The organism is Arthrobacter sp. NPDC093128 (assembly GCF_040683875.1).
GTDB lineage: Bacteria > Actinomycetota > Actinomycetes > Actinomycetales > Micrococcaceae > Arthrobacter.
This window is the reverse complement of sequence record NZ_JBFBEY010000014.1, coordinates 1-55962: the sequence shown is the minus strand read 5'-3', so window position 1 is coordinate 55962 and position 55962 is coordinate 1. Positions and strand designations below refer to the sequence as shown.

The 55962-nt window shown below is 65.9% G+C and carries 52 protein-coding genes and 1 pseudogene (1 of these 53 only partly in view); 26 read left to right on the top strand and 27 right to left on the bottom strand.

Translation table 11 applies throughout. From position 1 onward, the window contains the following. Nucleotides 1-660, top strand: the 3' portion of a protein-coding gene (locus tag AB0N24_RS17080) for an FUSC family protein (RefSeq protein ID WP_364126698.1). 462 nt of this gene lie to the left of the window's left edge; 660 of the gene's 1122 nt are visible here — the last part of the coding sequence; its start codon lies beyond the left edge, outside the window; it ends in the stop codon at nucleotides 658-660. A 115-nt stretch (nucleotides 661-775) separates the two neighbouring features. On the opposite strand, the gene AB0N24_RS17075 is transcribed toward AB0N24_RS17080, so the two are convergent. The 3 genes from AB0N24_RS17075 to AB0N24_RS17065 are packed head-to-tail and all read right to left on the bottom strand — an operon-like array spanning nucleotide 776 to nucleotide 4405. After that, nucleotides 776-1687 carry a MaoC/PaaZ C-terminal domain-containing protein gene (locus AB0N24_RS17075; RefSeq protein WP_364126695.1) on the bottom strand — a complete coding sequence of 304 codons (912 nt, stop codon included), beginning with the start codon at nucleotides 1685-1687 and terminating at the stop codon, nucleotides 776-778. Next, nucleotides 1684-3024 carry a 3-oxoacyl-ACP reductase gene (locus AB0N24_RS17070; RefSeq protein WP_364126693.1) on the bottom strand — a complete coding sequence of 447 codons (1341 nt, stop codon included), beginning with the start codon at nucleotides 3022-3024 and terminating at the stop codon, nucleotides 1684-1686. The genes AB0N24_RS17075 and AB0N24_RS17070 overlap by 4 nt, the downstream gene beginning before the upstream one ends. A 10-nt stretch (nucleotides 3025-3034) precedes the next feature. Continuing rightward, on the bottom strand, nucleotides 3035-4405 hold the full coding sequence (locus AB0N24_RS17065) for an acetyl-CoA C-acetyltransferase (RefSeq protein WP_364126690.1): 1371 nt from the start codon (nucleotides 4403-4405) through the stop codon (nucleotides 3035-3037). Here AB0N24_RS17065 and AB0N24_RS17060 point away from each other — a divergent pair, their 5' ends adjacent. Together AB0N24_RS17060 and AB0N24_RS17055 are read left to right on the top strand one after the other, a co-directional pair. Next, nucleotides 4406-5200, top strand: coding sequence for a TetR/AcrR family transcriptional regulator (locus tag AB0N24_RS17060; RefSeq protein ID WP_364126687.1), 795 nt, complete (start codon nucleotides 4406-4408; stop codon nucleotides 5198-5200). Between the two features lie 30 nt (nucleotides 5201-5230). Next, nucleotides 5231-7345: an acyl-CoA dehydrogenase gene (locus AB0N24_RS17055; RefSeq protein ID WP_364126685.1), complete on the top strand. Its 2115-nt coding sequence runs from the start codon at nucleotides 5231-5233 to the stop codon at nucleotides 7343-7345. Nucleotides 7346-7476: 131 nt separating this feature from the next. On the opposite strand, the gene glgA is transcribed toward AB0N24_RS17055, so the two are convergent. Next, nucleotides 7477-8673 (bottom strand): glycogen synthase, encoded by a 1197-nt coding sequence (glgA, locus tag AB0N24_RS17050; RefSeq protein WP_364126683.1) that lies wholly within the window; start codon nucleotides 8671-8673, stop codon nucleotides 7477-7479. A gap of 102 nt (nucleotides 8674-8775) precedes the next feature. Here glgA and glgC point away from each other — a divergent pair, with 102 nt between their 5' ends. The 3 genes from glgC (at nucleotide 8776) to AB0N24_RS17035 (ending at nucleotide 12258) form a co-directional block, all read left to right on the top strand. Beyond that, on the top strand, nucleotides 8776-10197 hold the full coding sequence (glgC, locus tag AB0N24_RS17045) for a glucose-1-phosphate adenylyltransferase (RefSeq protein WP_364126680.1): 1422 nt from the start codon (nucleotides 8776-8778) through the stop codon (nucleotides 10195-10197). 46 nt (nucleotides 10198-10243) lie between these two features. Next, nucleotides 10244-11695, top strand: coding sequence for an SDR family NAD(P)-dependent oxidoreductase (locus AB0N24_RS17040; protein WP_364126677.1), 1452 nt, complete (start codon nucleotides 10244-10246; stop codon nucleotides 11693-11695). A gap of 101 nt (nucleotides 11696-11796) precedes the next feature. After that, complete coding sequence (locus tag AB0N24_RS17035) at nucleotides 11797-12258, top strand: pyridoxamine 5'-phosphate oxidase family protein (RefSeq protein ID WP_364126675.1); 462 nt, start codon at nucleotides 11797-11799, stop codon at nucleotides 12256-12258. Between the two features lie 48 nt (nucleotides 12259-12306). On the opposite strand, the gene AB0N24_RS17030 is transcribed toward AB0N24_RS17035, so the two are convergent. Then, nucleotides 12307-12750: a universal stress protein gene (locus tag AB0N24_RS17030; RefSeq protein WP_364126672.1), complete on the bottom strand. Its 444-nt coding sequence runs from the start codon at nucleotides 12748-12750 to the stop codon at nucleotides 12307-12309. A gap of 271 nt (nucleotides 12751-13021) precedes the next feature. Between AB0N24_RS17030 and AB0N24_RS17025 the strand changes: the two genes are divergently transcribed. Further along, nucleotides 13022-13786, top strand: a complete 765-nt coding sequence (locus tag AB0N24_RS17025; protein WP_364126670.1) for a response regulator transcription factor — start codon at nucleotides 13022-13024, stop codon at nucleotides 13784-13786. On the opposite strand, the gene AB0N24_RS17020 is transcribed toward AB0N24_RS17025, so the two are convergent. Beyond that, on the bottom strand, nucleotides 13783-15483 hold the full coding sequence (locus AB0N24_RS17020; protein WP_364126937.1) for a GAF domain-containing sensor histidine kinase: 1701 nt from the start codon (nucleotides 15481-15483) through the stop codon (nucleotides 13783-13785). The two genes, AB0N24_RS17025 and AB0N24_RS17020, sit on opposite strands and share 4 nt — an antisense overlap. A gap of 155 nt (nucleotides 15484-15638) precedes the next feature. Between AB0N24_RS17020 and AB0N24_RS17015 the strand changes: the two genes are divergently transcribed. Next, on the top strand, nucleotides 15639-16124 hold the full coding sequence (locus tag AB0N24_RS17015; protein WP_364126667.1) for a pyridoxamine 5'-phosphate oxidase family protein: 486 nt from the start codon (nucleotides 15639-15641) through the stop codon (nucleotides 16122-16124). A 9-nt stretch (nucleotides 16125-16133) separates the two neighbouring features. On the opposite strand, the gene AB0N24_RS17010 is transcribed toward AB0N24_RS17015, so the two are convergent. The 3 genes from AB0N24_RS17010 to AB0N24_RS17000 all read right to left on the bottom strand — a co-directional run bounded on the left by AB0N24_RS17010 (nucleotide 16134) and on the right by AB0N24_RS17000 (nucleotide 19546). Next, nucleotides 16134-16985 (bottom strand): transglutaminase family protein, encoded by an 852-nt coding sequence (locus AB0N24_RS17010; RefSeq protein ID WP_364126664.1) that lies wholly within the window; start codon nucleotides 16983-16985, stop codon nucleotides 16134-16136. Next, on the bottom strand, nucleotides 16982-17908 hold the full coding sequence (locus AB0N24_RS17005) for an alpha-E domain-containing protein (RefSeq protein WP_104174221.1): 927 nt from the start codon (nucleotides 17906-17908) through the stop codon (nucleotides 16982-16984). The genes AB0N24_RS17010 and AB0N24_RS17005 overlap by 4 nt, the downstream gene beginning before the upstream one ends. Before the next feature lie 81 nt (nucleotides 17909-17989). Next, on the bottom strand, nucleotides 17990-19546 hold the full coding sequence (locus AB0N24_RS17000) for a circularly permuted type 2 ATP-grasp protein (protein WP_364126934.1): 1557 nt from the start codon (nucleotides 19544-19546) through the stop codon (nucleotides 17990-17992). Between the two features lie 120 nt (nucleotides 19547-19666). Here AB0N24_RS17000 and AB0N24_RS16995 point away from each other — a divergent pair, with 120 nt between their 5' ends. Beyond that, nucleotides 19667-20803, top strand: a complete 1137-nt coding sequence (locus AB0N24_RS16995) for a putative sulfate exporter family transporter (protein ID WP_364126932.1) — start codon at nucleotides 19667-19669, stop codon at nucleotides 20801-20803. A 72-nt stretch (nucleotides 20804-20875) separates the two neighbouring features. Beyond that, nucleotides 20876-23497, top strand: a complete 2622-nt coding sequence (gene pepN / locus AB0N24_RS16990) for an aminopeptidase N (protein WP_364126661.1) — start codon at nucleotides 20876-20878, stop codon at nucleotides 23495-23497. A 14-nt stretch (nucleotides 23498-23511) separates the two neighbouring features. Here the strand turns inward: pepN and AB0N24_RS16985 are convergent, their stop codons facing one another. From AB0N24_RS16985 to AB0N24_RS16965, 5 genes are all read right to left on the bottom strand, one after another. After that, the gene (locus AB0N24_RS16985; protein WP_364126658.1) at nucleotides 23512-24621 is read right to left on the bottom strand and encodes a biotin/lipoate A/B protein ligase family protein; all 1110 of its coding nucleotides are present in this window, start codon (nucleotides 24619-24621) and stop codon (nucleotides 23512-23514) included. An 81-nt stretch (nucleotides 24622-24702) separates the two neighbouring features. Beyond that, the gene (locus tag AB0N24_RS16980; protein WP_309970849.1) at nucleotides 24703-24960 is read right to left on the bottom strand and encodes a type B 50S ribosomal protein L31; all 258 of its coding nucleotides are present in this window, start codon (nucleotides 24958-24960) and stop codon (nucleotides 24703-24705) included. Nucleotides 24961-25152: 192 nt separating this feature from the next. Next, nucleotides 25153-25962: an RNA methyltransferase gene (locus tag AB0N24_RS16975; RefSeq protein WP_364126654.1), complete on the bottom strand. Its 810-nt coding sequence runs from the start codon at nucleotides 25960-25962 to the stop codon at nucleotides 25153-25155. A 33-nt stretch (nucleotides 25963-25995) separates the two neighbouring features. Beyond that, nucleotides 25996-26781 carry a sulfite exporter TauE/SafE family protein gene (locus AB0N24_RS16970; protein WP_364126651.1) on the bottom strand — a complete coding sequence of 262 codons (786 nt, stop codon included), beginning with the start codon at nucleotides 26779-26781 and terminating at the stop codon, nucleotides 25996-25998. Between the two features lie 18 nt (nucleotides 26782-26799). Next, nucleotides 26800-27585, bottom strand: a complete 786-nt coding sequence (locus AB0N24_RS16965; RefSeq protein ID WP_214955784.1) for an ABC transporter ATP-binding protein — start codon at nucleotides 27583-27585, stop codon at nucleotides 26800-26802. Between the two features lie 122 nt (nucleotides 27586-27707). On the opposite strand from AB0N24_RS16965, the gene serB reads away from it, so the two are divergent. Beyond that, nucleotides 27708-28601 carry a phosphoserine phosphatase SerB gene (gene serB, locus AB0N24_RS16960; RefSeq protein WP_364126648.1) on the top strand — a complete coding sequence of 298 codons (894 nt, stop codon included), beginning with the start codon at nucleotides 27708-27710 and terminating at the stop codon, nucleotides 28599-28601. Nucleotides 28602-28698: 97 nt separating this feature from the next. Here the strand turns inward: serB and AB0N24_RS16955 are convergent, their stop codons facing one another. Next, on the bottom strand, nucleotides 28699-29460 hold the full coding sequence (locus tag AB0N24_RS16955; RefSeq protein ID WP_364126646.1) for an SDR family oxidoreductase: 762 nt from the start codon (nucleotides 29458-29460) through the stop codon (nucleotides 28699-28701). A 240-nt stretch (nucleotides 29461-29700) separates the two neighbouring features. Here AB0N24_RS16955 and AB0N24_RS16950 point away from each other — a divergent pair, with 240 nt between their 5' ends. Beyond that, nucleotides 29701-30078, top strand: coding sequence for a DUF5655 domain-containing protein (locus AB0N24_RS16950; protein WP_364126643.1), 378 nt, complete (start codon nucleotides 29701-29703; stop codon nucleotides 30076-30078). A 63-nt stretch (nucleotides 30079-30141) separates the two neighbouring features. On the opposite strand, the gene AB0N24_RS16945 is transcribed toward AB0N24_RS16950, so the two are convergent. Both AB0N24_RS16945 and AB0N24_RS16940 read right to left on the bottom strand, forming a co-directional pair. Beyond that, complete coding sequence (locus tag AB0N24_RS16945; RefSeq protein ID WP_364126640.1) at nucleotides 30142-30558, bottom strand: Hsp20/alpha crystallin family protein; 417 nt, start codon at nucleotides 30556-30558, stop codon at nucleotides 30142-30144. Between the two features lie 155 nt (nucleotides 30559-30713). After that, nucleotides 30714-31439, bottom strand: a complete 726-nt coding sequence (locus AB0N24_RS16940) for a beta-ketoacyl-ACP reductase (protein WP_364126637.1) — start codon at nucleotides 31437-31439, stop codon at nucleotides 30714-30716. A 170-nt stretch (nucleotides 31440-31609) separates the two neighbouring features. On the opposite strand from AB0N24_RS16940, the gene AB0N24_RS16935 reads away from it, so the two are divergent. From AB0N24_RS16935 to AB0N24_RS16925, 3 genes are read left to right on the top strand one after another with little or no spacing between them, the layout of a single operon-like run. Next, the gene (locus AB0N24_RS16935; protein WP_364126929.1) at nucleotides 31610-32011 is read left to right on the top strand and encodes a DUF3099 domain-containing protein; all 402 of its coding nucleotides are present in this window, start codon (nucleotides 31610-31612) and stop codon (nucleotides 32009-32011) included. Continuing rightward, nucleotides 32008-32268, top strand: a complete 261-nt coding sequence (locus AB0N24_RS16930; RefSeq protein ID WP_364126634.1) for a hypothetical protein — start codon at nucleotides 32008-32010, stop codon at nucleotides 32266-32268. The genes AB0N24_RS16935 and AB0N24_RS16930 overlap by 4 nt, the downstream gene beginning before the upstream one ends. Next, a complete protein-coding gene (locus tag AB0N24_RS16925) occupies nucleotides 32269-33135 on the top strand; it encodes an SURF1 family protein (protein ID WP_364126631.1) in 867 nt (288 codons plus the stop codon). A gap of 117 nt (nucleotides 33136-33252) precedes the next feature. Here AB0N24_RS16925 and AB0N24_RS16920 read toward each other — a convergent pair whose 3' ends face one another. Then, on the bottom strand, nucleotides 33253-34851 hold the full coding sequence (locus AB0N24_RS16920) for an ABC-F family ATP-binding cassette domain-containing protein (protein ID WP_104174208.1): 1599 nt from the start codon (nucleotides 34849-34851) through the stop codon (nucleotides 33253-33255). A 318-nt stretch (nucleotides 34852-35169) separates the two neighbouring features. On the opposite strand from AB0N24_RS16920, the gene AB0N24_RS16915 reads away from it, so the two are divergent. Genes AB0N24_RS16915 through AB0N24_RS16905 form a run of 3 tightly spaced genes read left to right on the top strand, consistent with a single transcriptional unit; the run spans nucleotide 35170 to nucleotide 37245 of the window. After that, nucleotides 35170-35844, top strand: a complete 675-nt coding sequence (locus AB0N24_RS16915) for a biotin transporter BioY (protein ID WP_364126628.1) — start codon at nucleotides 35170-35172, stop codon at nucleotides 35842-35844. Between the two features lies 1 nt (nucleotide 35845). Continuing rightward, the gene (locus tag AB0N24_RS16910; RefSeq protein ID WP_364126625.1) at nucleotides 35846-36598 is read left to right on the top strand and encodes an ABC transporter ATP-binding protein; all 753 of its coding nucleotides are present in this window, start codon (nucleotides 35846-35848) and stop codon (nucleotides 36596-36598) included. After that, nucleotides 36595-37245, top strand: a complete 651-nt coding sequence (locus tag AB0N24_RS16905; RefSeq protein ID WP_364126622.1) for an energy-coupling factor transporter transmembrane protein EcfT — start codon at nucleotides 36595-36597, stop codon at nucleotides 37243-37245. The genes AB0N24_RS16910 and AB0N24_RS16905 overlap by 4 nt, the downstream gene beginning before the upstream one ends. Here the strand turns inward: AB0N24_RS16905 and AB0N24_RS16900 are convergent. Beyond that, nucleotides 37242-38468, bottom strand: a complete 1227-nt coding sequence (locus tag AB0N24_RS16900) for a thiolase family protein (RefSeq protein WP_364126926.1) — start codon at nucleotides 38466-38468, stop codon at nucleotides 37242-37244. The genes AB0N24_RS16905 and AB0N24_RS16900 overlap by 4 nt on opposite strands. Before the next feature lie 55 nt (nucleotides 38469-38523). After that, nucleotides 38524-39963, bottom strand: coding sequence for an AMP-binding protein (locus AB0N24_RS16895; RefSeq protein WP_364126619.1), 1440 nt, complete (start codon nucleotides 39961-39963; stop codon nucleotides 38524-38526). A gap of 61 nt (nucleotides 39964-40024) precedes the next feature. Between AB0N24_RS16895 and AB0N24_RS16890 the strand changes: the two genes are divergently transcribed. Next, nucleotides 40025-40906 carry a neutral zinc metallopeptidase gene (locus AB0N24_RS16890; RefSeq protein ID WP_364126616.1) on the top strand — a complete coding sequence of 294 codons (882 nt, stop codon included), beginning with the start codon at nucleotides 40025-40027 and terminating at the stop codon, nucleotides 40904-40906. A 140-nt stretch (nucleotides 40907-41046) separates the two neighbouring features. Here AB0N24_RS16890 and AB0N24_RS16885 read toward each other — a convergent pair whose 3' ends face one another. From AB0N24_RS16885 to AB0N24_RS16860, 6 genes are all read right to left on the bottom strand, one after another. Then, nucleotides 41047-41379, bottom strand: coding sequence for a metal-sulfur cluster assembly factor (locus AB0N24_RS16885; protein WP_011691953.1), 333 nt, complete (start codon nucleotides 41377-41379; stop codon nucleotides 41047-41049). 13 nt (nucleotides 41380-41392) lie between these two features. Further along, a complete protein-coding gene (gene sufC, locus AB0N24_RS16880) occupies nucleotides 41393-42190 on the bottom strand; it encodes a Fe-S cluster assembly ATPase SufC (protein WP_104174202.1) in 798 nt (265 codons plus the stop codon). Between the two features lie 96 nt (nucleotides 42191-42286). Beyond that, a complete protein-coding gene (locus AB0N24_RS16875; protein WP_364126612.1) occupies nucleotides 42287-42646 on the bottom strand; it encodes a non-heme iron oxygenase ferredoxin subunit in 360 nt (119 codons plus the stop codon). A 33-nt stretch (nucleotides 42647-42679) separates the two neighbouring features. Continuing rightward, nucleotides 42680-43966, bottom strand: a complete 1287-nt coding sequence (gene sufD / locus AB0N24_RS16870) for a Fe-S cluster assembly protein SufD (protein ID WP_364126609.1) — start codon at nucleotides 43964-43966, stop codon at nucleotides 42680-42682. Continuing rightward, nucleotides 43966-45429, bottom strand: coding sequence for a Fe-S cluster assembly protein SufB (sufB, locus tag AB0N24_RS16865; protein WP_214955805.1), 1464 nt, complete (start codon nucleotides 45427-45429; stop codon nucleotides 43966-43968). Before sufB ends, sufD begins: the two co-directional genes overlap by 1 nt. After that, entirely contained in the window at nucleotides 45429-46274 is an 846-nt protein-coding gene (locus AB0N24_RS16860; protein WP_364126606.1) for a helix-turn-helix domain-containing protein, read from the bottom strand. Before AB0N24_RS16860 ends, sufB begins: the two co-directional genes overlap by 1 nt. Before the next feature lie 114 nt (nucleotides 46275-46388). Between AB0N24_RS16860 and AB0N24_RS16855 the strand changes: the two genes are divergently transcribed. Genes AB0N24_RS16855 through AB0N24_RS16845 form a run of 3 tightly spaced genes read left to right on the top strand, consistent with a single transcriptional unit; the run spans nucleotide 46389 to nucleotide 49064 of the window. Beyond that, nucleotides 46389-47357 carry an ABC transporter ATP-binding protein gene (locus tag AB0N24_RS16855; RefSeq protein ID WP_364126603.1) on the top strand — a complete coding sequence of 323 codons (969 nt, stop codon included), beginning with the start codon at nucleotides 46389-46391 and terminating at the stop codon, nucleotides 47355-47357. After that, the gene (locus AB0N24_RS16850; protein ID WP_364126601.1) at nucleotides 47354-48112 is read left to right on the top strand and encodes an ABC transporter permease; all 759 of its coding nucleotides are present in this window, start codon (nucleotides 47354-47356) and stop codon (nucleotides 48110-48112) included. The genes AB0N24_RS16855 and AB0N24_RS16850 overlap by 4 nt, the downstream gene beginning before the upstream one ends. A 7-nt stretch (nucleotides 48113-48119) precedes the next feature. Further along, nucleotides 48120-49064 (top strand): COX15/CtaA family protein, encoded by a 945-nt coding sequence (locus AB0N24_RS16845; protein WP_364126598.1) that lies wholly within the window; start codon nucleotides 48120-48122, stop codon nucleotides 49062-49064. Nucleotides 49065-49366: 302 nt separating this feature from the next. Here AB0N24_RS16845 and AB0N24_RS16840 read toward each other — a convergent pair whose 3' ends face one another. Further along, nucleotides 49367-50326: a heme o synthase gene (locus AB0N24_RS16840; protein ID WP_364126596.1), complete on the bottom strand. Its 960-nt coding sequence runs from the start codon at nucleotides 50324-50326 to the stop codon at nucleotides 49367-49369. A 437-nt stretch (nucleotides 50327-50763) separates the two neighbouring features. On the opposite strand from AB0N24_RS16840, the gene tkt reads away from it, so the two are divergent. From tkt to AB0N24_RS16820, 4 genes and pseudogenes are all read left to right on the top strand, one after another. Then, nucleotides 50764-52881 (top strand): transketolase, encoded by a 2118-nt coding sequence (tkt, locus tag AB0N24_RS16835; RefSeq protein WP_364126924.1) that lies wholly within the window; start codon nucleotides 50764-50766, stop codon nucleotides 52879-52881. A gap of 24 nt (nucleotides 52882-52905) precedes the next feature. Further along, nucleotides 52906-54021, top strand: a complete 1116-nt coding sequence (gene tal, locus AB0N24_RS16830; protein ID WP_364126593.1) for a transaldolase — start codon at nucleotides 52906-52908, stop codon at nucleotides 54019-54021. A gap of 6 nt (nucleotides 54022-54027) precedes the next feature. Continuing rightward, nucleotides 54028-55665, top strand: coding sequence for a glucose-6-phosphate isomerase (locus AB0N24_RS16825; RefSeq protein ID WP_364126590.1), 1638 nt, complete (start codon nucleotides 54028-54030; stop codon nucleotides 55663-55665). 15 nt (nucleotides 55666-55680) lie between these two features. Continuing rightward, nucleotides 55681-55962 (top strand): annotated as a pseudogene (locus tag AB0N24_RS16820) (glucose-6-phosphate dehydrogenase); the annotation flags it as partial.

Below are 55962 nucleotides of genomic sequence, written 5' to 3'. Positions count from 1 at the left end.
TCCTTCGGCTACCTCCTGCAGATGGGTGTGGGGGTGATGGTGGGCATCGCCGTCAACTTGCTGGTCTTTCCCCCGCTCCACTTCAAAGCTGCAGCGCTCAGCCTCGCCGAACTCCGGTGGGCGCTCGCCAAGCAGCTCTCGGACATGGGCGCAGCACTGCGGGAAACATGGCCGCCCGAACATGAGGACTGGGCGGTGCGTTCGGAGGATCTGGCGAAGTCGGCCAGTGCGGTACGGGCGGCCGTCCAGAAGGCTGATGCCAGCAGGCAGGCCAATCCCCGCCGCCGTCTCCACGACCACGACCTGGAACAGGACTACAAAGACCTTCGCGGCCTGGAGAGCGTGACCTTCCACATCCAGGACATGACTGAAGTCCTGTCGGACGTCATTTGGGACAAGGACGTCCCCTTCGTGATCCCCCTGCCCTACAGCGAGCCCCTTGCTGATGCGCTGGACGCGGTCAGTGAGGTGATGAGGTCCATGGAGGACGAAAGCCCCGACAAACAAAACGAGCTGATTGCCGCGGCCAATGCGGCCGTGGACGCCCTGGCCGGGCGGATGGCCTCCGATGACGTCAACCCGCAGGCCCCGAGCGCAGCCGAATCCATCGTCCTGAACCTTCACCGCATTCTCCGTGCGGTCACGGCCGGGCAGTCCTGAACCGCGTCGGGAGAGACCTTCAGGATTAGCCACCGCGTCAATTACGACGCCGGAGGTCACCATACGAGGTGACCACCGGCGTCGTGATTTTCGGCGCTGTTGCGGGACCGTGGCGCTACAGCGCCGCCACGGAACCGCTGAAGTGCCGCCGGCCTGACCTCGGATTCCACGCAACGTACTCGGAGTGCTGCCAGGCGCCGGCCGGAGCATGAACCGAACTGATGTCCAATGCCACGCGGGCCGGCAGGAACACCGGCGCTTCGAAGGCAACATCCCAGCGGAAGGAATCCCCCTTCACGGCGCCGACATCGGCGAGTGCCCGCGAGGCCAGATACATGCCATGCGCGATGGAGCGCCGCATGCCCAGGGCCTTGGCCGAGAGCACACTCAGGTGGATGGGGTTGAAGTCGCCGGACACCGCAGCATAAGCCCTGCCGGTGTCGACGCCCAGCTGCCAGAGTGCCGTCGGGTCAGGCGCCGCGAACATTGTGGACGTGGCGGGTACCGAGGGCTTGTCGATCCCGGGAAGGAAGACGCCTTTTGCCAGGTAGGTGGAGGTTCCCTTCCAGCGGACCTGGGCTTCCCCCGTGCGGCGGACCTCCGCGACGATGTCCACCTGAGTGCCGGCACGGTGCCCGCGCAGGTTCTCGGCCCAGGATGTGATGTCCAATGCCTCAGTGAACAGGACCGGTTCGTGTTGCTCCACGTTGTTGTTGAGGTGCACCATTCCCAGCAACGGCAGCGGGAAATCGTCACGGTTCATCACGCTCATCGACACGGGGAACGTGAGGGCATGAATGAATCCGGCCGGCAGGACGTCGCTTGCGGTCTCGCCCACAAGGTGCTGGTAGGCGGTGAGGTTACCCACTTGCGCTTTGACGCCCCTGACCTCATGCCCGCAAGGGGGCAGTGCGGTCCCCGCATCGGTACCAAGGATGCGGCGCCTTGCCGCAGTGGCGGCCGCATTGACGTACAGCTTGGACAGGGACGGCATGTCCCCGAGGATTACGGGCTGGGCACCGGTCATGCGCCCACCATGTTCTGTCCGCATACCCGCAGCACCTCGCCTGTGATGCCGCCGGCGGCGTCGCTGGCCAGGAACGCAATGGCCTCGGCGACGTCACCGGGCTGCCCGCCCTGCTGCAGGGAGTTGAGGCGCCGTGCTATTTCACGCGTCGCAAACGGAATCCGCGCAGTCATTTCAGTTTCGATGAAGCCCGGGGCAACTGCGTTGATGGAACCGTGGCGTTCCGCCAGGAGCGGTGCCGTGGCGCGCACCATGCCCATCACGCCGCCCTTGGACGCCGCGTAGTTCGTCTGCCCGCGGTTGCCGGCAATGCCGCTGGTGGACGCGACCGACACAATCCGCGGTGCGTTCCGGAAGTGTTCGGACGCCAGCAGCGCCTCATTGATGCGAAGCTGCGCCGCGATGTTGACGGCAATCACCGAATTCCAGCGGCCCTGGTCCATGTTGGCCAGCAGCTTGTCCCGGGTGATGCCTGCGTTGTGGATGACGATGTCCAGCCGGCCGTGCCTTCCCACCGCATGGTCGATGATCCGCTGGCCTGCGTCTTCCCGGCTGATGTCCAGCTGCAGGGCAGTCCCCCGGACTTCGTTTGCCACCGCTGCCAGGTGGTCTCCGGCGGCAGGGATGTCGACGACCACCAGGGTGGCGCCGTCCCGGTGGAGCGTGCGGGCAATTGCCGCGCCGATTCCCCGGGCGGCGCCGGTCACGACTGCGACTTTGCCGGCGAGCGGCTTTTCCGGATCGGCGGGGAGCTGCCCTTCCCCTGTTGCGACGGTGAGGAGCTGCCCGTCGACAAAGGCGGAGCGGCCGGACAGGAAGAAGCGCACGGCGCCGAGAGCGCTGGGGCTCGCGGTTGTTACCCCCTCGGCCAGTACGATGCCGTTTGCCGTGGCGCCGGCGCGCAACTCCTTGGCGAGGGAACGCAGCAGGCCGTCCACGCCTTGGCGCGCTGCAGCGGCGGCCGGGCCGTGCGCGCTCGCCGGGGTGCGGGACACCGTGACGACGCGGCCGTTGGGCGCCAGATCCCTGACGGATGATGCCGCCGAGAGAACCGGCTTTTCAAGGTCCTCCGGGCGATCGAGTTCGTCCAGGACCAGGACGATCGCGCCCAGGTTCTCCCGTGGCACTGCATGCCGGCGGACGTCGAGGTCCCAGGACAGGAGGGTGGCGGCCAGTTCGTCAGCGCCCCCGCTGGATCCCTGGACCAGGATCGGGCCGGGAACGAGGGACTGTCCCGGCTGGTAGCGCCTGAGCACTGCCGGCTGCGGCAGGCCAAGCTTCCTGGCCACATCCTTTCCGATTCCGCGGCTTACGAATTGTGTGTACTTGTCTGTCACGCCGGCCTCCCTAGAGTGCTTCAAGAATGGCGACGACCCCTTGGCCGCCGGCAGCGCAGATGGAAATCAGGCCCCGGGCCGGACGGCCGTCCACCTGGCCCTTTTCGTGAAGCATCTTGGCCAGTGAGGCCACAATCCGCCCACCGGTGGCGGCAAAGGGGTGCCCCGCCGCCAAGGAGGAGCCGTTGACATTCAGCTTGGAACGGTCAATGCTGCCCAATGCGCCGTCCAGGCCCAGCCGTGTGCGCCCGAACTCTTCGTCCTCCCACGCGGCCAGGGTGCTGAGGACCGTTCCGGCGAACGCCTCGTGGATCTCGAAGAGATCGATGTCATCAAGTGTCAGGCCGTTGCGCGCCAGCAGCCGGGGCACCGCGAAGGCGGGCGCCATCAGCAGGCCGTCCTTGCCATGGACGAAGTCGACCGCGGCCGCCTCGCCGTCCACGACGGCTGCAAGCTTCGGCAGCTCGTGCGCGTCCGCCCATTCCTCCGAGGCCAGCAGCACGGTGGACGCGCCGTCGGTCAGCGGCGTGGAGTTCCCGGCGGTCATGGTTGCCTCAGCGCCGAGGTTCTTACCGAAGACGGGCTTCAGCGTGGCCAGTTTTTCCAGGGTTGTGTCAGGGCGGAGGTTCGAATCCCGGTTCAGGCCGCGGTAGGGCGTGAGCAGGTCGTCGAAGAACCCCGCATCATAGGCGGCTGCAAGATTGCGGTGGCTGTTGTAGGCCAGCTCGTCCTGCGCTTCGCGTGCGATCTTCCACTGTGCCGTGGTGAGAGCCTGGTGTTCGCCCATGGAAAGGCCCGTCCGGGGCTCCCCCGTGTTCGGTGCGTCGGGTGCCAAGTCTTTCGGCCGGAGGCGGCTCAGGACCTGAAGCCGCTGGGGCAGGGACTTGGCACGGTTGAGGTCCAGCAACACCTCCCGCAGGCCCTCGCTTACGGCGATCGGCGCATCGGAGGCGGAATCGACGCCGCCCGCAATGGCCGATTCGATCTGGCCCAGTTTGATCTTGTTGGCCAGGCCAAGGACCGTTTCGAGCCCGGTGGCACAGGCCTGCTGCAGGTCGTAGGCGGGCGTTTCGGCAGAGAGGGCAGAGCCCAGCACCGCCTCGCGTGTGAGGTTGAAGTCGCGGGAGTGCTTAAGGACTGCGCCTGCGGCAACCTCGCCGATCCGCTCGTCCTGCAGGCCGAAGCGGGCAATCAGGCCGTCCAGTGCGGCCGTCAGCATGTCCTGGTTGGAAGACTTGGTGTAGGCCCCGCCTGTCCGCGCGAACGGAATCCGGTTGCCGCCTACCACCACGGCCTTGCGCACCGAGCCCGCAGCAGGTGCTGGCGAGCGGGTGGTGGATGATTCGTCTGGTCCGGTTGCGGACTGTCCGGTAAAGGACATGTGATGTCTCCTCTTGATCAACGCTGGTTACCGATACCCAGCGTACCTGATACGCTGGGTATCGTGAACATCCTCCACGTTGAACTTCCCGCGCCTTCCGGCGGGGCCGCCTCAGGCAGTGACGCCTCGAGCGGCACTGTCGACGGGCGCGCCGCCCGCTGGCAGTCACACCGGGAGGAACGCCGGCGTGAACTCATCAAGTCCGCGCGGAAAGCCGTCCACGCGCTCGGCAGCGATGCTTCCATGGAGGACATCGCGGCCTCCGCAGGCACGTCAAAGTCAGTGTTCTACCGCTACTTCGGCGACAAGGCCGGACTGCAGCAGGCAGTGGGCGAAGTGGTGCTCAGCCAGATGCAGCGCCGCATCCAGGAAGCTGCCCAGAGCGCTCAGACACCCCGGGAAGGGCTACTGGCGATGGTTTCGGCCTATCTGCAAATGGCGGAAACCAGCCCGAACGTCTATACGTTCGTCACCACCTACTCTTCAGGCGAGCCAGGGGCAGCTAACGCGGGCATGGCAGTATCCGGAGCCCTCGGCCACTTCTTCGAAGAGGTGCGCGACATGATTGCCCGGCCCATGCGCGCGCAGTTGGGCACCGGCAAGGAAGCCGTGATCGGCTACTGGCCCACCGCGGCGATCGGGCTCGTGCGGAACGCCGGGGAGCAGTGGCTGGGCACCCCCGAGTCTGCTGCCAAACCGACGCAGGACGCCATGGCCCGCCAGATCACTGCCTGGCTGTGCGTCGGAATAGCCCCGGAACTGGAAACTGCGGACCCCCAGACCCCAAACCCTTAGTGAATTGTCAGAACCAAAGAAGGAATCGACATGACTGACGTAGTTGACCGACCGTCTGGCCAGGCCAGCCGGCCCGCCGGCCGTACAAAGCAACCTGCCGACGGGCAGCCCGCCGTCGACGTCGCCGCCCTGGGCGAGCAGCTCCTGGGCAAGTGGGCCCACATCCGCCGGCACTCGCGCGAGCTGTCCGGCCGCCCCGAACTGCATAAGACCGAGGGCCTCACCCACACCGAGCACAGGAAGCGCACGTTTGGCCAACTGAAGTACCTGGTCGAGAACAAAGCCGTCCACCGGGCATTTCCCGCAGCACTGGGCGGTTCCGACGATCACGGCGGAAACATCGCCGGGTTCGAGGAACTGGTCACGGCCGATCCGTCGCTCCAGATCAAGGCGGGGGTCCAATGGGGGCTCTTTGGCTCAGCCGTGATGCACCTGGGTACCGAGGAGCACCACGCCAAGTGGCTGCCCGGCATCATGAACCTGGACATCCCCGGCTGCTTCGCCATGACGGAAACCGGGCACGGCTCCGACGTGGCCAGCATTGCCACCACTGCCACGTTCGACCCCGCGACACAGGAGTTCGTGATCCACACACCCTTCCGCGCCGCCTGGAAGGACTACATCGGCAACGCCGCAATTGACGGGCTCGGCGCCGTGGTCTTCGCCCAACTCGTGACGAACGGCGTAAATCACGGAGTGCACGCGTTCTACGTTGACCTGCGGGATCCGGAGACCAAGGAATTCCTGCCGGGCATCGGCGGTGAGGATGACGGCGTCAAGGGTGGACTCAATGGCATCGACAACGGCCGGCTGCACTTCAGCAATGTCCGCATCCCGCGCACCAACCTGCTCAACCGGTACGGCAATGTCGATGCCGGCGGCGCCTACACCTCCCCCATCGCCAGCCCGGGCCGCCGCTTCTTCACCATGCTGGGCACCCTGGTCCAGGGCCGCGTGTCCCTGGACGGTGCCGCAGTCGCGGCCAGCAAGCTCGCCCTCAAGACCGCCATCCAGTACGCCGCCGAGCGCCGCCAGTTCAATGCTTCCTCCCACACTGACGAAGAGGTGCTGCTTGACTACCAGCGCCACCAGCGGCGTCTGTTCACACGTCTCGCCACGACCTATGCCGCCGGCTTCGCCCACGAGCAGCTCCTGCAGAAGTTCGACGACGTCTTCTCCGGCGCACACGATACGGACGAGGACCGCCAGGACCTGGAAACCCTCGCCGCCGCACTCAAGCCGCTGAGCACATGGCACGCCCTGGATACCCTCCAGGAATGCCGCGAAGCCTGCGGCGGTGCCGGCTTCCTGATTGAGAACCGCTTCGCATCACTGCGCGCAGACCTGGATGTGTACGTCACCTTCGAGGGCGACAACACCGTGCTGCTCCAGCTGGTGGCCAAGCGCCTCCTCGCCGACTACGCCAAGGAGTTCCGAACCGTCGGCGTCGGCGTGCTGGCTCGCTACGTCGTGAGCCAGGCCGCCGGAGTCGCAGTGCACCGGACGGGCCTGCGCCAGGTTGCGCAATTCGTTGCCGACACGGGTTCGGTGCAGAAGGCAGCAATCGCGCTCAGGGACGGAGACACCCAGCGGCTGCTGCTGACCGACCGGGTACAGACCATGGTGGCCGAGGTCGGAGCCGAGCTGAAGGGCACCAACAAGATGCCCCAGCACCAGGCGGCCGCCGTCTTCAACGAGCACCAGAATGAACTGATCGAGGCAGCGCAGGCCCATGCGGAGCTTCTGCAGTGGGAGGCCTTCACGGAGGCGCTGGCCAATGTGGCCGACCCGGGTACCAGGCGCGTGCTGACCTGGCTCCGGGATCTGTTCGGGCTCTCGCTCATCGAGAAAAACCTGTCCTGGTACCTCATGAACGGGCGGCTTTCGATGCAGCGCGGACGCACTGTAGGCGACTACATCAACCGCCTGCTGGCCAAAATCCGCCCGCATGCCCTGGACCTTGTGGATGCCTTCGGGTACGGGCCGGAGCACCTTCGTGCGGCCATCGCCACCGGGGCCGAGCAGATCCGCCAGGACGAGGCTCGTGCGTACTTCCGGGCGCAGCGCGCCGACGGACAGGCGCCGGTGGAGGAAAAGGTCCTGTTGGCCCGGCAGGTCCGGGATGCCAAAGCTCCGCGGCGCTAGCTTCGCCCGGATTTCCGTAGGAAACTGCGGAAACCACGACGGCGCCGCCCCCTAAGTGGGGGCGGCGCCGTCGTCGTCTATTGCCCGCTACCGATTACCCGTGGCGATTGGCAACGGCCGTCCGTTCCGGTTCAGGCAAGGACCGAGCGGTACACCTCAAGTGTCGTTTCCGTGATGGACTCCCAGGAGAAGTGCTCCTCCGCCCGGCGCCGGCCCGCCTGCCCCATGGCGCGGGCCCGCTCGGGATCCGACACCACTTCGGTCAGGGCAGCCGCAAACTCGGTGACGAACTTCTCGGGATCAAGCGGAGTGCCCGTCCCGTCGGTGACCTGTTCGATGTCCACCAGCAGACCGGTTTCGCCATGCTGGACAACTTCGGGAATGCCGCCGGTGGCGCTGGCCACAACGGCAGCGCCGCAGGCCATGGCTTCCAGGTTCACGATGCCGAGCGGCTCGTAGATGGACGGGCAGGCAAAGGCGGTGGCGTGGCTGAGGACCTGGATCAGTTCCTTGCGGGGCAGCATCCGCTCAATGAGGATTACGCCGCTGCGCTGGCTCTGGAGTTCCTCGATCAGCCGTGCGGTTTCCGCAGCGAGTTCGGGCGTGTCCGCTGCGCCGAGGCACAGCACCACTTGGACGTCCGCCGGCAGCTTTGCCGCTGCACGGAGCAGGTACGGAACACCCTTCTGGCGGGTGTTCCGGCCCACGAAGACCACGCTGGGAAGTTCCGGGTCGATGCCAAGCGCCCTGATGGCGTCATCACCCTCATCCCGCTTCCAGAGTTCGACGTCGATGCCGTTGTGCACCACGCGGACCTTGGCAGGGTCGACGTCCGGGTAGCTGCGCAGAATGTCCTGGCGCATCCCCTCGGAGACGGCGATGATTGCTGCGGCGGCCTCATAGGCGGTCTTCTCCACCCAGGAGGACAGCGCGTAGCCGCCGCCCAGCTGTTCGGCCTTCCACGGGCGCAGCGGCTCGAGGCTGTGGGCGCTCAGCACATGCGGGATGCCGTGGAGCAGCGAGGCCAGGTGACCGGCCATGTTGGCATACCACGTGTGCGAATGGACCAGGTCCGCTCCGGCGATGTCCGGAACGATCCGCAGGTCCACGCCCAGGGTCTGGACGGCGGCATTGGCCGCACCCAGGTCCTCCGGAACCGAGTAGGACGTCACTTTGGCCCCGTGATAGTCGGGATCCCGGGGCGCACCGAAGGCGCGCACCTGCAAATCCACATGTTTTGCCAGGACGCGGCTTAATTCAGCAACGTGGACGCCGGCGCCACCGTAGATCTCGGGCGGGAACTCTTTAGTCACAATGTCTATTCGCACGTTACCCAAGGTAGTCGTTCCGGCGTATCTGTTCTAGTGTGAAGGGGTCCGGGCATGCCGGACTTTTTGGGGTAGTTACGAAGGCGTACAGGAGCGACCATAATGCCGTTGAATAAGAAAGTCCTGGCTATTGTCCTCGCCGGAGGCGAAGGAAACCGTCTGATGCCATTGACGGCTGACAGGGCTAAACCCGGCGTGCCGTTTGCCGGGAGTTACCGGCTAATCGACTTCGCGCTATCAAACCTCGTAAATTCGCGCTATCTCCAGATAGTTGTCCTCACGCAATATAAATCGCATAGCCTGGACCGCCATATTTCCGAGACCTGGCGGATGTCCACGCAGCTTGGCAATTATGTTGCATCGGTTCCGGCGCAGCAGCGTGTCGGCAAGAGCTGGTTCCTTGGCAGTGCCAACGCCATCTACCAGTCCCTGAACCTGATCCATGACGCCAACCCGGACATTGTGGTGGTGGTTGGCGCGGACCACGTTTACCGGATGGACTTCGCCCAGATGGTGGAACAGCATGTGGCCAGCGGGGCGAAGGCAACCGTGGCTGCAGTGCGGCAGCCCCTGAGCATGGCCGACCAGTTCGGTGTGATCGAAGTGGACCAGAACGATCCGCAGAAGATCGCCGCATTCGTGGAAAAGCCTTCCTCGACCCCGGGCCTAGCAGCCGATCCCACACAGTTCCTTGCGTCCATGGGTAACTATGTCTTCAACGCCGACGCCCTGGTGGAAGCCTTGCACGTTGACGCCGAACGCCTTGACACCAAGCACGACATGGGCGGGGACATCATCCCCTACTTCGTCGGCCAGGGCGAAGCCGGCGTTTATGACTTCACGCTGAACGATATTCCGGGTTCCACCGAGCGGGACCGCACGTACTGGCGCGACGTCGGCACGATCGACTCCTTCTACGACGCGCACATGGACCTGATCTCGCCGCTTCCGGTGTTCAACCTGTACAACTCCGAATGGCCCATCTACACGCGCCAGAGCATTTCTCCGCCAGCCAAATTCGTCCGCGGCGACAACAACACTGTGGGAACCGCCTTGGATTCCATCGTGGGCAGCGGCGTGGTTATCTCCGGCGGCATCGTGGAGGGCTCGGTCCTGTCCAACGACGTCTACGTGAGTACGGCCAGCCGCGTGGTGGATTCTGTGCTGATGGATAAGGTGCAGATCGGCGAGGGTGCCGTGGTCAACCGCGCCATTATCGACAAGAACGTCAAGGTGCCCGCGGGGGCCGCGATCGGCCTCGATCCGGAACGCGACCGCGCACGCGGATTCAAGGTGACGGACTCCGGTATCACTGTTCTGTCCAAGGGCCAGCATGTCCCTGAGCCGGACGCAGCGGAACGGGAGCTTTCAGCAGCCAACCTGCACCTGGTGCCCAATGCGGTGAAGGCGGCGACGGAAAACTACCCTTCTGCACGGGACTCCGTGACCAAGGTAGGGGAAGCCCACGCTTCGGCCGTCGGTGTGGCAGGCACCGACCAGGAGTCGATCAGCACTAGCCGCTAAACCCTGACGGCAGGCCGGAAGCTCCCCAGGCTGTAAAATCGGAACAATGAACTCCCCCGATTTGACGCCTGAGGACATCCAGGCCTGCCTCAAGGTTTTAAACACCATCCATGCCTACGACGAGGAACACCCCGACTACGTCTCGGTTCGCCGCGCCACCGGCAAGATGTTCAAGGCTGTCAAGCGCCACCGCCGGGTCACCAAGCGCGACCTGATCGCCGAATCGGACCGCGCCGTCATCGCCCAGACGGCCACCGCGGCCCCCGACCGGATCGATGACGAGACCCGCGGGAACAAGCTGGAACCCTCGGCGACGGGCAAGGTGGCAGGGCACCTCATCAGGTCCCGCCCCTGCTACATCTGCAAGAACCACTACACGCAGGTTGATGCCTTCTACCATCAGCTGTGCCCAGAGTGTGCCGCGTTCAGCCACAGCAAGCGCGACGCACGCACCGACCTTACGGGCCGGCGCGCACTGCTTACCGGCGGGCGCGCCAAAATCGGCATGTACATCGCGCTCCGGCTGCTTCGGGACGGCGCCCACACCACCATCACCACGCGCTTCCCGAAGGACGCAGCCCGTCGGTTCGCGGCGATGGAGGACAGCGGGGACTGGCTCCACCGGCTAAGGATTGTGGGCATCGACCTCCGCGATCCCTCCCAGGTGATGGCCCTGACTGATTCGCTCGACGCGGCAGGCCCGCTGGACATCATCATCAACAACGCAGCCCAGACCGTCCGGCGGTCCGGCAACGCCTACAAACCGCTGGTTGATGCCGAGGACGAGCCCCTGCCGGCAGCACTCGAACCCGCTAACGGGGGTCCCGAACTGGTGACGTTCGGCCACGCCCACGACAAGCACCCCCTGGCCCTCGCCAGCAGCGTCACGGAGCATCCCGTCCTCGCCGGAGATGCCATCACGTCCCTCGCCCTCTCCACGGGGTCCGCATCGCTGGAACGGATTGCGTCCGGTACGGCCATCGACGCCGGCGGGCTGGTCCCGGATTTGGCCGCGATCAACAGCTGGACCCAGGTGGTGGATGAAGTGGACCCCCTGGAAATGCTCGAGGTTCAGCTCTGCAACGTGACTGCACCGTTCCTGCTGGTGAGCCGGCTGCGCGGGGCCATGAAACGCTCCACCGCGCACCGGAAGTACATCGTGAACGTCTCCGCCATGGAAGGGCAGTTCTCACGCGCCTATAAGGGCCCGGGCCACCCCCATACGAACATGGCCAAAGCGGCCCTGAACATGATGACGCGCACCAGTGCGCAGGAAATGCTGGATTCCGACGGAATCCTGATGACGGCGGTGGACACCGGATGGATCACGGATGAACGCCCCCACTACACCAAAGTCCGGCTCATGGAGGAAGGCTTCCACGCACCGCTGGACCTGGTTGACGGCGCGGCGAGGGTCTACGATCCCATCGTCATGGGTGAAAACGGCGAAGACCAGTACGGCGTCTTCCTCAAGGACTACAAACCGAGCCCCTGGTAGCAGGAACTCCGCAACCACTCGCATAGCAGCGGCTACCGGAGCGCCGGGCAAGGCCTTATGGCCCTAATGGGCCTGCCGGAGGGACCGTAACGTGGGTCTACATGAACACGACGACGCCCGAGGGCCAGCTGTCCATTGACCAGTGCTGGGACATGCTCGACACCGAGACGGTCGGGAGGATCGCGCTCATTGTCGATGACCATCCGGAAATCTTCCCGGTGAACTTCGTGCTTCAACGCCGGAGCATCGTCTTCCGGACAGCCGGCGGAACCAAGCTCTGGGCGGCCATGACGTCCAAACCGGTGGCTTTCGAAATTGACGGCTATGACGCCCATGAAGAGATGGCCTGGAGCGTTGTTGCCCGCGGCGAATCCGAGCTGATGGAGGGCCAGGAGGAGAAGGAGCAGGTGGACGCCCTGTTCCTGGAGCCATGGCAGCCCGGTGACAAGGACTACTACGTCCGGCTCGCGCCCAAGGCGCTGACCGGTCGGCGCTTCAAGGTCAAGAAGCCGGACCTGTGGAACACCCGGCTGTCCGATCCCCGGCGCGCTGCGTTCGAGTAGCGACCGTTAGGGACCTGATCTAGGTAAGGGCCCGTTCGGGCAACCCGGTCAATGCTTTTCAGGCGTATGGACGACCAGTACAGGGCAGTGAGCGTGGGCAACACAGGCGGAACTCACGGAGCCCAGCAGCAGCCCTCCGAAGCCGCCGTGGCCGCGTCTTCCGACCACCAGCATGTCGGCGGTCCGGCTGGCGTCAATGAGCGTGTGCCGTGGTCGCCCCTGCACCAGCCGGGTCTCGACGTTCGCGGGCGTTTCCGGCCCAAAGGCCTTGGCTACAGACTCCTGGAGGATCTCCCCGGCACGCACGTCGAAGTCGTTGATCCCCATGGCCACATAGCCGTCGTACACCGGCGGGTAATCCCAGCATGCCAGCGCCACCACGTGTGCGCCGAGGCCCACCGCGAGACCCTGGGCGTGTTTCAGTGCTTCCACCGAAGCCTCGGAGCCGTCCACTCCGACAACTATCGTACGGACGTCCCTGGCCTCGTTCATTTCCTCTTCTTTCGCATCCGGCTCCCGCCGGCCGTAGCCCGCTGGGATCCGGTGGGTGTTCTTCAAGGATGTGTGCCGGCAGCGTGGGCAGGTAGGGCCTAAAGTCATGCCCCGCGGGTCCAAGGACCCTTGTTGCACTTATGACCGTGAACGAGAATGGCAGAGCCGGATGACCGAAACCCGGTCCGGGCAGACATAATGGGACTTGCACCGTACCGGCACGCCGGTTGCGGACCGACAGTGGCAGCTCCGGCCGCCGGACAGGAGGACCATGATTCCCAGGGCAGACCAGGGTCCCTCCGCGCAGGAAACGCATACTGACCTGATCCGCGTGTTCATCCTCGATGACCACGAACTTGTCAGGCGGGGGTTGCAGGAGCTTCTCGAAGGCGAGGGCTTCCACGTTGTGGGGAGTTCCGGTTCCGCGGTTGAGGCCACGCGGCGCATTCCCGCCCTGCACCCGGATGTAAGCGTGCTCGACGCCCGCCTTCCCGACGGAACGGGCATCGAAGTCTGCAGGGATGTCCGGTCGGTGGATCCGAACCTCAACTGCCTCATCCTGACGAGTTTTGACGATGAGCAGGCCTTGCGGGGGGCGGTCCTCGCCGGCGCCCGTGGATACGTCCTGAAGGAAATTGGCGGCACGGACCTGATCGGCGCAATGCGCCGTGCCGCTGCAGGAGAGTCACTGTTCGACGACGGCGTGGCGGCAAGCATCGTCGAAAGCCTCGTCACGCCCCAACACGTGGATCCAAGGATTGCGGGGCTCACACCACAGGAACGGCGGGTGCTGGAACTGGTGGGCGGTGGCCTCACCAACCGGCAGATCGCGGCTGAAATGTTCCTGGCAGAGAAGACCGTGAAGAACTATGTGTCCTCGCTCCTGGCGAAGCTGGGCTTCGAACGGCGCACGCAGGCTGCGGTGTACATCGCAAACAACGCAATGCCGTCCCCGTTCACCTCGGGGCACTCCGGTCCGGCCCATTCTGCCGCTGCCCACTCCCCGGGCACCGATGCTGACGGCCACCGCCACTAAAGCGGGACTGACCACTCCAGGCTGGTACCGGCGTCGGGGGCGCTGGTGATGGTGCAGGTGCCTTCAAGTATCCTGGCGCGCTCCTCCATGTTGTTGAGCCCGTTGCGCTTCGCCGAGTCCCTGAACCCGCGGCCGTTGTCGGTGACCAGGACGGTCATCCTGCCCTTAAGGGCCGAGACGGATACCTCGATCAAGTCTGCGCCCGAGTGGCGGATGGCGTTGCTCAGGCCTTCGGAAACAACCGCCACCACGTGGTTGGCCGTGTCCGGCTGGACTGAGTCGACAGGGCCTTCCAGGTTCAGCCCGGGCGTAAAAGCCATGGACTTGGATGCGCTCCGGGTGACACGCCGCAGCCTTCCGCTGAGAAGCTCGGTGTCCCCGTTGCCGGTCCGGAGCGAGTAGATGGTGTCCCGCAGGCTGCGGATTGCCTCATCCAGTTCCCCGGTGATCGCGCCGATCCGTTCCAGCGCCAGGCCCTCGTTGGTGAAGCGGGTCAGGCTCTGGACGCTCAGGCCCGCCGCGAATAGCCGCTGGATCACGAGGTCATGAAGGTCGCGGGCAATGCGGTCCCGGTCGGTAAAGACCAGCAGTTCTTCCCGCAGGCGGTGGACCCTGGCGAGTTCCAGCGCCAAAGCGACGTGGGATCCAAATACAGCCCCCATCTCCACGTCCGTGCGGCCGTAGGCGCCGGCCCCGGCGTCGCGGACCAGGAGGAGGAGTCCGTGATGGGCGCCCTGGGTGCTGAGAGCCACCGCGAGGAGCGGACCGGTCACGGTCCCCTCCAGCACGCCCAGAACATCCGCGGCATTGTCCACGAGAAGCGGCTCGCCTCCGGCAAGAACCACCTGCAGGGACTCCGACTCCAGCGCGAGGGGCAGGCCCGAAAACAAGTCCGCGTCTTTGCCGTCGGCGCCGGCCACAACATAGCCGACGCCATCCGCGGACGGTGCCACGATCAGGGCCAGCCTGGACCCGGATTCCCGCAGCGCCCTCCCGGCAATGGGATCAAGGCCCTCTGAGGAGGACGCCGGATCACTCCCCAGCATCAGCCCGGAGACATCCATGCAGGCTTCAAGCCACTGTGCCCGGCGCCGGGCGTCGTCGTACAGCCGCGCGTTCTCAATGGCGACACCGGCCGCTGCCGCCAGGGCAACGGCAAGCTCCTCGTCCTCTACGGTGAAATCTCCGCCGCCCTCCTTTTCCGTCAGGTACAGGTTGCCGAAGACGACGTCGCGGACACGCACCGGGACGCCGAGGAACGACTGCATGGGCGGGTGGTGTTTGGGAAAGCCGTAGGCTTCAGGGTGGCGACGAAGGTCATGGAGCCGCAGCGGCCTGGGATCGGAGATCAGCAATCCCAGGACGCCATGGCCGGTGGGGAGGGGACCAATCCGCTTGGCCAGTTCGCCGTCGATCCCGACGGTGATGAAGTGGCTAAGGGCGCGGTCATCACCGATAACACCCAAGGCCCCGTAGCGGGCGTGCAGCAGCTGGCAGGCGGACTGGACAACACGTTCCAGGACGGCGTCCAGGCTCAAATCCTCCGCGACCGCCACGACGGCTTCGAGCAGGCCGCCCATGCGTTCCTGGAATTGGAGGAGTTCACCGGCCCGTGACACGAAATCCTTGAGCAGGTCTTCGATCCTCAGGCTGCCCGCTGTTGTATTCCGTTCGGGACCGTCGCCATTGGCATGCATATCCACAACCCGACTCCTGACCGTTTCCGTCCGCCCCGGCGGCGTGAGGCCAGAATACCGTTAAGCCCCAATTCCCGGGGGCGGACAGTGGGTTGCGGCGGCATGGGGCCATTGTGCTCTAGCTTGCCTGGTGTTCCTTGCCTATGCTCAGCGTCATGAGCACAGATCGGAAACCGGGCGCTGATACTCCGTACGAGGTCGAAAACTTTGACAGCCATGAATGCTGGCGGCTGCTGCGGAGCGTCTCAGTGGGCCGGTTGGCCGTCTGGGTGGATGACCACCCGGACATTTTCCCCATCAACTACAAGGTGGACCACGGCACGCTGGTGTTCCGTACGGCAGAAGGCACCAAGCTTCAGTCAGCAACCGGCGACACGCCCGTAGCCGTGGAGGCCGACGGGGTGGACTCCGACTCCGGGATCGCCTGGAGCGTGGTGGTCAAGGGCCAGGCCGCCCCCGTCAAGAATCCGCAGGAGGTCCTGGACACCGTGGGGCTGCTGCTGTTCCCCTGGCAGGCCGGAACGAAGGAGCACTTCGTCCGGATCACCCCTGACGCGGTCACCGGCCGCCGTTTCAAGGTCGCTCCCCCGCTGACCTGGTGGACGCCGCTCGATGACGCCACCCGGTCTGCGGACGAATAATGTGCGGACTTAGGCCAGGCGTGTGATTTCCACACTGACGTTCAGCGCGGAACCGCCGCCGCCCGACAGGATGCCCTTGAGCGGCGGCACATCCCGGTAGTCGCGGCCACGGGCCACCGTGACATGGAAGTCACCGGCCGGTTTGTGGTTGGTCGGATCCCAGCTGCGCCATTCACCGTCCCACCACTCCAGCCACGCGTGGGACTGGCCGGCCACCGTCTCGCCGATGTCCGCCGTCGAACGCGGGTGCAGGTAGCCGGAAACGTACCGGGCGGGAATCCCGCAGCTCCGCAGTGCCCCGACAGCGAGATGCGCCAGGTCCTGGCAGACGCCCTGGCGCTGGCCCCAGGCCTGCGCCGCGTTGGTGGTGACCCCGGTGGAGCCCTTCATGTAGGTCATCTCCCCGCGCATCCATTCGAAGATGGCCATGGCGGCGCCGTGCGGGTTCCGGCCTTCAACGATCCCCGGAATGATGCCGAGGACTTCGTCTCCCGGACCACTCAGGCGGGACTGCGGGATCCAGTCGCTGAACTGGTTGAGCGTCTCGGACGCCTGCAGCACGTCCCAGGAGACGATGTCGGCTTCCGCGGGGACGCGTTCAGCGCGGTGGACTTCGACCGTGGTGGTGGCGACTACCTCAAGGTACTCATGCGGCATCTGCATGTCGAAGGCGGTAACACGCGTACCCCAGTAGTCGCGGTAGCTGCTGACGGCGGCCTGCGACGGCGCAACTTTCATGGACGATTCCAGCACAACCTGCTGCGGATCCGTCAGCGGCGTCATGCGGGCTTCGTTGTACGAGAGCGTGACGCGCTTGTTGTACTTGTAGCCGGTCTTGTGAATGATGCTCAGCCGGGTCATGAAACTTCTCCCACCCAGGCCAGTTCGTCCGCCTGATTGAAGTACTTACGGGAAATTGCGTCGGAAGCCTGCGACACAGCCTTCTGGACGCGCTCCATGTGCTCCGGCAGTTCGGACATGAGGTCGTCCGTGCGGTGGAACTCCAGGAAGGTGCGGGCCTGGCCCACGATCCGGCGGGCGTCGTTGATGAAGCCGACGCGCTGCGCGGAGGGATCGAGCTTGGCCAGGCAGTCGTCCGCATCCCGCAGGGCATAGACGATGGAGCGCGGGAACAGCCGGTCCAGCAGCAGGAACTCGGCGGCATGCTGGTCACCGAAGGCGGCGCGCCGGGTCCGTAGGAAGGACTCGTAGGCGCCGGCGCAACGGAGCATGTTCACCCACGACATGCCGGCGGAGAGCACATCGCGGGTCGACAGCATGCGCGCCGTCATATCGGCACGCTCCAGGGAGCGTCCCAGGGCCAGGAACAGCCAGCTGTCGTCGTGGCTGACGGTGGTGTCCGCCAGCCCGCTCACCATGGCCGTGCGTTCCAGCACCCAGTGGCAGAACCGGTAGGTGCCCACCACGTCCTTGCGGTGCTGGTTCAGCCCGTAGTACGTGGTGTTCAGGCTCTCCCAGAGCCCGGACGAAACCGTTTCGCGGGCACGGCGGGCGTTCTCGCGGGCAGCGCCCAGCGACCCCGCAATGGACGTGGCGCTCTGTTTGTCATAGGCGAGGGCGTGCAGCAGCTCCTCGAGGCCGAACTCGTCGCTCTCGGGCCGGGCCCCCATGACGGCCAGGAGTTCCCGGGCAACGTTGTCCCTCTCCTCCGTGGGCAGGTGGTTGAGCCGCTCAAGGTGGACATCCAGGATGCGTGCGGTGCCATCCGCGCGCTCCACATAGCGGCCGATCCAAAATAGGGACTCGGCAATACGGCTAAGCATTTGCGGCTACCTCCTGCGGGCCCGAAATCTGCGTGAACGTGAATGGTGAAAATGGTGCGGGCTGCACCGGACGGCGGCGGCTCACTGCTGCTGCTCCGTCTGGCGGTCGCGCCAGTTGCTCTCGACCGGCCACACCGAAACCCGCTCGCGGACGGTGATGGACGGCCTTGGCAGGAGTTCCACCGGAACCTCGGGAGAGTCAGACAGCACCCAGGTGTCCTTGGACCCGCCGCCCTGGCTGGAATTGACGATCAGCGAGCCCTCCTTGAGGGCCACGCGGGTCAGTCCGCCGGGGAGCACCCACACGTCGTCGCCGTCGTTGACGGCAAACGGACGCAGGTCGACGTGCCGAGGGCCAAACTTATCACCGCTGAGGGTCGGAACCGTTGACAGCTGCAGGACCGGCTGCGCAATCCAACCGCGGGGATCGGCGATGACGCGCTTGCGCAGGGCCTCGAGTTCGTCCTTGGTCGCGTCGGGCCCGATAACCAGGCCCTTGCCACCCGAGCCGTCCACCGGCTTGACCACCAGTTCATCCAGCCTGTCCAGGACGTGCTCGCGCGCCTCCTTTTCCTCCAGCCGGAACGTGTCCACATTCGCGATCACGGGCTCTTCGCTGAGGTAGTAGCGGATGAGGTCGGGCACGTAGCTGTACACGAGCTTGTCGTCAGCCACGCCGTTGCCCACGGCATTGGCGATGGTGACTCCGCCGGCGCGGGCGGCATTCACCAGGCCGGGGCAGCCCAGCATGGAATCGGCACGGAACTGCAGCGGATCGAGGAAGTCGTCGTCGATCCGCTTGTAGATGACATCGACGCGCTGCTCGCCGGCGGTGGTCCGCATGTACACGCGGTTGCCGCGGCAGATGAGGTCACGGCCCTCCACGAGCTCCACGCCCATCAGGCCCGCCAGCAGGGTGTGCTCGAAGTACGCGCTGTTGAACACTCCGGGGGTAAGGACCACTACCGTGGGGTCGTCGACGCCGGAGGGCGCCGTCTTGCGGAGCGCGGACAGCAGCCGGCGCGGGTACTCTTCGACCGGACGGATCAGTTGCTGGCCGAAAGCCTCGGGCAGGCCCTTGGCCATGGCCCGGCGGTTTTCCAGTACGTAGCTGACGCCCGAGGGCACCCGCACGTTGTCTTCCAGCACCCGGAAGGTTCCCGCCGCGTCACGGACGACGTCGATCCCGGAAATGTGAACGCGGACTCCGCCTGCCGGCTCAAAGCCGTGTACCTGGCGGTGGAAGTGGGCACTCGTGGTGACAAGCTGGCGCGGAATGACGCCGTCGGCAACGACGGTCATCTTGTCGTAGACGTCGTTGAGGAAGGCTTCCAGCGCCCGGACCCGCTGCGCAACTCCCCTTTCGAGGACGCTCCATTCATCGGCCGGGATCACCCGGGGCACGATGTCCAGGGGAAACGGCCGTTCCTCCCCTGCGAAGTCGAAGGTGACGCCGCGGTCCAGGAACGTCCGCGCCATCGAGTCGGCACGGGCGGTGACGTCGGCGAGGGAAAGCTCACGAAGAGCCCCTGCGACCTGCCCGTAGGACTTCCTGGCTTGCTGGCCGGGGGTAAACATCTCGTCGTAGGCACCGGAGCGGCCGGCAGCCTCGGAGTAATCCTGGAATAGGTCAGACATGGTCATTAGCCAACCACCTTTTTGTTTCGAATTCATTACTGGTGCCCATTGTGGCGTGTTGGAGCCACCCCCTCCGGTTCGTGTTTTTCCGCACATGTCCGGCAAGGTAGGTGAGTGCCACTGCCCAGATTCCCCGCCGCCCCCCTGGGGCGGATCTCCGCACGGATCCCACCCATCGTGCCGGGACTTCTCACTGCCGTTTTCGCCGTCGGGGTGGCCTTTACCGTACACGCAATGGTGCCGGTCCTGCCTGCCATGACTGTCGCCGTGGTGCTGGGATTGCTTGCCGCCAACCTGCCGGGCACGGGAACGTGGGTTGCAGGCGGGGCACGCAGCGGGCTCGACTTCGCCGGGAAGCACCTGATGAGGGCCGGCATCGTGGTCCTGGGCCTGAAAGTCAGCGTCATGGACGTCCTCGGGCTCGGCTGGCAGGCGCTGCTGCTCATCACCGGGGTGGTCCTGGTGAGTTTCGCAGGGACCTACGGGATATCGCGGATGTTCCGGCTGACCCGTGACGCGTCGCTGCTGATTGCCACGGGCTTCTCCATCTGTGGCGCCTCGGCCATCGGTGCCATGGCCGCGGTCCGCCGGATCCGGCATGTGGACACCGTGCTGCCGGTGGCGCTGGTAACCCTGTGCGGCACGCTGGCCATCGGCGTCCTGCCGCTCCTCCTGCACCCGCTTCAGCTCACACCCGAGGTGTTCGGCGCATGGACCGGCGCATCGGTGCACGACGTCGGCCAGGTGGTGGCCACAGCGCAGACCGCAGGAACCGGAGCCCTGGCGATCGCCGTCGTCGTCAAGCTGACCAGGGTGATCCTGCTGGCCCCCATAGTGGCTGCCGCCGGCGTCCACCAGCGGACGGTCATCAGCCGGGACGCGCGTAACGGGGCAGCGCTGAACGGAACCGTTGAAAACGGGGCCGGCCTGAGCCGGACCGGGGGCGGCGTGGCAGGCGACCCGGACACCGACGGCGCGGAACTCCGGCTGCCGCCGGTTGTTCCGCTGTTTGTCATCGGCTTTGTGGCCATGGTGGGTCTGCGCTCCACGGGCTGGCTGTCCCCTGGGTGGCTGGAGTCGGCGGCCGCAGTACAGGACCTCCTGCTGGGCACGGCGCTGTTCGGCCTGGGCTCGGCGGTCCGCGTGCAGACCCTGCTGCATACCGGGGCGAGGGCACTGCTGGCCGCCCTCGCAGCGTGGCTGCTGATCGCGCTCCTGGGCCTCGGGGCCGCAGTGCTGATCGTCCGGCCCTACTGACTGCCCGCCCTGACTGCCCGCGCTGACTGCCGCGCGCGGATGCCGTGGCAAAGCTCGTGATTCAATAGCTTGGTGTCGAATGAGAACCTGCACCGCGATGAAGCGGCAATACGCTCAGCCCTGATCACCACCCACAGCTACGACGTTTCGCTTGACGTCCGCCTGGCGCAGGATCCGGAGGTCCGCGGATACACCAGCCGCAGCGTCATCCATTTTTCGGCGCAGGAACCGGGCGCGTCCACCTTCCTGGACTTCATCAGCAGCGACGTGCACAGCGTTTTCCTGAACGGAAAAGGGCTCTCCGTCAAGGACGTAGTGGACGGATCCCGCATCCGGCTGGACAACCTCCAGGCGGACAACCAGGTAACCGTCACCGGGACGGCGCTTTACAGCACCTCCGGCGAGGGCATGCACCGCTTCTTCGATCCGGCGGACGGCCAGTGCTACCTCTACACCCAATACGAGCCTGCCGATGCCCGCCGCGTGTTTGCGAACTTTGAACAGCCGGACCTCAAGGCGGAGTTCACCTTCCACGTGATGGCGCCGTCGGACTGGCAGGTCGCCTCCAACGGTGCCGAAGCCGGCCGCACCCAGCTGACCAGTGATCCGGCAACCAGCCGGTGGGACTTCGCGCCCACGGGGCGGATGTCCACCTACATCACCACCGTCCTGGCCGGGCCGTACTTCAGGGCGGAGGACCACTGGAGCGGAACCCTCGACGACGGGACCGCCCTGGAGATCCCCCTGGCGCTGTACTGCCGCGCATCCATGGCCGAGTCCTTCGACACCGACCACCTGTTCCAGCTCACCAAGCAGGGACTCGGGTTCTTCAACAACCTGTTCGACTATCCGTATCCCTGGGGCAAGTACGACCAGGCCTTCGTGCCCGAATACAACCTCGGTGCAATGGAAAACCCCGGCCTGGTCACCTTCACCGAAAACTACGTCTTTACGTCGCGGGCGGCCGACTCCCAGTACCAGGGTCGGGCGAACACCCTCATGCACGAAATGGCGCACATGTGGTTCGGCGACCTCGTGACCATGCAGTGGTGGGACGACCTCTGGCTCAAGGAATCCTTTGCCGACTACATGGGCACCCTGGGCGTGGACCGCGCCACGGACTGGGATACGGCCTGGGTGAACTTCGCCAACAACCGCAAGGCCTGGGCCTACGTCCAGGACCAGCTGCCCACCACCCACCCGATTGTTGCCGACATTCCGGACCTGGAGGCAGCCAAGCAGAATTTCGACGGCATCACGTATGCCAAGGGCGCGTCCGTGCTGAAGCAACTCGTGTCCTATGTCGGTTTTGAGGCGTTCATCGCCGGTTCGCGCCGGTATTTCCGGGACCACGCCTACGGCAACACCACCCTGGCTGACTTGCTGGCCGCCCTGGGCGAGGCGTCAGGCCGGGACCTGACCCTGTGGGCCCGCCAGTGGCTGCAGACCTCGGGGATCTCCACCGTCACTGCCGAAATCGAAGAGCACGACGGCGTGCTCGGCAGCGTTGCCCTCGTCCAGGACGCGGTGGACCCCAGCACGGGACGCCAGGAACTGCGGCCGCACCGGCTTCGGATCGGGCTCTACGATTTCAACGCCGACGGCGCACTGGTCAGGGTGGACAGCGTCGAGACGGACCTGGCCGGCGGCCGCACCGTCGTGACGGAGCTCGCGGGCAGGCCCGTACCGGCGCTCCTCCTGGTCAACGACGACGACCTCAGCTACGTGAAGGTCCGCTTTGATCCCCGCTCGGAAGCGACCGCCCGGGCGTCCCTCGGCGCCCTGCAGGACCCGATGGCACGGGCGCTCTGCTGGACAGCCCTCTGGGACGCTGCGCGTGACGCCGTGGCACCCGCGGACCGCTATGTTGCGGCGGTGGAAAAATTCGGCCCTGCCGAACAGGGCATCGGCGTGCTGCTGAATGTCCTGGGAAACGCGAGCACTGCCATCGACCGCTTTGTCCCCGCTCCGGAACGCGCTGCGGTCCGGAACAGCCTCCTCGACGCTGCTGCCCGCGAACTCTTCGCGGCTGCCCCCGGGTCGGACCACCAGCTGGCCTGGGCGAGGGCCCTCGCCACCATAAGCAGGCAGTCCACGGGCAGGCTGGACCTCGTGCGGGGAATCCTGGACGGGACAACGGTGGTGGACGGCCTGGCCGTTGACCCGGAGCTCCGCTGGAGCCTGTGGCACGCCCTGGCAGCCAACGGGCAGGCGTCCGAGGCCGAGTTGGCTGCCGAACTGGCCCGCGACACCACGGCGTCCGGCCGCGCCGGCCATGCCACAGCGCTGGCTGCGCGGCCGGACGCCGCCGTCAAAGCCGCTGCGTGGGACGCGGCCGTCAACGGCACCGCTCTCTCCAACCAGCTCCTCAGCGCCACGATCGCGGGCTTCAACACCGCGCCGGACACGCTGCTGGACCCGTTCGTTGGGCCATACTTCGACTGCCTGGAGAAAGTCTGGGCGGAGCGCAGCATCGAGATTGCCAGCCGGATCGTTCGCGGCCTGTTCCCCGCAGGGCAGGACCTCCTCGCCGGACTGCCCGACCAGCACCCGGTCCTGGTCCGTGCCGATGGCTGGCTCACAGGGCATCCCGCGGCACCGCGGGCGCTGCGCCGGATCATCATCGAGCAGCGGAGCCACCTGCACCGTGCCCTCAAAGCCCAAGCCGCGGCGCTGCAGGCCGCCGTGTCCTAGGAGACCCGGTTTACTCAGGGCACCCGGTGTAGCCACTCCTCGGTTCCGAACTTGGTTGCGACACGGTCCCTGGCGGCGGCAAGCTCCGCGTCGCTCAGGACCGACGGTGTTGCCCCGTACCGGCCGCTAAAGACATCCATCATGGCCTCGACGATCTCCGCCCGGGCCAGGCCCGTCTGCCGGCGCAACGGATCCACCCGCTTCTTCGCGCTGGTGGTGCCCTTGTCCGAGAGCTTTTCCTTGCCGATCCTCAGGACCTCCACCATCTTGTCGGCGTCGATGTCGTAGCTCATGGTCACGTGGTGCAGCATGCCGCCGTTGGCCAGGCGCTTCTGCGCCGCACCGCCGATCTTGCCCTGTTCCGTGGCGATGTCATTGAGAGGCACATAGAAGGCGCTGATGCCCAGTTTCTCCAGTGCGGCCATGACCCAGGCGTCAAGGAACGCGTAGGAGTCGGCGAAGCTGATACCGTCCACGAGGGTCTGCGGCAGGTACAGCGAATAGGTGATGCAGTTGCCCGCTTCCATGAACATCGCTCCCCCGCCGCTGATCCGGCGCACCACAGTGATGCCGTGGCGGGCGACGCCGTCGGGATGGATCTCGTTGCGCACCGACTGGAAGCTGCCGATCACCACGGACGGCTCCTCCCAGTCCCAGAACCGGAGCGTGGGATTGCGTTGGCCAGCACCCACCTCCTCGGTAAGGACCTCGTCCAGGGCGACATTGACGTGCGTCGGCAGCACTGACGGGGCTATGACATTCCAGTGGTGATCCGCCCAGCCGGTGGCTTTCGCCAGGGCCCTGCGGACCGCGACGGACACGGCGTCGGCGGAGAATCCGAACAGGACGGCATCGTCGGGGAGCGCTGCGGTGACGGCCGCGGAGATGTCCGCCGCAGCCGTTGTCTCCGGAAGCCCGGTCAGGGCGCGGTTGATGTCCAATAGCGCTTCGTCGGGTTCCAGGAAGAAGTCACCGCTGACGGAAACGTGTGCGAGGTGCCCACCGACGACGTCGAAATCCACCACAACCAGCTTGCCGCCCGGGACCTTGTACTCACCGTGGCGCCGGCCGCCGCCGTCGTGCGTGCCGTCCGCCGGGGCGGTCTCAAAAGGAGGGAATGTCATGCATTCCATCCTGCCCCAAGAACGCAAAAGCCCGCACCGTTCCCGGTGCGGGCTTTTCCAATAGACCTTGGGGAGAAGTTGTTACTTCTTGCCGCCGAAGCCCTTGAAGCGAGCGTTGAAGCGCTCGACGCGGCCTGCAGAGTCCATGATGCGCTGCTTGCCCGTGTAGAACGGGTGGGACTCGGAGGAGATTTCGACGTCGATGACCGGGTAGGTGTTTCCGTCTTCCCACTCGATGGTCTTCTTGGAAGACACGGTGGACTTGGTCAGGAACTTGACGCCGGAAGCCAGGTCGTTGAATACAACAGCTTCGTACTTCGGGTGGGTATTAGCCTTCATAATGGGACCTTTGTTTCGTACAACTGGATTTTGCCAGCTGCCAGGTATGAATGGGATGCGGGTCGCGGAACAACGCCAAAAACCTCAGGTGCCCGGACCAACACTCAATCCTAGCCTAAACACGCGCCCTGCACGAACCGGCAGCGGGCCCGGCAGAAGCGTCCGGCAGGCAGGGGCGCGGCCTTCCGGGGCTCAGACCCGGGGCCGCAGTTCCCAGAAAGCGACGGCGGACGCCGCAGCGACGTTGAGCGAATCGACGCCTGCCCGCATCGGAATCTTGACGGCGAGATCGACGGCGGCGAGGGTCTCGGCGCTCATGCCGGCGCCCTCCGTGCCCAGGACCAGCGCCAGTTTGTCCGGATTCCGGGCGGCCAGCTCGTCGAGGTCCACGGCGTCGCCGGTGAGCTCCATCGCCGCGACCGTGAAGCCCTGCCCGCGCAGCACCTCAAGATCGGCCGGCCAGGACTCCAGGCGCGCCCAGGGGACCTGGAACACGGTGCCCATGCTCACCCGGACGCTGCGGCGGTAGAGCGGGTCGCCGCACCGGGGCGAGACCAGCACCGCGTCCACGCCCAAGGCGGCCGCGGACCGGAAGATGGCACCGACGTTTGTGTGGTCCACGATGTCCTCAAGGACGGCCACCCTGCGGGCACCTGCCAGCAGTTCCGGCAGCGGGACGGGTGCCGGACGGTGCATGGCCGCCATTGCGCCGCGGTGCAGGTGGAAGCCCGTGATGTCCTCCAGCAGGGCGGCACTGCCGACGTAGACCGGCACGTCCGGGAAGTCGCTGAACACATCGGCCAGGTCCTCAAGCCATTTCTCCGCGAGGAAGAAGGACCGGGGCCGGTGGCCAGCAGCCAAGGCGCGGCGGAGAACCCGTGATGATTCCGCGATGTACATCCCTTCCGCGGGCTCCCGGACTTTGCGGAGGTGGACATCCGTCAGCCGGGTGTAATCGGACACGCGCGGATCGTCAGAGGATTCGAGGTAGTGGAGGGTCACCGGAAGGTCGTTTCTACAGGCATTTTAAGCGGGTCATTTGAGGAGGTTGGCGATCATGAAACCCAGCGCCACGAGGCCAAGGGTAAAGATGACACCGCGGAGTACCGGCGGGGATAGCCGGCGGCCCACCTTGGACCCTATGACGCCGCCAATGAGGGAACTGACCGCGATGATCCCCACCACCGCCCAGTTGATACGGCCGAACGCGAACAGCAGGTAGGACGCCGCCGCCACGATGTTCACGCCCAGCACCAGGATGTTCTTCATGGCGTTGGCGTTCTGGATGGTTCCCGTCATAAAGACGCCCAGGATGCCCACCAGCAGGATGCCCTGCGCCGCCACGAAGTAGCCGCCGTAGACGCCGGCCAGGAAAACCAGCACGATCAGGAGCACGCCGTGGCGTTTGTCCCGGATGGCATGCTCCGGGTTCTCCTCCCGGTCCCTCACCCACTGCTGGAGCCGGGGCTGGAACACCACCATCAGCAGGGCCAGCACAATCAGGGCGGGGGCGGCGTAGTGGAAGACCTTTTCCGGGAGGTGCAACAGCAGCCAGGCACCGCTGATGCCGCCCAGAAGGGATGCAGGCAGGAGCCGGAGAAGCTGCTGGCCGCGCCCTGCAAGTTCTTTCCTATACCCCCAGGCACCGGCGGCATTGCCGGCCACCAGCCCCATGGCATTGCTGATGGAGGCTGTTACCGGGGCAATTCCCAGGGCAATGAGGACGGGAAAGGTGACCAGGGTGCCCGAGCCCACCACGCTGTTGATGGTTCCGGCCCACAGCCCGGCAAAAAAGACAAAGACGCCGCTGAGTAAGTCCACGCTAGGCTGGCCGCGCGATCAGCGGCGTGCTGTGGCGGCGTAGCGTCCCGCGTTGACCGTAACGTCGAGGGGCAGGCCGAAGGTCTCGCTGAGGTGCTCCGATGTCAGGACCTCAGCAATGGGTCCGGCTGCCACAACGCCGGCGTCGCGCATCAGCATGGCGTGGGTGAAGCCCGGCGGGACTTCCTCAAGGTGGTGCGTCACAAGCACAATGGCCGGGGCCGTGTCGTCGAGTGCCAGTTCGCTGAGGCGGTGCACCAGGTCTTCACGGCCGCCAAGATCCAGCCCTGCGGCAGGCTCGTCCAGAAGGAGCAGTTCCGGGTCCGTCATGAGGGCACGGGCAATCTGGACGCGTTTGCGTTCGCCTTCGGAGAGGGACGCGAACGCGCGGTTCAGGAGCGGACCCATGCCCCACTCGTTCAGGAGCCGGAACGCGCGGCGTTCGTCGTCCTTCTCGTAGCCTTCGCGCCAGCGTCCGGTCACGCCGTAGGCCGCGGTCACCACCACGTTGAGCACTTTCTCGTGCTCGGGAATCTGGTTGGCCAGCGCGGCGGAAGACAGTCCGATGCGGGGCCGGAGTTCAAAGACGTCAACGGCCCCCAGCATCTCTTCCAGGATCCCGGCCATTCCGCTCGTGGGGTGGAGCCGTGCCGCCGCAATCTGGAGCAGTGTGGTCTTGCCGGCGCCGTTGGGTCCAAGGATTACCCAGCGTTCGCCTTCTTTGACCTGCCAGTCCACTTTGTTGAGGAGCGTTTTAGCTCCGCGGACAACGCTGACGGCAGCCATTTCAAGAACATCACTCATAGAAGTAGACACTAGGACAAAACAGCGTGGGACTGATAACTGGAACATCCCGGGCGAAACCGGCCGCAGGGCGGGACGAAACGAATTCGGGCGGCGGGATGGCGCTGGCTAAGATTGCAGCCATGAGTTCGAACGTGACTGCGGTCAGCTACGGCGTGAAATTGTCCCCTGCGGAACTGGAGCACCTCCGTTCCCTGCTGACCGGGTCAGGCGCGTCTTTCGCCGTCGAATCCCGCACCGGCGACGAGCGTTTCGAGGTGTATACGGTGGACTTCTCCGTGGAGTCCGGGACCGCCGCCGAGATCGGCGCGCTGCGGCAGGACGTGGCCGCAGCAGGCTTCAGCGGAATGGACACGGCGATCGTTCCCACGGCCCTGCGGCAGGCGCCCCGCAAGTTCCTCATCATGGACGTGGATTCCACGCTGATCCAGCAGGAAGTCATTGAACTCCTGGCCGCGTACGCAGGGAAGAAGGAAGAGGTCACCGCGGTGACCGAGGCGGCCATGCGCGGCGAGCTCGACTTCGCCCAGAGCCTCCATGCGCGGGTGGCCGTCCTCGCCGGGCTGCCGGCCGACGTCGTCGATTCCGTCCGGGCCGAGGTGAAACTCAGCGAAGGCGCCGCGGAGCTTGTTGCGGCGTTCAAAGCGGCCGGCCACGCCGTGGCAGTGGTATCCGGCGGTTTCAACCAGATCCTGCGCCCCATCGCGCAGGACCTCGGGATGGATTACTGGATCGCCAACGAGCTGGAAATTGTCGACGGCGCGCTGACCGGCAAGGTGCTCGGTGCGGTGATCGACCGTGCGGCGAAGGAGAAGTACCTCCGCGAGTGGGCCGCTGCCGAGGGTATCCCCATGGAGCACACCATCGCCGTGGGCGACGGCGCCAATGACCTTGACATGCTCAGTGCCGCCGGGATCGGCGTGGCCTTCAACGCCAAGCCCGCCGTGCGCGCGGCAGCGGATGCAGCCGTCAATATGCCGTACCTGGATGCCGTGCGGCACATCGCCGGGGTCTGAGACGCAGGCCGCGCTGGCATTGCCAGCGCCTGATGAAACAGCGCAAAGGAAAGGCCGGGCATTCGCCCGGCCTTTCCTTTGTGGTTCGTAGTGCGCGTCAGCCTGCCTGGCCGGTGCTCTTGCCGAAGTAGTCGGCACCGCCGGCGTACTCGGTGTGGCCGGTTTCGACGTCGGCCGTGACCATCTTGGCGATCTCCGCGGCGAATTCCGCAACGGAATACAGCTTGCCGGCCTCCGCACGGCGGGCTTCGATGGCGCCCGGGTTGGACCGGTCAAGCAGCGTGGCCGTAACGGTTCCTTCGATCATGTCGCCGGAAACCACCACGAGCGAGATTCCCTTGTCCGCAAGGTTCGGGATCAGGGCGCGCAGGGCGTCCTCGCCGGCGCGCTTACTGCGTGCCACAGGCTCATATTCAGGCATGGTGGGCACGGAGCCGATGAAGTGGGCCTGGTGGCTCGTGATGAACACCACGCGGGAGCCTTCGCGCATCAGCGGCACGGCGGCGTTGAGCATGTTGACCTGGGCATCGCGGTTCAGCTTCAGGGCGTAGCCCTCTTCCATGCCCGACTCCATGCCGCCGGAAGCGTTCAGGACCAGGACGTCGAGCGAGCCGAAGTTCTCCATGGCCGCGCTGGCCAGGGCCTGGACACCTTCCTGCGTGGTGAGGTCGGCGCCGACCGCCGCCGCACGGCCGCCGGCCGCCTCGATCTCGGCCACAACCTTGTTGGCGCGCGGGGCCTTCTGGCGGTAATTCACCACAACGGCGGCACCTTCGGCCGCGAGGAGCCTGGCAACATCGGCGCCGATCCCCCTCGACGAACCGGTCACAATGGCAGTCTTGTTGTCCAGCAATCCCATTCGAGCTCCTTTGTTACAAACGTCCAAAATCTGTGGGTCTGCCATCCATCATGCCAGCGCAGGGGAAGAATTCAGTTGTTTGACGTCAACAAAGAAGCGGACCCGGGCTAGTTCCCGGCGGGCTCGGGCCACTGTCGGCCAGCGCCGCCCCAGGTGCGCGGAGCGGCCATTGTTGGGCAGGGCTGCACGGCGTAGGCTCACGGCCATGAAACTGCGGGGCGAGTCATCCGGAGCCGTGCCTTGAGCCGGGGCGCTGCCGAGGAGTCCACTCCGGAGGAGGTCTTCAGCGGTTCCCCGCAGGGGCTGGAACTGTTTCGGGGCGTCGAGCGCATACTGGCCGGCCTCCCGCCGTCGACGGTGCGGGCAACCAAAAGCCAGGTGGCATTCCGCGGGCGGCGGGGATTTGCCTACATGTGGTGGCCCGCCCGGTATATCAAGTCGGACGTTCCCGCCGCCCTGTCCATCGCACTGCACCGGCGGCTCGGTTCGGGACGGTTCAAGGAGGTGGTCAACCCGGCCAAGGGCGTGTGGATGCATCACCTGGAGCTGCGATCGATGGCCGACCTCGACGACGAAGTGGCCGGCTGGCTTGGGGAAGCACGCAAGGAAGCGGGCTGACGCCGGAGCGGGCCGGGTTCCGTCGTCAGCCCGTCCCAAGGTTTTTGGCGGTTCTGAAGGGCCCTAGCTGCGGTTGACCTGGATCTTTCGTTTCTCGGTGGCGGGCGCCTGCTCGGGTGCCGGCGCGCGCACTTCCAGGACACCGTCCTTGTAGGTGGCCGTGACGTCTTCCTCGCGGGTTCCGGGCGGCAGGGAGACACTTCGCGACAATGAGCCGTAACGGAACTCCGAGCGGTAGCCGTACTTGTCCTGCTGCTCGGACTTTTCCTCACGTTCCGCCTTGATGTGGAGCATCCCGTCGGCCACTGAGACGTCAACGTCCGTCTCGGGATCAATGCCGGGCACTTCCGCACGCACCACGAGGGTGCTGCCGTCCAGGAACTGCTCCACGCGGATTGACGACTGTGTCAGGTCCCCGTCGAGGAACCGCCGGAACGGCTCCAGAAAGTCCGATGGCGTCCATTTGTTGAGATCGGCCATGATCACTCCCTAGTGTTGATTCCCCGCAGATGCGGCCGGCCGTGGCATGGACCGGTCCGTATGCCCATTACACACCCGGGCGTGGGGCGTGTAATGGGCAAAAGGTCCCGTCGTGCACGCGGACCTTGGAGCGGGGCAGGGAGTAAGGGAACGGGCTAGTGCCCCATGCCCAGGCCGCCGTCCACCGGAATGACTGCACCGGAGATGTAGGAGGCCTCATCGCTGGAGATCCAGCGCACCACGTTCGCCACCTCTGCGGCTTCGGCGAAACGGCCCGCAGGAACCTTGGACAGGTAGTCCTTCTGGGTGGCCTCCGGAAGTTCCGCCGTCATGTCCGTGTTGATGAACCCCGGGGCCACGACGTTGGCGGTAATCCCGCGGCCGCCGAGTTCGCGCGTCAGTGAACGGGCAATGCCCACCAGTCCGGCCTTGGAGGCGGAGTAGTTGATCTGGCCGGGGGCGCCGTACAGTCCGGACACCGAGGAAATCAACACAACCCGACCCTTGCGCTTGCGGATCATGCCCTTGGAGGCCCGCTTGATGACCCGGAAGGCGCCGGTCAGGTTGGTGTCGATGACCGAGGTGAAATCGTCTTCGCTCATGCGCATCAGCAGCGTGTCCTTGGTGATGCCGGCGTTCGCCACCAAAACCTCCACCGGTCCGTGCGCAGCTTCAACCTCTGAAAAGGCAGCGTCAACAGAAGCCTCATCGGTCACGTCGGCCTTGACGCCCAGGATTCCTTCCGGAAGCGCCGACTCGCTGCGGTACGTCACGGCAACCTTGTCACCGTTGGCGAGGAAGGCCTCGGCGATGGCCAGTCCGATGCCACGGTTGCCGCCCGTGATCAGGACGCTGCGGCCGGTCGATGCTGCTTCAGTCATAGTTTGCTCCGGGATTCTGCGGCATGGGGCACCGCGGTAAGGGGCGGGATTTTTACTGCCTCCGATCTTAGCCCGCGTTTGGGCGGCACTGTTGAGGGTGAGAGAATTGGGTTAAGCCTTGGGAGCGTGATCAATCAGCCGTGACACTTGCAAAACGACCCGGACATTCGATGTCCGGTGGACCGGACGCCGTCTCCGGTGACGCCCAGGTGCACAGCATTACGGATGCCGCCTCTGCCCACTCGGAAGAGATGCGCGGGCGGATGATCAAGTATGCAGTGGCCATGGGAATCCGCATGGTTTGCCTGATCCTGGTGTTCGTCGTTGACGGCTGGTTCAAGGTTGTCCCGATTGCCGGTGCGGTGTTCCTGCCCTGGATTGCAGTGGTCATAGCCAACGGGAGCGACAAGGCGGAGATTCACAGCGATTACCTTCTCGACTCCGCCCCGCTGGCGGAGCTCGAAGCACCGGAAGCACCGGCAGCTGCTGAAGACGAAGGTCCAACCGTTCTCCAGGGCGAACTCATCGAGGACGAAGACAATAACGACGGCCAGGAACGGGCAGCTTCATGAACATTTTTGACCTGGCGGGAGGCGGCGCTGCGCCTGCCGAAGCGGTGGCGCCCATGTGCTCCAGGAAGGCCTGCCGGTCCGGTGCCGCCTGGCAGCTGCTGTGGAACAACCCCAAGATCCACACGCCCGAACGCCGCAAGATCTGGCTCGCCTGCGATGAGCACCGGCTATGGCTGGAAGATTACCTGCAGACCCGCGGCCTGTGGAAAGAAACGGTGCCGCTGGACCTGGCAACCGCGTCAGGCAGGGAAAGCTGAATGTACCGCTTCCTCTTTTCCAGCAAGTGGCTGGGCTATCTGCTGCTGGCTGCAATCTTTGCCACAGCCTGCGTGTTCCTTGGCCGCTGGCAGATGGACCGCAGGGCCGAGACCCTCGCGGAGATCAACCGGGTCACGTCCAACTACTCGGCCACTCCCCTGCCGTTCGCCGAAGCTGAGGAGCAGTTTTCCCGGCTGGATTCAGACAAGGAGTGGACCCAGGTTGAGTTGAAGGGCCGCTACGACGTCGACGGCCAGAGGGTGGTGCGCAACCGCCCCCTCAACGGGCAGCCGGGCTACGAAGTGGTGGTTCCGTTCAAGCTCAACACCGGACAGGCGGTTGTGGTGGACCGCGGCTGGCTCCCGATCGGGAACAACACCCCGGGCCGCCCCGATTCAGTCCCTGAGCCGCCCCCGGGCGAAGTCACGGTGATCGTGCGCCTGAAACCGGGCGAACCCGAACTCCAGCGTGGCGCCCCGGACGGACAGCTTGCTTCCATCGACCTCCCGGCCTACGCCGCCCAGCTTGGCTACCCCGTGCTGACAGGCGCCTACGGACAGCTAGCCTCCGAAACGCCGGCCGCCGCCGCAATGCCGTACCCGTTCCCGAAGCCTTCGGTGGAAGAGGGAACCCACTTGTCCTATTCGCTGCAGTGGTTCGCCTTCGGCGTGCTGATGTTCATCGGGTTCGGCTACGCGGCCCGCCAACAGGCGAGGAACGCGGAGATTGACGTGCAGGACGCCACGGCGGATGGTGCGCCCGAATATGCCGTGGCCGCGAACCGCCGCCGCCCCGCTCCCCGGAAACGGAAACAGCCGACGACGGAAGAAGAGGAAGACGCGATCCTGGACGCCCAGGGGTACTGATGCTCGTCGCGTTTCGCGTCGTCAATTGCGTCCGCTTTCGCAACGTGCGCGATGCGAAGCGGACGCAACCACGGAACACCCGCACCGTGGCGCGGAGGTTACCTCGGCAAACGAGTCCTATGCCAGCGTAATCAGGTCCAGGTAGTCTTCGTTCCAGTGGTCCTCGATGCCATCGGGCAGCAGCACGACGCGCTCGGGGTTCAGCGCCGCAACGGCACCCTCGTCGTGGCTCACCAGGACGACGGCGCCGGTGTAGTTACTCAGGGCCCCGAGGATTTCGGCGCGGCTGGCCGGGTCCAGGTTGTTCGTGGGCTCATCGAGAAGCAGCACATTCGCGCTTGAGGCCACGATTGTGGCCAGGGCGAGGCGCGTCTTCTCGCCGCCGGACAGCACACCGGCAGGCTTGTCGACGTCGTCGCCGGAGAACAGGAACGAGCCCAGGATGTTGCGTACTTCCGCGTCATTCATGTCCGGGGCGGAGGAGCGCATGTTCTGCAGGACGGAACGGTCCACGTCGAGCGTCTCGTGCTCCTGGGCGTAGTAGCCCACCTTCAGCCCGTGGCCGGCAACGACTTCACCGGTATCGGGTTTGTCCACGCCGGCCAGCATCCGCAGCAGGGTGGTCTTACCGGCGCCGTTGAGGCCCAGGATGACCACTTTGGAACCGCGGTCGATGGCCAGGTCCACGTCGGTGAAGATTTCCAGGGAGCCGTAGGACTTGCTGAGGCCGTCCGCGGTGAGCGGAGTTTTGCCGCAGGGTGACGGATCCGGGAAGCGCAGGGCTGCCACGCGGTCGGTCGCGCGCACGGCTTCCAATCCGCCCAGCAGGCGCTCGGCACGCTTGGCCATGTTCTGCGCGGCGACGGCCTTGGTAGCTTTGGCGCGCATCTTGTTGGCCTGGTCGAAGAGGACCTGGGCCTTCTTTTCCGCGTTCGCACGCTCCCGCTTGCGGGCGCGCTCGTCCGTTTCGCGCTGCTGCAGGTAGCGCTTCCAGTCCATGTTGTAGAAGTCAATCTGGGCGCGGTTGGGATCCAGCAGGAACACCTTGTTGACAGTGGCTTCGAGCAGTTCCGTGTCGTGGCTGATCACGATCAGGCCGCCCTGGTGGTTCTTCAGGAACTCGCGCAGCCAGGAGATGGAGTCGGCGTCGAGGTGGTTGGTGGGCTCATCCAGGAGCATGGTCTCCGCGTCCGAGTACAGGATGCGCGCGAGTTCCACGCGGCGCCGCTGCCCACCGGACAGGGTTTTGAGCGGCTGGTTCAGCAGGCGGTCCGGCAGGGCGAGGTTCGAGCAGATCGCTGCGGCCTCGGCTTCGGCAGCGTAGCCGCCGGCGGCCAGGAATTCGGATTCCAGCCGGTCATAGCGGTTCATCGCCTTGCGCTGGACGGCGGCGTCCTCGCTGGCCATCTCTTCGTGGGCCAGCCGGAGCTTGCCGACGGCGATGTCCAGTCCGCGGACAGAGAGGATCCGGTCGCGGGCGAGCTGTTCCATGTCCGGGGTGCGGGGATCCTGGGGAAGGTAGCCGATCTCGCCACTGCGGGTCACCTTGCCGCCGGCAGGCAGGCCTTCGCCGGCAAGGACCCGGGTAAGCGTGGTCTTGCCTGCACCGTTACGGCCGACAAGGCCGATTTTGTCTCCCTTGTCGATCCGGAAGCTCACCTGGTCCATAAGGAGGCGGGCGCCGGCGCGCAGTTCGAGATCCTGGACGGTAATCAATGCAGCTAAGGCCTTTCAGAACAGGGAACGCCGCGGCACAACGGATGGAGTCTGGGCAGGGCCGGGGCAATGTGGCCGAGAGAACGGCCTCTACCAGTCTACCGGCACCACTCCACCCGGATTACCCCGGCACCGGGGCCCGTGGATGTCATCTTTTGGGCACCCTGTCCAGAGCGGGCGCCCTCCGTTAGTGGATCCCCTACAAAATATGGCCGCGGCCGGAGACGTATCGTCGGAATGGAAGGGGGAAGCGCCTGCACGCAGGCGGCTGCCCCATCCCCAGTTGCCTTGCATCTGCACTAACCGACAGGACCTCCCATGACCAAGACCGACAGTGGCGTCAACAGCCAGACCGCCTCCGGCGTTAAGTCAGGCAGCAAACCCGGCCGGAAGCGCTGGAACGCGACGGACCTCGGCCTCATCGCCGTCTTCGCCGCCCTCGTGGCCGGCTCCGCGCTCATCGCGGCCATCCCCGTGGGCGGGCTCGGCGTCCCCATCACCCTGCAGACACTCGCCGTGATGCTGACAGGTCTTGCCCTGGGTCCCCGCCGGGCGTTCGCCGCCGTCGGCCTGTACACCCTGCTGGGGCTGGCCGGCCTGCCGATCTTCAGCGGCGGCAGGAGCGGCCTCGGGATCCTCGCCGGCCCCTCCGCCGGCTACATCATCGCCTTTCCGCTCGCTGCCCTGGCGGTCGGCTGGCTCGCCACCATTGTGCTCCGCCGCACCTTGAAGTACCGGGGGCTGTTCCTCTTCGCCGCGGCCATGGCCACGAGCATTGTGCTGGTCCACGGCCTGGGCGTGCTGGGCATGATGGTTAACGCCAAGCTGGACCTTTCCAAGGCATTCCTCCTGGACCTGGCCTACTACCCGGGCGACATCATCAAGAACATCCTGGCCGTCAGCATCGCCCTCGCCCTGCACAAGGCGTTCCCGGATCTCCTGATCCGCCGCGCCGGCGTCCGGAACTCCGGAGCGGGCCAGGCAGCCAATTAGCATGGGCAGCATCCTTCTGGACGGAGTCGAGGTCCGGGTGGCGGTGGACGGCAGCCCGCAGCCCAAGACACTCCTGCGCGGCATCTCGCTGAATCTAACGGAACAGCGGATCGGCGTCATCGGAGCCAACGGGTCCGGGAAGTCCACGCTCCTGCGGCTCCTCAATGGTCTCGTGGCACCGAGTGACGGAACCGTGACCGTTGACGGCGACGATACCGTCAGGTCCGTGCGTGCCGTGCGCCGGAAGGTCGGATTTGTTTTCACTGATCCCCTGTCCCAGCTGGTGATGCCCACCGGACGGGAGGATGTTGAGTTGTCCCTGCGGCGATCCGTCCGGAACACAAGGGAGCGCCGGTTGGCTGCCGAGGCGATCCTCAACCGCTTCGGGCTAATGCCGCTGGCGGACCAAAGCATTTACGAGCTCTCGGGCGGCGAACGGCAGCTGATGGCCCTGGCCGCCGTGCTCGCCGTCGAACCTGCAGTCCTGGTGCTGGATGAGCCGTCCACGCTGCTGGACCTGCGCAACCGCGAACTGCTGCGGCGGACCATCTCGGGCCTCAGCCAGCAGATTGTTATGTCCACGCACGACCTGGAGCTGGTCCGGGACATGGACCGCGTCCTGGTGGTGGAATCCGGACAGGTGGTGTTCGACGGCGGTGCTGCCGCCGCCGTCGAGCACTACCGGGAGCTGTCCGCTGCCGGCCTGCCGCCGGTCAGCGCCACCGTGCCGCTGCGGCGTCCGGAGGTCAGGTGAGCGGCCAGGCATTCCTGCTGGTGAACTACGTTCCCGGCACGTCACCTGTCCATCGGGCGCCGCTGTGGCTGAAGTTCCTGGTGGTGGTGGGCTGCGGCATGGGATCGTTCCTGGTGGTTGACTGGGCGGTCGCCGCGGCGGTGCTGGGGATCATGTGTGCCCTGTTCCTGCTCAGCGGCGCCGGCCCCGTGCGCCTGTACAAGGCCATCCGGCCCATCCTGCCGGTGTTGCTTGCCATCGGCCTGTTCCAGTGGTGGCAGCTGGGCGGTCCTGTTGCGGCGCGGATCGTCCTTAACATCCTGGTCTGCGTCGTGGCGGCGTCCATATTAACGGCCACCACGCCGATGCAGCGGCTCCTCGACGGCGTCGTCTCACTGGCAGTGCCGTTCCGGCGCTTCGGCGCGGACCCCGAGCGCTTCGCCCTGACCGTCGCGATCATGCTCCGGAGCATTCCGTTCATCGCCGGAGCATACTCGGAGGTGCGGGATTCGGCGCGGGCGCGCGGCCTGGAACGGAACCCGCGGGCACTGGTGCTGCCGGTCTTCATCACCACGGTGGCCTATGCCCGCCAGACCGGCGATGCCCTGGCTGCCCGCGGCCTGGGAGAACCCGACGATGACGACGACCCGCGGCAGGGAGACCGTTAGGACGTTTCGGCCATCCGGCTGAGACATTCGTACCTGAAGAGGGCCGCGGTTCCCATGCCGCCGGCAATGCTGATCATGGCCAGTGCCAGCTGTCCGGCCGCGCCGTCCCCTCCTGCATGAACCGCGTCCCCGCGCGCCCGGGCAGCGTCCCTGCGCGCCTGGGCGAGCAGCCGCGTCACCAGGACAACACCGGACGCGCCGTACGCGTGGCCCAGGGCCAGCGCACCGCCGTCGAGGTTTGCCCGCTCGGGGTCAATGCCGAGGGCGTCCAGGCAGGCGAGGGTCTGTGAGGCGAAGGCCTCATTGAATTCCACCAGGCCGATGTCCGCGGCCTGAACGCCGTGCCCGGCCAGGAGCCGCTCCGCCGCAGCAGCGGCACCCATGCCCAGAACCCGCGGGTCCACTCCCGCCGTGTCGGTGCCGAGCACCAGGAAGCCGTCGGCTGCGCCCAGTTCCCGCGCCCGCTGCAGTGAAGTGATCACGACGGCGGAGGCGCCGTCGGCATCGAAACACGAATTCCCGGCGGTGACAGTACCGCCCTCCGTGAACGCCGGCGGGAAGCGCGACATCAGGGCGGCCGTCAGGCTGGCCCGCGGACCGTCGTCGGACTCCACGGTCCCGGACGCCGTCCGCAGCAGGACAATTTCGCCGGCGTACGTTCCGGATGCTGCTGCCGCCAGGGCCCGCCGGTGGCTCTGCAACGCGAACCGGTCCTGCCGCTCGCGGCTGATCCCGAAGGCCCCGGCGACGTTGTCCGCCGCGGTTCCCATGTCCGGATCGCCGTAGCTGAGCGGCACGAACTGCGCCCGGCGGAAGAATTCGGGGCTGCCGTCGGGTGCCCTGTTGGCGCGGAGAGGGGCCGTGCTGATGCTTTCAACCCCGCCGGCCAGGTACGCCCCGTTTCCCCCGGCTGCCACCAGCCGCGCTGCGAGCACAATGGCGTCGAGGCCGGAGCCGCACTGCCTGTCCACGGTGACCCCGGGAACGCTGACCGGCAGTCCGGCCTCCAGGGCGGCCAGGCGGGCAACATTGCCGCCGCCTCCCACGGCATTGCCGATCACCACGTCCGTAACGGCCGCTGCCGGCAGGCCGGTGCCTTCCAGGAGGCCGCGAAGGACGGGGGCCAGGAGCTCGTGCGCTCGGAGTTCCTTGAACGCCCCGTTGACCCGCCGGATGGGCGTGCGCAGGGCCGCGATGACCACCGGCTGGCGGTCAGGCGGCAGCGCCGTATTACCGGCGCGGACCCCAGCCGGACCGGGAAGCGTCTCAGGCAGCGGCTCAGGCAAGGCGGCGGATCCTGGTGTCGCCGGCCTCAACCCAGTCCAGCAGCAACTGCCGGCTGACTTTCCCGCGGTCGGTCACTGGCAGCTCCGCCAGGGCAAAATACTGCAGTGGCCGCTTGCCCCGGGGCAGGACCCCGTCCAGCCCCGCCTTGAGCTGCGTGGCCGTGATGCCGCCATGGGAGGGGACGACGCCGGCCACCACCCGCTGGCCGCGGACGTCATCGGCCATGCCCGCCGCGACAGCGGCTGCGACACCGGGGACGGAGGCCAGGGCCAGTTCCACCTCATGCGGATAGACGTTCTTGCCCGCTGTGATGATCATGTCGGAGCGGCGGCCGAGGATGTGGAGCTCGCCGTCCTGCAGGTACCCCTGGTCCCCCACCGTGTACCAGCCGTCGAAGCAGCGTAGCGCCTGCCCGTCGTCACCCCACAGGTAGCCGTTGCTGACCATGCCGCTGCGGACGCAGATGTTGCCGTCCGTGCCGTCGGGAAGCCGTTCGCCGTCGTCGCCCAGGATCCGGACGTCCACGCCGGGGAAGGGCTTCCCGATGCCGGTTCCGCCGGCATCCAGCGGCTTGCCGGCGATCAGGCCCGCACCGGAAACGAAGCTCAGTTCGGACGCACCGTAGTACTCGAAGATGGTGGCCTTTGGCGCCCAGCGGCGGGCGGCCTCGAGGGTGCGGGCATCCAGCTTGGACCCGGCGCAAATGATGGAAGTAACGCCCGACGCGTCCACGCCGCCGGCCAGTCCCCGCTCGCTGAGCAGCCGGAGCATGGTGGGGACCAGGACCAGCCGGGTGATGCCGTCATGCGTGATGGCGGCGTGCACGTCACCGACGTCGAACGACTCCAGGGTATGGAACTCGGAGCCGGCGTACAGGCACTCGGAGAGGGCGTACAGGTTGAGGCTGGCTGCCAGCGGGCCGGGGGCGAGCGTCTTGTCCTGCTGCGTGAGTCCGAAGAACTCGATGGACGCTTCGAAGGAAAGCTGCCACGACCGCCTCGACCTCGTGAACGCTTTGGGCACGGAGGTGGTGCCGGACGTCAGGCCGATCAGGAAGGGCGATTCCGGTGGCCCGTCACGGAGTTCCGTGCGCAGGGCCGGGCCGGCTTGGGCCGGTGCAACTTCCGGCGGCACAGGCATCGGAGTGCCGACGGTGGCGTCCAGCCGGGCCGCAATGTCAGCCTTGAGCTGCCCTGGCCAGGTGGGATCGAGGACGGCGCATTGCCGGCCCCCTGCCACGGCAGCTGCGAAGGACACGGCGAAGTCCACGGAGTTGGCCTCGGCGAGTACGGTCACCGCTCCGGCATCCGGAATCCGCGCCGCGGCGGCGTCCCGAAGGGCGGCCCAGCTGAGGTGCCGGCCGGCCACGACGACGGCAGTGTCGTCGGGCCGGTCATCGGCCCAGCGTTGAATTCTGTTGAGGAAAGGCATCGGATCAACTTTACCGGCCAGGTACGGGTCCCGGCATATACGGTAACGCTATTGTGGCAATATGAGTTTCAATGACAACGTCGAGCTGGATCCGTCCCAGGTCCAGGACCGGCGCGGCATGGGTCGTGGGACGAAAATCGGCGGCGGAATCGGGGGCGGAATCATCCTCCTGCTGGCCGCCCTGTTTGGGGTCAATCCGCAATTGCTGGAAGGCCTGACGGGGACGGCGCCGGACCCGCAAAGCCAGGGTAGTGCACCGGCCTGCCAGAGCGGCGCCGACGCCGACGCCCGCCTCGACTGCCGCATCACGGGAACGGTCAACAGCCTCAATGCATTCTGGCCGGCCTACCTGGCCCAGTACAACACGGAGTATCCGCGCCCCACGACGGTCATCTTCAGCCGGGCCACCAATACCGGCTGCGGCGGGGCAACCTCGGACGTCGGGCCCTTCTACTGCCCGGCCGACACCACCGCCTACTTCGACCCGGGCTTCTTCCAGGACCTGGTGGACCGCTTCGGCTCTTCCGGCGGCCCGCTGGCCCAGGAATACGTGGTGGCGCATGAATTCGGCCACCACGTCCAGAACATCCTGGGCAACCTTGACCGGGCCCAGCAGGATCCGCAAGGACCCGAATCGGGTGCCGTCCGGGTGGAGCTGCAGGCCGACTGCTATGCCGGGCTCTGGGTCAGGTACGCCACAACGCAGCAGGACCCCAAGACCGGTCAGCCCTATCTTGAACCGCTCACCCAGCAGGACCTGAACGATGCGCTGTCCGCGGCATCGGCCGTCGGTGACGACCGCATCCAGGAAGCAGCCACCGGCCGGGTGTCACCGGAGGCGTGGACCCACGGCTCCAGCGCCCAGCGGCAGAAGTGGTTCTACCAGGGCTACCAGACCGGCGACATCAACCAGTGCGACACGTTCAGCGCTTCCACGCTGTAAAAAGCCATCGATTGCTCCGTAGGGGCCGTTTTGAGGGCGTAAAAGGGCACTCACGGAGCAATCGATGAAGTTACGGCGACGGCCGGCTACCTCCGCTGGGAGGTAACCGGCCGTCGTCGCACTTAAACGTTGGGCAGGGCTCAGATGTTGAAGCCGAGTGCCCGCATCTGGTCGCGTCCGTCTTCGGTGATCCGCTCCGGACCCCATGGCGGCATCCAGACCCAGTTCAGCCGCCAGTCGTCCACGACGCCGTCGAGGGCCTTGCCCACCTGCTCTTCGATGACGTCCGTGAGCGGGCAGGCCGCCGTGGTGAGCGTCATGTCGATCAGCAGCGCGCCGTCGTCGTCCGAGTACTTCAGGCCGTAGAGCAGGCCCAGGTCAACGATGTTGACTCCGAGCTCGGGGTCAATGACGTCCTTGAGTGCCTCTTCGACATCTTCGAGGCCCGTACGGGCCGCTTTGATTTCGGTCATGGCGGTGTCCTAACTAGGCCTGTGCCACAGCGCTGGCCGCAGCGATGGTGGCTGCGCCTGCGCCCGTGGCGTAACGGTCGTAGCCTTCTTCTTCAAGTCGGTCGGCCAGCTCCGGGCCGCCCTCTTCGACAACCTGTCCGTCAACGAACACGTGCACGAAGTCCGGCTTGATGTAGCGCAGGATGCGGGTGTAGTGCGTGATGAGCAGCGTGCCCATCTTGCCCTCGGCATGCGCGCGGTTGACGCCCTCGGAAACAACCTTGAGTGCGTCCACGTCGAGGCCGGAGTCGGTCTCGTCCAGGATGGCGAACTTCGGCTTGAAGAGCTCGAGCTGGAGGATCTCCACGCGCTTCTTCTCGCCGCCGGAGAAGCCTTCGTTGACGTTGCGCTGGGCGAAGTCGGCGTCGATGCGCAGCTGCTGCATGGCGGCCTTGACGTCCTTGGTCCAGGTGCGCAGCTTGGGTGCTTCGCCGTCGATGGCCGTCTTGGCGGTCCGCAGGAAGTTGGTCATGGAGACGCCCGGAACCTCAACGGGGTACTGCATGGCCAGGAACACACCGGCGCGGGCGCGCTCGTCCACGCTCATGGCCAGGACGTCTTCGCCGTCCAGCGTGATGGAACCGCTGGTGACGTTGTAACGCGGGTGGCCGGCGATGGTGGACGCCAGGGTGGACTTGCCTGAACCGTTCGGACCCATGATGGCGTGGGTCTGGCCGGTCTTAATGGTCAGGCTGACGCCCTTAAGGATCTCCTTGGTGCCCTGCTCCGTCTCAATGCTGACGTGCAGGTCCTTGATCTCAAGAGTAGACATGTGTCTTGTTCTCCTCTGCACCGTGCCCTCCGGCGGCGGTGCGGTTTCTCGGCTGAAAAGTTTTCTAAAGCGGGGTGCGGACGGCGTTGGGCGCTGTCAGCTGAAGTTCGGGACTTCGGCACCGTTCACAACGTTGGTGACGTCCACGTAGACGTCGTCGCCGTGAACGGCCACGGCAAAAACAGGAACGGGGTCATAGGCCGGCAGCTGGAGCGGCTGGCCGCTGCGGAGGTCGAACTGGGAGCCGTGGCCCCAGCATTCGATCTTGCAGCCTTCGATCTCCCCTTCGGAGAGTGAGATGTCCGCGTGCGAGCACGTGTCACCGATGGCGTGGATTTCGCCCATGGAGTCCTTCACGATGGCTACGGGGAAGTCATCGATCAGGATCCGCAGCGCCTGCTTCAGCTGTATCTCGCTGGCGTTGCAGACAAGCTCGCCTTTTGGCTGGTCAGTCATCTGGTGTAGTCCTGTGTTCTCTAGTGCTGTGCACTAGTTGTTCGTTGCCGCGAGTTCGCGCTCGACGGATGCGATGAGGCGCTCTTCGATGGCCGGCACCTTGATGTGCTGGATGATTTCGTGCAGGAATCCACGGACCACGAGGCGGCGTGCCACGTCTTCCGGGATACCGCGCGCCATCAGGTAGAACAGGTGCTCGTCGTCCAGGCGGCCGGTGGCGCTGGCGTGGCCGGCACCCTTGATCAGGCCGGTCTCGATTTCGAGGTTCGGAACGGAGTCGGCCCGTGCACCGTCGGTGAGCAGCAGGTTGCGGTTCGCCTCGTAGCTGTCGGTGCCCTCTGCCTCCTTGCGGATCAGGACGTCACCAACCCAGACGGCGTGGGCGTTGCGGCCCTGGAGTGCGCCCTTGTAGAGGACGTTCGACTTGCAGTTGGCCACTGCATGGTCAACGAACAGGCGCTGCTCAAGGTGCTGGCCGGCGTCGGCGAAGTACAGGCCGAGCATTTCAACTTCGCCGCCCGGGGCGGTGAACCGTGCCGACGGGGTGACGCGGACCAGGTCGCCGCCGAGGCTGACCACGATGTGCTTGAACTTGGCGTCGCGGCCGATTTTGGCCTGCTGCGACGAGGCGTGCACGGCGTCGTCGTTCCATTCCTGGAGCGAGATGACGGACAGCTCAGCGCCGTCCTCAACCACGATTTCCACGTTCTCGGAAACAACAGCGCTGCCGTGGTGGTCCAGGACCACTACGGACTTGGAGAACTTCTGGGCAACGATCACGAGGTGCTGCGCGGACGCGTCCGTTCCCTGACCGGTCAGGACAACGTTGATTTCGCCGTCGGCCTCGAACTCCGCAGGGACGGTGATGACCGTCGCCTCGCTGAAGTTTTCCCAGGCGTTGGCGGAGACGCGGTCCTCGGGGATGGCTGCGGTGCCGATGCGCTTGTCGTCGCGGCCAACGGTTTCAACCGTGACGGCGTCCGGTGCGGTGACACTGACGGCGGGAGCCGTGCCGTTGAGGACAGCCGAGTGGAGTCCGCGCAGGCGCTTAAGCGGGGTGAACCGCCAGTCTTCCTCCATGCCGGTCAGCGGCTTGAAGTCCGCCAGCTTGTAGGAGGTCAGGCGGCCGGCGCGTGAGCTGTCCGGAATGCCGACGCCGCCGCCGTGGGAGTGGCTCTTGACGGCCTCTCCCGCGAGCGGGGACTTGGACCCGGCGGAGTTGATGGGCGAAAGGCTTTCGCCTTCCTCGGTGAAGCCGTTGATGAACGGCTGGGCTGAGGGCGCGCCGATGCGGGCCTTTTCAGTAGTGATGTCAGTCATTAACCGACCGATCCTTCCATCTGCAGTTCAATCAGTCGGTTCAGCTCGAGGGCGTATTCCATCGGCAGTTCACGGGCAATCGGCTCGATGAAGCCGCGGACGATCATCGCCATGGCCTCGTCTTCGCGCATGCCGCGGGACATCAGGTAGAACAGCTGCTCTTCGCTGACGCGCGAAACAGTCGCCTCGTGTCCCATGACCACGTCATCCTCGCGGATGTCGATGTACGGGTAGGTGTCCGAACGGCTGATGGTATCCACCAGCAGCGCGTCACAGCGGACCGTGTTGGCCGAGTGCTTGGCACCTTCGCGGACCTGGACCAGGCCGCGGTAGGCGGCACGGCCGCCGCCGCGGGCAACCGACTTGGAAATGATGGAGCTCTTCGTGTTCGGTGCGATGTGCACCATCTTGGAGCCCGTGTCCTGGTGCTGGCCTTCGCCGGCGAACGCGATGGACAGGGTTTCACCCTTGGCGTGCTCGCCCACGAGGTAGACGGCCGGGTACTTCATGGTGACCTTGGAGCCGATGTTGCCATCGATCCATTCCATGGTGGCGCCCTCTTCGCAGATGGCGCGCTTGGTGACCAGGTTGTACACGTTGGTGGACCAGTTCTGGATGGTCGTGTAGCGGACGCGGGCGCCCTTCTTCACAATGATCTCCACAACGGCGGAGTGCAGCGAGTCCGAGGTGTAGATCGGCGCCGTGCAGCCTTCGATGTAGTGGACGTAGGAGTCCTCGTCGGCGATGATCAGCGTGCGCTCGAACTGGCCCATGTTTTCCGTGTTAATGCGGAAGTAGGCCTGCAGCGGAATATCCACGTGGACGCCCTTGGGAACGTACACGAAGGAACCGCCGGACCAGACGGCTGTGTTCAGCGAAGCGAACTTGTTGTCGCCCACCGGGATGATGGTGCCGAAGTACTCCTGGAAGATCTCCGGGTGTTCCCGCAGCGCGGTGTCCGTGTCCAGGAAGATGACGCCCTGCTGTTCCAGGTCCTCGCGGATCTGGTGGTAGACAACCTCGGACTCGTACTGCGCGGCGACGCCGGAGACCAGGCGGCTGCGCTCGGCTTCCGGGATGCCCAGCTTCTCGTACGTGTTCCGGATGTCCTCGGGGAGGTCTTCCCAGGTAGCGGCCTGCTTCTCAGTGGAACGCACGAAGTACTTGATGTTGTCGAAGTCGATGCCGGAGAGGTCTGCACCCCAGGTGGGCATGGGCTTGCGGTCGAAGTACTTCAGGCCCTTGAGGCGAAGGTCGAGCATCCATTCCGGCTCGTTCTTCTTGGCCGAAATGTCCCGGACGACTTCGTCGTTGATGCCACGACGTGCGTTGGCGCCGACATCGTTCTTGTCGGCCCAGCCGTATTCATAGGTGCCAATACCGTGAAGCTCGGGATTCTTCTCCAGAATCTCCGAAATCACAGTAGTTTCAGCAACCTTGTTCTCTGATAGTTGGTCCGTCATCACGGCCTTTCTTGCAGATGGTTGGATACTTCGCCCAGGCTGTCCGTGGTGTGTCCGGGACCGTCGGGCCCCTTGGCGGCCGGACGGCCTGTAGGAATATGGGTGGTGCAGACGTGACCGCCGCGTGCCAGCGTGGACAGCCTGCGCACGTCAACGCCGACGAGCCGTGAGAACAGCTCGGTTTCGACGTCGCAGAACACGGGGAACTTGGTGGCCAGCTGCTGGATGGGGCAGTGCCCCTGGCACAGCTGGACGCTGGAGAGCGCTGCCGGGAGCGGCGCTTTGGCTTCAATGGAGGCTGCGGAGGCCACGAACCCGTCACGGCTCAACGCTGCGGACAGTGCCTGCGCCCGTGCGGTGATATCCGGTCCGGCGGCGTCGATCTCCGGCGCGTAGCGGCGTTCCATATCGGCGAAGCGCTCGACGGCGAACTCCCTGACCGCGTCGGGTCCGGCGATCTCGCCAAGGCGCTGCAGGGCCAAGCCGGCAATATCAAGGTAGTCATCGCCGAGCGATGACTGGCCCTGGGAGCTGAGGACGTAGCGCCGCGCCGGGCGTCCCGCGCCGGCACCGGCCCTCGCCACACGCTTGACTTCGATCACGCCGCTGCGCGACAGGTGGTCCAGGTGGCGGCGGACGGCTGCGGGAGTGAAGCCCAGCAGGTCACCGAGCTCGGCGGCGCTGACCGGTCCGTGCTCCAGCACGGCGTTCAGGACACGGTCCCGTGTGCGCTCGTCCGAGTCGACAGCGGCCACGTGCGGTGCCGACGTCGACGGCCGGAACGAACCGGCGGCGCCAGCGGGCGCGTCGGACCCGGTTCGGGGCGCAGAAAGTCGAGTGCTCATGGAATACACAACACAATCATGTCGTAATTTACTCCCCCGTACCAGTAAGGCGAGGCTGACCTACAGTCACATCCGGGGCGGGGCCGCGCGTACTACATCGCGTAGAATGCTTTGGTGCGATCTCCCGATTCCCCCGTCCTGTCCATCACAGGACTCATTAAGGACGTTGGCCCGCTCGCTTCCCTTGACGGCAAGATGCTCCGGGTGGTCAGCGGAGTCTCCCTCGCCGCCGAACGCGGACAGGTCACTGCCCTGCTGGGAGCCAACGGTGCCGGTAAGACTACCACCATCGAATGCGCGCAGGGACTCCAGCGACGCTCCGGGGGTTCGGTCTCCTTGCTGGGCCAGGACCCGGACACCGCAGGCGCCGAGCTGCGTTCCCGCGTCGGCGTCATGCTCCAGGACGGCGGGCTCCCGCCGTCGGCCCGTCCCATTCCCCTGCTGAAACATATCGCCGGCATGTACCGGGATCCGTGGCCGGTCGATGAGCTGATCGGGCGCCTCGGCATTGACACCTTTAGCCGGACCACAGTCCGGCGGCTCTCGGGCGGCCAGCGGCAGCGGCTGGCCCTTGCAGCTGCACTGGCGGGGAACCCCGAGGTGCTGTTCCTTGACGAACCCAGCGCGGGCCTGGACCCGCAGTCCCGGCAGCTGGTGTTCCAGCTGATTTCCGAACTGCGGGACGCCGGCATGGGAATCGTCCTGACAACCCATCTGATGGACGACGCCCAGAGGCTGGCCGACTATGTGTACATCATCGACGCCGGCAGGAACGTCGCCGAAGGCACGGTGGCGCAGCTGCTGCAGCGCAACATCAGCGCGGACTCCGCCCAGGAACATGTCCGGACACTGCTCTTCGAGTCGCGGCCCGGCCTTGACTTCACGGGCGTCCTCCCGGCCGCCGTCGACGTCCGGGAGGCCCGTGCCGGGAGTTATGCCGTTACCGGAGCGCTGACGCCGGAAGACCTGGCGGCGCTGACAGCATGGTGGGCCGCACACGGCATTATGCCCGGCTCGATGAGCCTGGAGGCCCGGAGCCTGGAAGACGTATTTTTGGATATTTCGGGAAGGGAGATCCGATGAGCCGGGTTCTCGGCAGCGCCCCCGCCCCGCTGCTCCGCCGCATTTTGCTCCAGGGCAAATACGAAGCCCTGACGATGCTGCGGAACGGCGAACAGCTCATCCTCGCCATCGTCCTGCCGCTGATGGCCCTGGTCGGCCTGACCGTCACCCCGCTGCTTGACGGCCTCGGTGGCAGCCGGGTTGATGTTGCCGTGCCCGGTATCCTCGCCCTGTGCGCCATGTCCACCGCCTTCACCGGCCAGGGCATCTCCACCGGCTTCGACCGCCGCTACGGAGTGCTGCGCTTCCTGTCCACCACTCCCCTGGGCCGGACTGGACTGATCGCAGGCAAGATCCTGGCCGTCCTTGCCGTTCTGCTCCTCCAGGTCCTGGTGGTCGGCGCGGTGGCTTTCGTTCTTGGCTGGCATCCGACGACGGCGGGCTGGGCTCCGGCGCTGGTGCTGCTGGTCTTGGGGGCGGCAGCCTTTACTGCACTGGGACTCCTGGTCGCGGGAACGGTCCGTCCGGAAGCGACCCTGGCCATCACCAACCTGCTCTGGATCCTGCTCGGGGCACTTGGCGGCATCGTGATCCCTGCAGAGCGGCTGCCCGGGCCGGCCGGGGAACTGGTCCACTTCCTGCCCTCCGGGGCGCTGGGCGGTGCCCTCCGGGATGCCTTCCTCGCAGGCACCTTCAATGGGGGCGCCACCCTTATCCTGCTGCTCTGGACGGCATTCGCCGGCGCAGCAGCCATCCGTTGGTTCAAGTGGAATTGAGAAAACCGTGAGTACGGCATCGCGCCTCCCCCAGATTCTCGGACGGATGACGTCCAAGCTGCCCGTAACGGTTGATGCGACAGTTCGCCGGCTGGCCGTCCTGTCGCTCATCGGGCAGACGGTCCTCGTGGTGACCGGCGGGGCCGTCCGCCTCACCGCGTCCGGACTCGGGTGCCCCACCTGGCCCCGCTGCACGGATGTCTCCCTGGTCAACACTCCCGAAATGGGCATCCACGGCTTCATCGAGTTCGGAAACCGGCTCCTGACGTTTGCCCTGGCGGCCATTGCGGCGCTCATGCTGGTCTACCTGTGGAACCTCCGCAAGGAGCGCAGGGACCTCTTCCTCCTGGCACTGGGCCTGCTGGCGAGCATCCCGGCGCAGGCCGTCATCGGCGGCATTACGGTACTCACCCAGCTCAATCCCTGGGTCGTGGGACTCCATTTCCTGGTATCGATGGCCCTCGTCGTGTTTGCGACCCTGCTGGTGAACCGGGCCTACGGCCGAACCGGCAGGTTCCCCGCCCTCGTCCTTCCTGCCCTGCCGGGCGCCGCACGGCCGGTGATGGCCGCCGTCGCACTCCTTTCCGCCCTGGCCGTGACCCTCGGCGTCGTGGTTACCGGGGCCGGCCCGCACGCGGGCGACGCCGACGCCCCCAGGAACGGACTGGACTGGGACCTCTTCTCCCACATCCATGCCGTGCCCGCCTACCTCGTAACAGCGGGCGCCCTCTTCGGCGTGTTCCTCATTTTCCGGGACCGGATCAAAGGCCCGTTCCGTACCGCCGTCCTGTTGCTATTGGGAGTCACGCTGCTGCAGGCGGCCATCGGCTTCACCCAGTACTACAACGGCATTCCCGCACTCCTGGTGGGTGCCCACATGCTGGGCGCCGCGCTGCTCATGAGCGCAGCCACGAACGCCGCCGACGTCGCACGGTTCAGCCCCGTCAAGTAGGACGAGGCGGTGAAGTAGGACGTTAGCTGCTAAGTAGGACGGGTTCCGCCAAGCAATACAGCCCCGAGACAAGCACCCCGGCCCGCAAGGACCGGGGTGCTTCTCTTTGCGCGGCCAGCGCTCTCTCAGATCCTGCGGGCTTTCCACCGACGCTCTCTCAGTACCTGCGGCCCAAAACGAAACGCTCCTTCACAGTGTGAAGGAGCGTTTCCGGAAAAGCTGCGAAAGCCTGAGAGAGCGTTGCCGTTTTTGCCGCAAGTAGTGAGAGAGCGTCCCGATGGGCGGGCAGCGGTGCGGTTGGGTTAGCCCATGACTGCCGAGCCCACGAAGGGATCGACCGCCAGCGCGATGAAGAGCAGGGTCAGGTAGCTGATGGAGCCGTGGAAGACCTTCATGGCGCCCTTGTTGGAGACGTCGCCACCCTGGGCCCGGTTGTAGAGGGCATGCGATTCGTACAGGAACCAGGCGCCGGCCAGGACGGCGGTGGCTGTGTAGACCCAGCCCGCTCCGCCGGCGGGTACCAACAGCAGCGAGCACGCCACCATGGCCCAGGCGTAGAGAACAACCTGTACGGAAACAACCTTTGCGCCGGCGATCGCGCCCAGCATCGGCACGTTGGCATTCCGGTAGTCTTCGCCGTAGCGCATGGACAGCGGCCAGTAGTGCGGCGGGGTCCACAGGAAGATCACCATGAACAGCACGATGGCCGGCCATTCCACGGTGTTGGTGACGGCGGCCCAGGCGATCAGTACGGGGAAGCATCCTGCCGCTCCGCCCCAGACAATGTTCTGCGCCGTGCGGCGCTTAAGGATCATGGTGTAGATGACGACGTAGAAGACGATGGCGCCGAGGCCAAGCCACGCCGACAGCGGGTTCGCGCCGAACCAGAGGATGGCGATGGCGGCGGCACCCAGCAGCCAGGAGAACACGAGGGCCTCGCGCGGGGTGACCTCGCCGGTGACGAGGGGGCGTTTTTCCGTGCGGTGCATCAGCTTGTCGATGTCGCGGTCTATGTAGCAGTTGAACGCGCCGGCGCTGCCCGCGGCGAAGGCTCCGCCGACGAGGGTTGCCAGGATCAGCCCGATGGAGGGGAAGCCGCGTTCGGCGTAGATCATGGTGGGCAGCGTGCTCACGAGGAGGAGCTCAATGACCCGCGGTTTCGTGAGGGCAAGGTACGCCTTGGCTTTGCGGGCTATCCCAATCTTTCCGGGGAGCCGGGAGGCGTTCAGCGGCGTATCTGTTGTGCTCACGGTGGCAGTCACTCTGTTCTGTCTGGCTGTTCAGTCCGGCTGGTTCTCGCAGCGGCGGGGGCCCAAAGCGGGCCCGCTCCCTCCGGCGGTGGCCTCCGAATATCATACCGTGGCTCTCCGGCCGCCAAAGCCTCCACAATTCCGGCAGGTTAACCGATCCTCACGGCAGCCGCACGACTCGGTGATTCATATAAGAAAATTCAGTCCACTTAGTGAGATATACGCTGACCAGCCCGTGGAATGGGGCTAAGCTATCTGCAGATCAGCACGCAAGGAATGCCCATGGAATGCGCATTCCCGGATTCTCAGACGCGACTGAATGATAGATCAACGTTTCAATGGTGAACGGCTGGTACACATCGCAGCGGCGCCATTAAGCGCGCCTCCGCTGCGGCCTGTCCGTACCACCTGCCGTCAGCACAGAGAGGGGCCCGGTTTTCGTGCCACATTTGGAAGAGCAAGAACTGTCATGGACCAGTTTGGACCAGCGCGCCGTTGACACGGTGCGTGTTTTGGCCGCGGATTCGGTCGAAAAAGTAGGGAACGGCCACCCGGGCACCGCGATGAGCCTCGCCCCGGCTGCGTACCTTCTCTTCCAGAAGCTGATGCGTCATGACCCGCGGAATCCTGACTGGATCGGCCGTGACCGGTTCATCCTCTCCCCCGGGCACACGTCCCTGACGCTGTACATCCAGCTGTTCCTCTCCGGCTACGGCCTGGAACTGAAGGACCTTGAGGCGCTGCGCACGTGGGGTTCGCTGACTCCGGGACACCCGGAATACAAGCACACCGCCGGTGTGGAAATCACCACCGGCCCGCTGGGCCAGGGCCTGGCGTCCTCGGTCGGGTTCGCGTACTCCCAGCGCCGCCAACGCGGCCTGTTCGACGCCGATGCTCCCGCCGGCGAGTCCCCGTTCGACCACACCATCTGGGTCATTGCCTCCGACGGCGACCTGCAGGAAGGCGTCACGGCTGAGGCTTCCTCGCTGGCCGGCCACCAGGAACTGGGCAACCTCGTCGTGATCTACGACGAGAACCACATCAGCATTGAAGACGACACCGACATCTCCTTCACCGAGGATGTCCTGGCGCGCTACGAGGCCTACGGCTGGCACACCCAGCGCGTGGACTGGACCAAGACCGGCGAATACGTCGAAGACGTGCAGGAACTGTACTCCGCACTCCTCGCCGCCAAAGCCGAGACGTCCAAACCCTCCATTGTGTCGCTGCGGACCATCATCGGCTACCCGGCGCCGAAGAAGCAGAACACCGGCAAGATCCACGGCTCGGCCCTGGGTGCCGAGGAAGTCGCAGCACTGAAGAACGTGCTGGGCTTCGACCCCGCCAAGTCCTTCGACGTTGACCAGGAAGTCCTGGCCCACGCCCGCTCCGTGGTTGACCGCGGTGCCGCGGCCCGCAAGGAATGGGAAGAGTCCTTCAACGCCTGGCAGGCAGCCAACCCGGAGGCCGCTGAACTCCTGCAGCGCGTCGAAGCACGCGAACTGCCCGAGGGCCTGGACACGGCGCTGCCGGTCTTCCCCGCCGGCAAGGACGTCTCCACCCGCGCCGCCTCCGGCAAGGTCCTCAACGCGCTGGGCCCGGTCATGCCCGAACTCTGGGGCGGTTCGGCCGACCTCGCCGAGTCCAACAACACCACCATCGAAGGCTCCCCGTCGTTCGTGCCTGCCTCCAAGCAGACCGACGCCTGGTCCGGCAACCCCTACGGCCGTGTGCTGCACTTCGGCATCCGCGAGCACGCCGCCGCCTCGATCGTGAACGGCATCGCCCTGCACGGGAACACCCGGGCATTCTCCGGCACGTTCCTGATCTTCTCCGACTACCAGCGTCCGGCGATCCGGCTCGGCGCCCTGATGGGTGTCCCGTCGCTGTATGTGTGGACGCACGACTCCATCGGCCTGGGCGAAGACGGCCCCACCCACCAGCCGGTGGAACAGCTGGCCTCCCTGCGCGCCATCGTGGGCCTGGACGTTGTCCGCCCCGGCGACGCCAACGAGGTCGCTGCGGCATGGAAGACCATGCTGGAGAACCACGGAAACCCGGCCGGCATCGTGCTGACCCGCCAGAACATCCCCACCTACGCCCGCGGTGAAAGCGAAGCCGACGGCGACACGTTCGGTTCCGTGACCGGCGTCGCGAAGGGCGGTTACGTCCTGGCCGAAGCGTCCAAGGACGGTGCGACCGTTCCGGCCGACGTCATCCTGATCGGCACCGGCTCCGAGGTCCAGCTGGCCGTCCAGGCCCGCGAAGCCCTCCAGGCCGAAGGCATCGCCGCCCGCGTTGTCTCCATGCCCTGTGTCGAGTGGTTCAACAAGCAGGACGCCGCCTACCGCGAGTCCGTGCTCCCCTCCGCCGTCAAGGCCCGGGTATCCGTCGAAGCCGGGCTGGCCCTGGGCTGGAGGGAATTCGTCGGCGACGCCGGCCGTTCCATCAGCCTCGAGCACTACGGCGCTTCCGCTGATTACAAGCGCCTTTTCCAGGAGTTCGGCATCACCGCGGAGGCAGTCGCCGCCGCCGCCAAGGACTCCCTCGCTGGCCTGCAGGCCTGAACCCGATTCCAGGAGATACAAAAAATGACTACCCCCACACAGCAGCTCTCCGACGCCGGTGTCTCGATCTGGCTCGATGACCTCTCCCGCGGCCGCCTCGAAACCGGCACGCTGCGCAAGCTCATCGAAGAGAAGAACGTTGTTGGTGTCACCACCAACCCGTCCATCTTCCACGCCGCCATCACCACCGGCCACGATTACGACGCCGTCATCGCCAGGGAGGCAGCAGCCGGCGCCACCGTTGAAGAGACCGTCTTCGAAATCACCACCACCGACGTCGCTGACGCCTGCGACCTGTTCGCCCCCGTCGCCGCAGCGTCCAAGGGTGTTGACGGCCGCGTTTCCATCGAGGTGGACCCCCGCCTCGCCTGGGACACCGCCGGCACCATCGCCGAAGCCAAGCACCTGTACAAGAAGGTCGCCAAGGACAACGTCCTGATCAAGATCCCGGCAACCCTTGAAGGCCTCGAAGCCATCACGGCGACCCTGGCCGAGGGCATCAGCGTCAACGTGACCCTGATCTTCTCGCTGGAACGCTACCGTGCCGTGATCAACGCCTTCCAGTCCGGCCTGGAGCAGGCCAAGGGCAACGGCCACGATCTGTCCAAGATCCACTCCGTCGCATCCTTCTTCGTCTCCCGCGTGGATGCCGAAATCGACAAGCGCCTCGACGCCATCGACACCGACGAAGCCAAGGCACTCAAGGGCAAGGCCGGCCTGGCCAACGCCCGCCTGGCCTACCAGGTCTACGAAGAGCTCTTCTCCACCGAACGCTGGGCACTGCTCGCCGAAGCCGGCGCGCTCCCGCAGCGCCCGCTGTGGGCCTCCACCGGTGTGAAGGACCCGGCCTACCCGGACACCCTCTACGTCACGGAACTCGTCGCACCCGGCGTGGTCAACACCATGCCGGAGAAGACCCTGGACGCCACGTTCGACCACGGCACCGTCACGGGTGACACCGTCACCGGCACCTACGCCGATGCCAACGCCACCCTGGACGCCCTGGAAGCGCTCGGCGTTTCCTACAACGACGTCGTGGCCCTGCTCGAATCCGAGGGCCTGGACAAGTTCGTGGCCAGCTGGAAGGAACTGCTGGGCGACGTCGAAGGCGCCCTGGCCTCTGCACGGAAGGCTTCCTAACCCATCATGAGCACACTCAGCTACGACGCCACCGGCGCAGCCCGCCAGGCACTTGAGCAGCACCTCCCCGCCCTGCTGGAAGACCGGGTTGCCACCCGGATCTTCGCGAAGGACCATACCCTGTGGGGTCTGGACGCCGAGCAGGAATCCGCTATCCGGCTGGGCTGGGTCGAGGCGGCCACCGTCTCCCAGCCCCTGGTTGGCGACATCCTGGAACTCCGCGATGCGCTGAAGGCCGAAGGCGTGAAGCGCATCGTCCTCTGCGGGATGGGCGGCTCCTCGCTGGCGCCTGAAGTCATTGCGGGCACCGCTGGCGTCGAGCTGACTGTGCTTGACAGCACCGACCCTGAACAGGTCGGCGCCGCGCTGATGGACCGCCTGGCCGAGACAGCAATCGTTGTGTCGTCCAAGTCCGGCTCCACCGTGGAGACCGATTCGCAGCGCCGGATCTTCGAGCAGGCTTTCACCGATGCCGGGGTGGATGCGAAGAGCCGCATCATTATCGTCACCGACCCGGGTTCGCCGTTGGACAAGGCCTCCCGGGAGGCCGGCTACCGTGCCGTGTTCAACGCCGACCCCAACGTCGGCGGCCGTTTCTCGGCGCTGACCGCCTTCGGCCTGGTCCCGTGCGGGCTGGCCGGTGTGGACATTCAGGCGTTCCTGGATGAGGCCGAGGAAGCAGCCGAGGTCCTCAACGAGGACGCCCCGGAAAACATTGGCCTTGCCCTTGGCACGGCTTTGGGCGGCACCAACCCGCTGCGTAACAAGATCGTCATCGCGGAGGACGGATCCGGCATCGTCGGCTTCGCCGACTGGGCCGAGCAGCTCATCGCCGAATCCACCGGCAAGCTGGGCACCGGAGTACTGCCGGTCGTGGCCGGTCCGTCCGCACCGGAGGTCACCTCCGGTGCAGCCGACGTCCTGGTGGTGCGGCTGGTAGCGGCCGACACCGACGACGTGCAGCTCGGCGAGAACGAGGTCGCCATTGCCGGCGGCCTGGCCACCCAGATGATGGTGTGGGAATTCGCGACGGTAGTTGCCGGACGGCTGCTGGGCATCAACCCCTATGACCAGCCCGACGTCGAGGCCGCCAAGGTGGCCGCCCGCGGCCTGCTGGACGCACAGCCGGAACCGACCCCCGCCAACTTCATCGACGGCGCCATCGAGGTCCGCGGCGGCGACTGGCTGGGGGATGCCGCCACGGCCTCCGCCGCCGTGTCCGCCTTGCTCTCGCAGCTCGCTGACGACAGCTACCTCAGTGTCCAGGCCTACTTCGACCGCCTGGCGTACGCTCCGTTCGAAGACGTCCGCGACCAGCTCGCCGCCGTCAGCGGACGCCCGGTGACCTTTGGCTGGGGCCCGCGGTTCCTCCACTCCACCGGCCAGTTCCACAAGGGCGGACCCGCGATCGGCGTGTTCCTGCAGGTGACGGCATCGTCCGCCACGGACCTGTCCATCCCGGAGCGGCCGTTCACGTTCGGTGAGCTGATCTCGGCACAGGCCACCGGCGACGCCCAGGTCCTCAGCGAACACGGACGTCCGGTCCTCCGACTGCACCTCACGGACCGCGCCGCGGGCGTCAAGCAACTGCAGGACATCATTTCAGCGCTTGCCGGCCAGGCAGCATCCCACACTGAAAGCTAAGGCACCGAAGCAACCATGCCAGAAACTGAAAACGGCAGCAGGAAGTCAGCAGGGCGGGGCCGCAACCCGTTGAGGGACCCGCGGGACCGCCGGCTGAACCGCATTGCCGGCCCCTCATCGCTGGTCCTCTTCGGGGTGACCGGCGACCTTGCCCGCAAGAAGCTCATGCCTGCCGTGTATGACCTGGCCAATCGTGGCCTGCTGCCGCCGAGCTTTGCCCTGGTGGGCTTTGGCCGGCGGCAGTGGGACAACGAGGACTTCGCCGCCGAAGTGAAGTCATCGGTCCAGGCGTACGCC

What these genes read in the sequence shown, in the direction of transcription:
- AB0N24_RS17075 (WP_364126695.1), bottom strand. Translation starts at nt 1,687, where the DNA reads ATGACCGGTGCCCAGCCCGTAATCCTCGGGGACATGCCGTCCCTGTCC.
- AB0N24_RS17065 (WP_364126690.1), bottom strand. Translation starts at nt 4,405, where the DNA reads ATGTCCTTTACCGGACAGTCCGCAACCGGACCAGACGAATCATCCACC.
- AB0N24_RS17055 (WP_364126685.1), top strand. Translation starts at nt 5,231, where the DNA reads ATGACTGACGTAGTTGACCGACCGTCTGGCCAGGCCAGCCGGCCCGCC.
- glgC (WP_364126680.1), top strand. Translation starts at nt 8,776, where the DNA reads ATGCCGTTGAATAAGAAAGTCCTGGCTATTGTCCTCGCCGGAGGCGAA.
- AB0N24_RS17040 (WP_364126677.1), top strand. Translation starts at nt 10,244, where the DNA reads ATGAACTCCCCCGATTTGACGCCTGAGGACATCCAGGCCTGCCTCAAG.
- AB0N24_RS17035 (WP_364126675.1), top strand. Translation starts at nt 11,797, where the DNA reads ATGAACACGACGACGCCCGAGGGCCAGCTGTCCATTGACCAGTGCTGG.
- AB0N24_RS17030 (WP_364126672.1), bottom strand. Translation starts at nt 12,750, where the DNA reads ATGAACGAGGCCAGGGACGTCCGTACGATAGTTGTCGGAGTGGACGGC.
- AB0N24_RS17025 (WP_364126670.1), top strand. Translation starts at nt 13,022, where the DNA reads ATGATTCCCAGGGCAGACCAGGGTCCCTCCGCGCAGGAAACGCATACT.
- AB0N24_RS17020 (WP_364126937.1), bottom strand. Translation starts at nt 15,483, where the DNA reads ATGCATGCCAATGGCGACGGTCCCGAACGGAATACAACAGCGGGCAGC.
- AB0N24_RS17015 (WP_364126667.1), top strand. Translation starts at nt 15,639, where the DNA reads ATGAGCACAGATCGGAAACCGGGCGCTGATACTCCGTACGAGGTCGAA.
- AB0N24_RS17010 (WP_364126664.1), bottom strand. Translation starts at nt 16,985, where the DNA reads ATGACCCGGCTGAGCATCATTCACAAGACCGGCTACAAGTACAACAAG.
- AB0N24_RS17005 (WP_104174221.1), bottom strand. Translation starts at nt 17,908, where the DNA reads ATGCTTAGCCGTATTGCCGAGTCCCTATTTTGGATCGGCCGCTATGTG.
- AB0N24_RS17000 (WP_364126934.1), bottom strand. Translation starts at nt 19,546, where the DNA reads ATGTCTGACCTATTCCAGGATTACTCCGAGGCTGCCGGCCGCTCCGGT.
- AB0N24_RS16985 (WP_364126658.1), bottom strand. Translation starts at nt 24,621, where the DNA reads ATGACATTCCCTCCTTTTGAGACCGCCCCGGCGGACGGCACGCACGAC.
- AB0N24_RS16980 (WP_309970849.1), bottom strand. Translation starts at nt 24,960, where the DNA reads ATGAAGGCTAATACCCACCCGAAGTACGAAGCTGTTGTATTCAACGAC.
- AB0N24_RS16965 (WP_214955784.1), bottom strand. Translation starts at nt 27,585, where the DNA reads ATGAGTGATGTTCTTGAAATGGCTGCCGTCAGCGTTGTCCGCGGAGCT.
- serB (WP_364126648.1), top strand. Translation starts at nt 27,708, where the DNA reads ATGAGTTCGAACGTGACTGCGGTCAGCTACGGCGTGAAATTGTCCCCT.
- AB0N24_RS16955 (WP_364126646.1), bottom strand. Translation starts at nt 29,460, where the DNA reads ATGGGATTGCTGGACAACAAGACTGCCATTGTGACCGGTTCGTCGAGG.
- AB0N24_RS16945 (WP_364126640.1), bottom strand. Translation starts at nt 30,558, where the DNA reads ATGGCCGATCTCAACAAATGGACGCCATCGGACTTTCTGGAGCCGTTC.
- AB0N24_RS16940 (WP_364126637.1), bottom strand. Translation starts at nt 31,439, where the DNA reads ATGACTGAAGCAGCATCGACCGGCCGCAGCGTCCTGATCACGGGCGGC.
- AB0N24_RS16935 (WP_364126929.1), top strand. Translation starts at nt 31,610, where the DNA reads ATGTCCGGTGGACCGGACGCCGTCTCCGGTGACGCCCAGGTGCACAGC.
- AB0N24_RS16930 (WP_364126634.1), top strand. Translation starts at nt 32,008, where the DNA reads ATGAACATTTTTGACCTGGCGGGAGGCGGCGCTGCGCCTGCCGAAGCG.
- AB0N24_RS16925 (WP_364126631.1), top strand. Translation starts at nt 32,269, where the DNA reads ATGTACCGCTTCCTCTTTTCCAGCAAGTGGCTGGGCTATCTGCTGCTG.
- AB0N24_RS16915 (WP_364126628.1), top strand. Translation starts at nt 35,170, where the DNA reads ATGACCAAGACCGACAGTGGCGTCAACAGCCAGACCGCCTCCGGCGTT.
- AB0N24_RS16910 (WP_364126625.1), top strand. Translation starts at nt 35,846, where the DNA reads ATGGGCAGCATCCTTCTGGACGGAGTCGAGGTCCGGGTGGCGGTGGAC.
- AB0N24_RS16895 (WP_364126619.1), bottom strand. Translation starts at nt 39,963, where the DNA reads ATGCCTTTCCTCAACAGAATTCAACGCTGGGCCGATGACCGGCCCGAC.
- AB0N24_RS16890 (WP_364126616.1), top strand. Translation starts at nt 40,025, where the DNA reads ATGAGTTTCAATGACAACGTCGAGCTGGATCCGTCCCAGGTCCAGGAC.
- AB0N24_RS16885 (WP_011691953.1), bottom strand. Translation starts at nt 41,379, where the DNA reads ATGACCGAAATCAAAGCGGCCCGTACGGGCCTCGAAGATGTCGAAGAG.
- sufC (WP_104174202.1), bottom strand. Translation starts at nt 42,190, where the DNA reads ATGTCTACTCTTGAGATCAAGGACCTGCACGTCAGCATTGAGACGGAG.
- AB0N24_RS16875 (WP_364126612.1), bottom strand. Translation starts at nt 42,646, where the DNA reads ATGACTGACCAGCCAAAAGGCGAGCTTGTCTGCAACGCCAGCGAGATA.
- sufD (WP_364126609.1), bottom strand. Translation starts at nt 43,966, where the DNA reads ATGACTGACATCACTACTGAAAAGGCCCGCATCGGCGCGCCCTCAGCC.
- sufB (WP_214955805.1), bottom strand. Translation starts at nt 45,429, where the DNA reads ATGACGGACCAACTATCAGAGAACAAGGTTGCTGAAACTACTGTGATT.
- AB0N24_RS16860 (WP_364126606.1), bottom strand. Translation starts at nt 46,274, where the DNA reads ATGAGCACTCGACTTTCTGCGCCCCGAACCGGGTCCGACGCGCCCGCT.
- AB0N24_RS16850 (WP_364126601.1), top strand. Translation starts at nt 47,354, where the DNA reads ATGAGCCGGGTTCTCGGCAGCGCCCCCGCCCCGCTGCTCCGCCGCATT.
- tal (WP_364126593.1), top strand. Translation starts at nt 52,906, where the DNA reads ATGACTACCCCCACACAGCAGCTCTCCGACGCCGGTGTCTCGATCTGG.
- AB0N24_RS16825 (WP_364126590.1), top strand. Translation starts at nt 54,028, where the DNA reads ATGAGCACACTCAGCTACGACGCCACCGGCGCAGCCCGCCAGGCACTT.